The 48,153-nt window shown below is 62.9% G+C and carries 48 protein-coding genes, 3 tRNA genes and 2 pseudogenes; 29 read left to right on the top strand and 24 right to left on the bottom strand.

Annotation, left to right across the window (positions count from 1 at the left end; all coding sequences use genetic code 11):
* Window positions 1-186: 186 nt before the first annotated feature.
* Together gatB and P9273_RS22190 are read left to right on the top strand one after the other, a co-directional pair.
* The gene (gatB, locus tag P9273_RS22185) at window positions 187-1,689 is read left to right on the top strand and encodes an Asp-tRNA(Asn)/Glu-tRNA(Gln) amidotransferase subunit GatB (protein WP_278050812.1); all 1,503 of its coding nucleotides are present in this window, start codon (window positions 187-189) and stop codon (window positions 1,687-1,689) included.
* Window positions 1,690-1,691: 2 nt separating this feature from the next.
* Window positions 1,692-2,180, top strand: coding sequence for a GNAT family N-acetyltransferase (locus P9273_RS22190; RefSeq protein ID WP_278050813.1), 489 nt, complete (start codon window positions 1,692-1,694; stop codon window positions 2,178-2,180).
* 302 nt (window positions 2,181-2,482) lie between these two features.
* Here P9273_RS22190 and panC read toward each other — a convergent pair whose 3' ends face one another.
* Both panC and panB read right to left on the bottom strand, forming a co-directional pair.
* Window positions 2,483-3,334 (bottom strand): pantoate--beta-alanine ligase, encoded by an 852-nt coding sequence (panC, locus tag P9273_RS22195; RefSeq protein ID WP_278050814.1) that lies wholly within the window; start codon window positions 3,332-3,334, stop codon window positions 2,483-2,485.
* Window positions 3,331-4,170: a 3-methyl-2-oxobutanoate hydroxymethyltransferase gene (panB, locus tag P9273_RS22200; RefSeq protein WP_278050815.1), complete on the bottom strand. Its 840-nt coding sequence runs from the start codon at window positions 4,168-4,170 to the stop codon at window positions 3,331-3,333. Before panB ends, panC begins: the two co-directional genes overlap by 4 nt.
* Window positions 4,171-4,494: 324 nt before the next feature.
* Here panB and P9273_RS22205 point away from each other — a divergent pair, with 324 nt between their 5' ends.
* The 3 genes from P9273_RS22205 (at window position 4,495) to P9273_RS22215 (ending at window position 6,123) form a co-directional block, all read left to right on the top strand.
* Window positions 4,495-4,893, top strand: coding sequence for an NADH:ubiquinone oxidoreductase subunit NDUFA12 (locus P9273_RS22205; protein ID WP_040999855.1), 399 nt, complete (start codon window positions 4,495-4,497; stop codon window positions 4,891-4,893).
* 253 nt (window positions 4,894-5,146) lie between these two features.
* On the top strand, window positions 5,147-5,677 hold the full coding sequence (locus P9273_RS22210) for a DUF2155 domain-containing protein (protein WP_278050816.1): 531 nt from the start codon (window positions 5,147-5,149) through the stop codon (window positions 5,675-5,677).
* 62 nt (window positions 5,678-5,739) lie between these two features.
* Window positions 5,740-6,123, top strand: coding sequence for a hypothetical protein (locus tag P9273_RS22215; RefSeq protein ID WP_278050817.1), 384 nt, complete (start codon window positions 5,740-5,742; stop codon window positions 6,121-6,123).
* A 3-nt stretch (window positions 6,124-6,126) separates the two neighbouring features.
* Here P9273_RS22215 and aat read toward each other — a convergent pair whose 3' ends face one another.
* The 6 genes from aat to P9273_RS22245 form a co-directional block, all read right to left on the bottom strand.
* Window positions 6,127-6,744 carry a leucyl/phenylalanyl-tRNA--protein transferase gene (aat, locus tag P9273_RS22220; protein ID WP_040999852.1) on the bottom strand — a complete coding sequence of 206 codons (618 nt, stop codon included), beginning with the start codon at window positions 6,742-6,744 and terminating at the stop codon, window positions 6,127-6,129.
* A 12-nt stretch (window positions 6,745-6,756) separates the two neighbouring features.
* The gene (gene accC / locus P9273_RS22225; protein WP_040999851.1) at window positions 6,757-8,100 is read right to left on the bottom strand and encodes an acetyl-CoA carboxylase biotin carboxylase subunit; all 1,344 of its coding nucleotides are present in this window, start codon (window positions 8,098-8,100) and stop codon (window positions 6,757-6,759) included.
* A 19-nt stretch (window positions 8,101-8,119) separates the two neighbouring features.
* Window positions 8,120-8,590, bottom strand: a complete 471-nt coding sequence (gene accB / locus P9273_RS22230; RefSeq protein WP_278050818.1) for an acetyl-CoA carboxylase biotin carboxyl carrier protein — start codon at window positions 8,588-8,590, stop codon at window positions 8,120-8,122.
* Window positions 8,591-8,616: 26 nt separating this feature from the next.
* Window positions 8,617-9,051, bottom strand: coding sequence for a type II 3-dehydroquinate dehydratase (gene aroQ / locus P9273_RS22235; RefSeq protein ID WP_278050819.1), 435 nt, complete (start codon window positions 9,049-9,051; stop codon window positions 8,617-8,619).
* Between the two features lie 131 nt (window positions 9,052-9,182).
* Window positions 9,183-10,010 (bottom strand): DsbA family protein, encoded by an 828-nt coding sequence (locus P9273_RS22240; RefSeq protein WP_278050820.1) that lies wholly within the window; start codon window positions 10,008-10,010, stop codon window positions 9,183-9,185.
* Between the two features lie 59 nt (window positions 10,011-10,069).
* Entirely contained in the window at window positions 10,070-11,482 is a 1,413-nt protein-coding gene (locus P9273_RS22245; RefSeq protein ID WP_278050821.1) for a M48 family metalloprotease, read from the bottom strand.
* Between the two features lie 184 nt (window positions 11,483-11,666).
* On the opposite strand from P9273_RS22245, the gene P9273_RS22250 reads away from it, so the two are divergent.
* On the top strand, window positions 11,667-12,815 hold the full coding sequence (locus P9273_RS22250) for a pyridoxal phosphate-dependent aminotransferase (protein WP_278050822.1): 1,149 nt from the start codon (window positions 11,667-11,669) through the stop codon (window positions 12,813-12,815).
* A gap of 5 nt (window positions 12,816-12,820) precedes the next feature.
* Window positions 12,821-13,750, top strand: coding sequence for a glutaminase (locus P9273_RS22255; RefSeq protein WP_278050823.1), 930 nt, complete (start codon window positions 12,821-12,823; stop codon window positions 13,748-13,750).
* Between the two features lie 96 nt (window positions 13,751-13,846).
* On the opposite strand, the gene P9273_RS22260 is transcribed toward P9273_RS22255, so the two are convergent.
* A complete protein-coding gene (locus P9273_RS22260) occupies window positions 13,847-14,752 on the bottom strand; it encodes a LysR family transcriptional regulator (RefSeq protein WP_278050824.1) in 906 nt (301 codons plus the stop codon).
* Between the two features lie 107 nt (window positions 14,753-14,859).
* On the opposite strand from P9273_RS22260, the gene P9273_RS22265 reads away from it, so the two are divergent.
* Entirely contained in the window at window positions 14,860-15,864 is a 1,005-nt protein-coding gene (locus P9273_RS22265) for an NADP-dependent oxidoreductase (protein WP_278050825.1), read from the top strand.
* Between the two features lie 215 nt (window positions 15,865-16,079).
* Here the strand turns inward: P9273_RS22265 and P9273_RS22270 are convergent, their stop codons facing one another.
* Complete coding sequence (locus P9273_RS22270) at window positions 16,080-19,061, bottom strand: Rne/Rng family ribonuclease (protein WP_278050826.1); 2,982 nt, start codon at window positions 19,059-19,061, stop codon at window positions 16,080-16,082.
* Between the two features lie 645 nt (window positions 19,062-19,706).
* Between P9273_RS22270 and P9273_RS22275 the strand changes: the two genes are divergently transcribed.
* The 8 genes and pseudogenes from P9273_RS22275 (at window position 19,707) to P9273_RS22310 (ending at window position 28,192) form a co-directional block, all read left to right on the top strand.
* The gene (locus tag P9273_RS22275; RefSeq protein ID WP_278050827.1) at window positions 19,707-20,960 is read left to right on the top strand and encodes an N-acetylmuramoyl-L-alanine amidase; all 1,254 of its coding nucleotides are present in this window, start codon (window positions 19,707-19,709) and stop codon (window positions 20,958-20,960) included.
* A 233-nt stretch (window positions 20,961-21,193) separates the two neighbouring features.
* A complete protein-coding gene (locus P9273_RS22280; protein WP_278050828.1) occupies window positions 21,194-23,650 on the top strand; it encodes a penicillin-binding protein 1A in 2,457 nt (818 codons plus the stop codon).
* A gap of 125 nt (window positions 23,651-23,775) precedes the next feature.
* A protein-coding gene (prfB, locus tag P9273_RS22285) for a peptide chain release factor 2 (RefSeq protein WP_278050829.1) occupies window positions 23,776-24,907 on the top strand; the annotation gives its coding sequence in 2 pieces (ribosomal slippage) (window positions 23,776-23,841 and window positions 23,843-24,907; 1,131 coding nt in all).
* 37 nt (window positions 24,908-24,944) lie between these two features.
* Window positions 24,945-25,339: pseudogene (locus P9273_RS22290) on the top strand (GFA family protein).
* A gap of 297 nt (window positions 25,340-25,636) precedes the next feature.
* A complete protein-coding gene (locus tag P9273_RS22295; protein WP_278050830.1) occupies window positions 25,637-26,014 on the top strand; it encodes a hypothetical protein in 378 nt (125 codons plus the stop codon).
* A 154-nt stretch (window positions 26,015-26,168) separates the two neighbouring features.
* Window positions 26,169-26,537: a GFA family protein gene (locus P9273_RS22300; protein WP_278050831.1), complete on the top strand. Its 369-nt coding sequence runs from the start codon at window positions 26,169-26,171 to the stop codon at window positions 26,535-26,537.
* Between the two features lie 136 nt (window positions 26,538-26,673).
* Complete coding sequence (locus P9273_RS22305) at window positions 26,674-27,324, top strand: OmpA family protein (protein ID WP_040999840.1); 651 nt, start codon at window positions 26,674-26,676, stop codon at window positions 27,322-27,324.
* Between the two features lie 259 nt (window positions 27,325-27,583).
* Window positions 27,584-28,192 (top strand): hypothetical protein, encoded by a 609-nt coding sequence (locus P9273_RS22310; RefSeq protein WP_336619402.1) that lies wholly within the window; start codon window positions 27,584-27,586, stop codon window positions 28,190-28,192.
* Window positions 28,193-28,272: 80 nt separating this feature from the next.
* Here the strand turns inward: P9273_RS22310 and P9273_RS22315 are convergent, their stop codons facing one another.
* From P9273_RS22315 to P9273_RS22345, 7 genes are all read right to left on the bottom strand, one after another.
* On the bottom strand, window positions 28,273-29,814 hold the full coding sequence (locus tag P9273_RS22315) for a DEAD/DEAH box helicase (RefSeq protein WP_278050833.1): 1,542 nt from the start codon (window positions 29,812-29,814) through the stop codon (window positions 28,273-28,275).
* Between the two features lie 267 nt (window positions 29,815-30,081).
* Complete coding sequence (locus P9273_RS22320; protein ID WP_278050834.1) at window positions 30,082-30,855, bottom strand: NAD kinase; 774 nt, start codon at window positions 30,853-30,855, stop codon at window positions 30,082-30,084.
* A 429-nt stretch (window positions 30,856-31,284) separates the two neighbouring features.
* On the bottom strand, window positions 31,285-32,043 hold the full coding sequence (locus P9273_RS22325; RefSeq protein WP_278050835.1) for an MBL fold metallo-hydrolase: 759 nt from the start codon (window positions 32,041-32,043) through the stop codon (window positions 31,285-31,287).
* Between the two features lie 3 nt (window positions 32,044-32,046).
* On the bottom strand, window positions 32,047-33,111 hold the full coding sequence (locus P9273_RS22330) for an ABC transporter ATP-binding protein (protein WP_278050836.1): 1,065 nt from the start codon (window positions 33,109-33,111) through the stop codon (window positions 32,047-32,049).
* Complete coding sequence (locus P9273_RS22335; protein WP_278050837.1) at window positions 33,108-33,890, bottom strand: ABC transporter permease; 783 nt, start codon at window positions 33,888-33,890, stop codon at window positions 33,108-33,110. The genes P9273_RS22330 and P9273_RS22335 overlap by 4 nt, the downstream gene beginning before the upstream one ends.
* 2 nt (window positions 33,891-33,892) lie before the next feature.
* A complete protein-coding gene (locus P9273_RS22340) occupies window positions 33,893-34,738 on the bottom strand; it encodes an ABC transporter permease (RefSeq protein ID WP_278050838.1) in 846 nt (281 codons plus the stop codon).
* An 8-nt stretch (window positions 34,739-34,746) separates the two neighbouring features.
* Window positions 34,747-35,829 carry a polyamine ABC transporter substrate-binding protein gene (locus tag P9273_RS22345; protein ID WP_278050839.1) on the bottom strand — a complete coding sequence of 361 codons (1,083 nt, stop codon included), beginning with the start codon at window positions 35,827-35,829 and terminating at the stop codon, window positions 34,747-34,749.
* A gap of 92 nt (window positions 35,830-35,921) precedes the next feature.
* Between P9273_RS22345 and P9273_RS22350 the strand changes: the two genes are divergently transcribed.
* Window positions 35,922-36,536, top strand: a complete 615-nt coding sequence (locus P9273_RS22350) for a TetR/AcrR family transcriptional regulator (protein ID WP_040999832.1) — start codon at window positions 35,922-35,924, stop codon at window positions 36,534-36,536.
* A 41-nt stretch (window positions 36,537-36,577) separates the two neighbouring features.
* On the opposite strand, the gene P9273_RS22355 is transcribed toward P9273_RS22350, so the two are convergent.
* Complete coding sequence (locus P9273_RS22355) at window positions 36,578-36,778, bottom strand: DUF2905 domain-containing protein (protein WP_278050840.1); 201 nt, start codon at window positions 36,776-36,778, stop codon at window positions 36,578-36,580.
* A 141-nt stretch (window positions 36,779-36,919) separates the two neighbouring features.
* Here P9273_RS22355 and P9273_RS22360 point away from each other — a divergent pair, with 141 nt between their 5' ends.
* Entirely contained in the window at window positions 36,920-37,489 is a 570-nt protein-coding gene (locus tag P9273_RS22360; protein ID WP_040999830.1) for a DUF2569 family protein, read from the top strand.
* 58 nt (window positions 37,490-37,547) lie between these two features.
* On the opposite strand, the gene P9273_RS22365 is transcribed toward P9273_RS22360, so the two are convergent.
* Window positions 37,548-37,623: transfer RNA gene (locus P9273_RS22365), tRNA-Thr, on the bottom strand.
* A gap of 151 nt (window positions 37,624-37,774) precedes the next feature.
* Between P9273_RS22365 and P9273_RS22370 the strand changes: the two genes are divergently transcribed.
* From P9273_RS22370 to P9273_RS22380, 3 genes are all read left to right on the top strand, one after another.
* Window positions 37,775-37,942, top strand: coding sequence for a hypothetical protein (locus P9273_RS22370; RefSeq protein ID WP_278050841.1), 168 nt, complete (start codon window positions 37,775-37,777; stop codon window positions 37,940-37,942).
* A 173-nt stretch (window positions 37,943-38,115) separates the two neighbouring features.
* Window positions 38,116-38,316, top strand: a complete 201-nt coding sequence (locus P9273_RS22375; RefSeq protein ID WP_278050842.1) for a hypothetical protein — start codon at window positions 38,116-38,118, stop codon at window positions 38,314-38,316.
* Between the two features lie 195 nt (window positions 38,317-38,511).
* Window positions 38,512-38,820, top strand: a complete 309-nt coding sequence (locus P9273_RS22380; RefSeq protein WP_278050843.1) for a BA14K family protein — start codon at window positions 38,512-38,514, stop codon at window positions 38,818-38,820.
* A 121-nt stretch (window positions 38,821-38,941) separates the two neighbouring features.
* On the opposite strand, the gene P9273_RS22385 is transcribed toward P9273_RS22380, so the two are convergent.
* A complete protein-coding gene (locus tag P9273_RS22385; protein ID WP_278050844.1) occupies window positions 38,942-39,313 on the bottom strand; it encodes a hypothetical protein in 372 nt (123 codons plus the stop codon).
* Window positions 39,314-39,518: 205 nt separating this feature from the next.
* Between P9273_RS22385 and P9273_RS22390 the strand changes: the two genes are divergently transcribed.
* Complete coding sequence (locus P9273_RS22390) at window positions 39,519-39,878, top strand: hypothetical protein (RefSeq protein ID WP_278050845.1); 360 nt, start codon at window positions 39,519-39,521, stop codon at window positions 39,876-39,878.
* On the opposite strand, the gene bhcR is transcribed toward P9273_RS22390, so the two are convergent.
* Window positions 39,875-40,696: an HTH-type transcriptional regulator BhcR gene (bhcR, locus tag P9273_RS22395; RefSeq protein ID WP_278050846.1), complete on the bottom strand. Its 822-nt coding sequence runs from the start codon at window positions 40,694-40,696 to the stop codon at window positions 39,875-39,877. The two genes, P9273_RS22390 and bhcR, sit on opposite strands and share 4 nt — an antisense overlap.
* Window positions 40,697-40,899: 203 nt before the next feature.
* Here bhcR and gcl point away from each other — a divergent pair, with 203 nt between their 5' ends.
* The 3 genes from gcl (at window position 40,900) to P9273_RS22410 (ending at window position 44,591) form a co-directional block, all read left to right on the top strand.
* Window positions 40,900-42,681, top strand: a complete 1,782-nt coding sequence (gene gcl / locus P9273_RS22400) for a glyoxylate carboligase (protein WP_278050847.1) — start codon at window positions 40,900-40,902, stop codon at window positions 42,679-42,681.
* Between the two features lie 37 nt (window positions 42,682-42,718).
* On the top strand, window positions 42,719-43,516 hold the full coding sequence (gene hyi, locus P9273_RS22405) for a hydroxypyruvate isomerase (RefSeq protein ID WP_278050848.1): 798 nt from the start codon (window positions 42,719-42,721) through the stop codon (window positions 43,514-43,516).
* 190 nt (window positions 43,517-43,706) lie between these two features.
* The gene (locus tag P9273_RS22410) at window positions 43,707-44,591 is read left to right on the top strand and encodes a 2-hydroxy-3-oxopropionate reductase (protein WP_278050849.1); all 885 of its coding nucleotides are present in this window, start codon (window positions 43,707-43,709) and stop codon (window positions 44,589-44,591) included.
* A gap of 72 nt (window positions 44,592-44,663) precedes the next feature.
* On the opposite strand, the gene P9273_RS22415 is transcribed toward P9273_RS22410, so the two are convergent.
* Window positions 44,664-45,527: a TrmH family RNA methyltransferase gene (locus P9273_RS22415; protein WP_278050850.1), complete on the bottom strand. Its 864-nt coding sequence runs from the start codon at window positions 45,525-45,527 to the stop codon at window positions 44,664-44,666.
* Between the two features lie 199 nt (window positions 45,528-45,726).
* Here P9273_RS22415 and P9273_RS22420 point away from each other — a divergent pair.
* A tRNA-Tyr gene (locus P9273_RS22420) sits at window positions 45,727-45,811 on the top strand.
* Between the two features lie 88 nt (window positions 45,812-45,899).
* Window positions 45,900-45,973, top strand: a tRNA-Gly gene (locus P9273_RS22425).
* 74 nt (window positions 45,974-46,047) lie between these two features.
* Here P9273_RS22425 and P9273_RS22430 read toward each other — a convergent pair.
* Window positions 46,048-46,503 (bottom strand): YidB family protein, encoded by a 456-nt coding sequence (locus P9273_RS22430; protein ID WP_278050851.1) that lies wholly within the window; start codon window positions 46,501-46,503, stop codon window positions 46,048-46,050.
* 131 nt (window positions 46,504-46,634) lie between these two features.
* Here P9273_RS22430 and P9273_RS22435 point away from each other — a divergent pair, with 131 nt between their 5' ends.
* Window positions 46,635-46,892, top strand: coding sequence for a GlsB/YeaQ/YmgE family stress response membrane protein (locus P9273_RS22435; protein ID WP_040999817.1), 258 nt, complete (start codon window positions 46,635-46,637; stop codon window positions 46,890-46,892).
* A gap of 69 nt (window positions 46,893-46,961) precedes the next feature.
* Here the strand turns inward: P9273_RS22435 and P9273_RS22440 are convergent, their stop codons facing one another.
* Entirely contained in the window at window positions 46,962-47,849 is an 888-nt protein-coding gene (locus P9273_RS22440; RefSeq protein ID WP_278050852.1) for a DMT family transporter, read from the bottom strand.
* 227 nt (window positions 47,850-48,076) lie between these two features.
* Here P9273_RS22440 and P9273_RS22445 point away from each other — a divergent pair.
* Window positions 48,077-48,153: pseudogene (locus tag P9273_RS22445) on the top strand (GTP-binding protein); the annotation flags it as partial.

Below are 48,153 nucleotides of genomic sequence, written 5' to 3' on the forward strand. Positions count from 1 at the left end.
CTTCACCGGGACTGAGCGTAAGTGGACATCCACTCTCCATTGGGATGGGTGTCCTATAGGCGAACGTGGCGGAAAAGGCCAGCGTGTGGGCTTTGCGCTTGTCTCGACGGGCTGTTTGCACTAGCGAAGTTGCGCAGCGATATGTGCATTAATGCAATTCCGAGAATTCTAAGTCCGCAGGCCTCCATGAGCATCATCGACACCCGCACCCCCGACGCAAAACGTCTGATCCCCGGCGCCACCGGCGACTGGGAGGTCATCATCGGGCTCGAAGTGCATGCGCAAGTGGTCTCGGAAGCAAAACTCTTTTCCGGCGCCTCGACCTCGTTCGGCGCCGCGCCCAACGCCAATGTCAGCCTGGTCGATGCGGCGATGCCCGGCATGCTGCCGGTTATCAACGAGGAATGCGTCAAGCAGGCGATCCGTACCGGGCTTGGGCTGAAGGCCGCGATCAACCACAAGTCGGTCTTCGACCGGAAGAACTATTTCTATCCGGACTTGCCGCAGGGCTACCAGATTTCGCAATACAAGCAGCCGATCGTCGGCGAGGGCAAGGTAATCGTCTCCGTCGGGCCTGACCGCCAGGGCGAGTTCGAGGATATCGAGGTCGGCATCGAGCGCCTGCATCTGGAACAGGATGCCGGCAAGTCGATGCACGACCAGCACCCGACCATGTCCTATGTCGACCTCAACCGTTCCGGCGTGGCGCTGATGGAGATCGTCTCCAAGCCCGATATCCGCTCGGCCGACGAGGCCAAGGCCTATGTCACCAAGCTGCGCTCGATTATGCGCTATCTCGGCACCTGCGACGGCAATATGGACGAGGGCTCGCTGCGCGCCGACGTCAACGTCTCGGTGCGCCGTCCCGGAGGTGCCTTCGGCACGCGCTGCGAGATCAAGAACGTCAACTCGATCCGCTTCATCGGCCAGGCCATTGAATCCGAGGCGCGCCGGCAGATCGCCATCCTAGAGGATGGCGGCAAGATCGATCAGGAGACGCGGCTGTTCGATCCGGCGAAGGGTGAGACGCGTTCCTTGCGCTCCAAGGAAGAGGCGCATGACTATCGCTATTTCCCCGATCCGGACCTTCTGCCGCTGGAATTCGACCAGGCCTATGTCGACGCGCTCGCCAGGGATCTGCCGGAACTGCCCGACGACAAGAAAGCACGGCTGATCTCGTCGCTGGGCCTGTCGGCCTATGACGCTTCGGTGTTGGTCTCGGAAAAGCCGATCGCCGACTATTTCGAGAAGGTGGCCTCCGGCCGCGACGGCAAGCTCGCGGCCAACTGGGTCATCAACGATCTGCTGGGCGCCTTGAACAAAGCCGGAAAAGACATTGAAGATGCTCCGCTTTCGCCGGAGCAGCTTGGAGCAGTCATCGACCTGATCAAGGAAGGCACCATTTCCGGAAAGATTGCCAAGGACCTGTTCGAGATCGTCTGGAATGAGGGAGGAGACCCGCGTGAGCTCGTCGAAAGTCGAGGCATGAAGCAGGTCACGGACACCGGCGCCATCGAGAAGGCCGTCGACGAGGTCATTGCCGCCAATCCCGACAAGGCCGAGCAGGCGCGCGCCAAGCCGACCATGGCCGGCTGGTTCGTCGGCCAGGTGATGAAGGCGACAGGCGGGAAGGCCAACCCGCAGGCGGTGAACGACCTCGTCAAGGCAAAGCTCGGCATCGAGGGCTAGCGATGTTCGTGCGGACGGCGAGCGAACGTGATCTCGCAGCCGTCCGTGCGTTGCTGGTCGAGACTTGGCATGCCACTTACGATGCCATCTATGGCGCCGAGCGGGTTGCGGCGATCACTGACGACTGGCATTCGATCGCCTCCCTCAGGGCGCGGCTGACCCGCCCGAATTCCGAGTTCCTGGTGGCTGACGATGGCAAGCGGCTCGGCGGCATGGCGTTCGCCGCCGCCACCACCGACCCGAAGATCGTCCTTTTGAACCAGCTTTATGTGCATCCGACCTGCCAGCGGCAGGGGATTGGCCAGTCGCTGCTCGACGAAGTCGAAGCGAGTTTTCCGGAGATGGATACGCTGCGCCTCGAAGTCGAGGAAGCAAATGCCGCGGCGATCGCCTTCTACGAGGCGAATGGGTTCCGCCCGGCAGGCAGGACCGCCGATTGCGGCGGCAATTCGGGATTGCCCGCCCTCATCATGGAGAAGCGGATCCGCTAGATTGGCGGCGAGCACGGCCATTCATCGCGCGGTTTTGATTTGATCGCGCCGATCCGCGCGATCAAGGCTGCTCGTCGCCGGCGTCGGGCCCTCCACTAAGGCAGAGGCGTCGTCAGTAAATGGGGGATTGCCATGCCGAGCCTGCCGGAACTGATGCCGACCGAAGTGTCAGATGAGACTTTTGGCGGCGTGACCTATCAGTATCTCCATATGCCGTCGGAAGAGTAGACGTCGCGCGATCAGGCCGAGCGCAGCGGCCGCGCGGTCGCACCGATGCGCAGCCGCCGATCGGCAAGGATCGCTCAGGCGCAGGGAATTTCCACATTGTCGATCAGCCGGGTCGTGCCGAGCCATGCCGCCGCGAGCAGGCGGCCGTCTCGGCCCCGCTGCCAAGGTTCGAGCGTGACGCTCGCGCGGGCGGCGACATAGTCGACCTTTTGGAAGCCTGCTGAGACCAGCGCCTTTGCGGCATCTTCGGTCGCGGCGGCCTCATCCGCGCCGGCTGAAAGCGCCGCCGCCGTGCGGCGCAGGACCAAATTGAGCTTGCGCGCGATCTCGAGCTCTGTCGCGCCGAGATAGGCATTGCGCGACGACATGGCGAGGCCGTGCGCATCGCGCACGGTCGGCGCGCCGATAATCTCAACCGGCAAGTCGAGATCGCGGCAGAGCTGCCTGACGACGCAGAGCTGCTGGTAGTCCTTTTCGCCGAACACGGCGCAATCGGGCGCCGCCTGCAGAAAGAGCTTGGCCACTACGGTCGCGACGCCGTCGAAGAAGCTCGGCCTGAAGTCGGTTTCCAGGCCGCGGGAGGGGCCGCCAACCGAGATCTTGGTGGCGAAGCCAGAGGGATACATTTCGCTCACGTCCGGCGTGAAGGCGAGATGCGCGCCTGCATCCCGCAACCGGTCGAGATCGCGCGCTAGCTGGCGCGGGTACTTGTCGAGATCTTCCGTCGGCGCGAATTGCGTCGGATTGACGAAGATCGAGACGACGCACCGCTCGGCCCGTTCGAGCGCGATCCTGACCAGCGAGATATGGCCGTCATGCAGCGCCCCCATCGTCGGCACCATGGCGACCTTAAGGCCGGCCTGCCGCCAGTCCCGGACCTGCGCCCGAAGGGCGGCGACGCTGTCGACGACGATTGGCGCGTTCATGTCTTGTCCTTGCCGGAGGCCGCCGTGAAGACGTGGTCGGGACCGGGGAATGCGCGGCTGCGCACCTCGGCGGCGTAGCGTGCCGCCGCATCCGTTATCGCACCGCGCAAGTTGGCGTATTCCTTGACGAATTTCGGCACACGGTCGACGGTCATGCCGACCATGTCGTCGATCACCAGGATCTGGCCGTCGCATTCGGCGCTGGCGCCGATGCCAACGGTCGGTATGGAAATGTGATGGGTCAGCTTCGCGGCCACGGGCTCCATCGTGCCCTCGATGACGACCGCAAAAGCGCCGGCTTCTTTCACCGCTTCGGCATCGCTGAACAGGGCAGCGATGTTGTCCTCCGTCCGGCCCTTAATCTTGTAGCCGCCATCCTTCTCGACCGATTGCGGCTGCAGGCCGATATGGCCCATGACCGGTATCCCTTCGGCGACGATCGCCGCGATTTGGGAAGCCATGTCGACGCCGCCTTCGAGCTTCACGGCCTGGCAGCCCGTTTCCTCGACAATGCGCTTCGCCGCCGCCACGGCCTGCGCCGGCGAGGCCTCGTAGCTGCCCGCCGGCATGTCGACCACCACACAGGCCTTGGCCGAGCCGCGCATCACGGCCTGTCCGTGTGCGATCATCATCTCCAGCGAGGCGCCGAGCGTGGTGGCATGGCCATGCAGGACCATGGCGACGCTGTCGCCGACCAGGAGCAGGTCGACATGTGGATCGAGCAAGCGGGCGACGGGATAGGTATAGGCGGTGAGGCAGACGATCGGCACGCCGCCCTTGCGGCGGCGAATGTCTTCGGCGCTGATCCGGCTGTCGGAGGACGGATCCCGGGTCAATCGTCACCTCCCTAGAGCATGATGCCGAAAAGTGTGTAGCGGTTTTCGGACGACATCATGCTCTATCTCTTTGATTCAGACCCGGATGATTTCAGGTCGATTCGACCTGAAATCATCCGGGTCTGGGCGCGCCCGAAACGGGGCGGGCCGAGCTTTAGAAAGACAGGCAACGCTTGGCAAGCCGCGTTGCCACCGGCAGGACAACTGCATCGATTTAGCGCACGAAGCATTTGCGTTCGGCGCGCGGCAAAGCCCTTGCCTTCGCGGTGACGTGACGCCATAAGCAGGGGAAAGGCAGGAGCCGCTGCCGCCGCGAGGATCTGGATGAAGACTTTCCTGCTGCAGTTTTTCACCTGGTGGAACAGCCAGACGCTCGGCACCCGCTTCCACACCTGGCGCTTCGGCAAGAGGGTGGGCGAGGACGAAGCAGGCAACGTCTATTACGAGGGCGGGGTCGATTCGGAAGGCCGCACGCGCCGCTGGGTCATCTATCGCGACTATTCGGAAGCTTCGAAGATCCCGCCCGGCTGGCATGGCTGGATCCATCACCGCGTCGACACCGCTCCCACCAGCGAAAACTACAAGCCGCGCGAATGGCAGAAGCCGCATCAGGCGAATCCGACCGGAACGCCGTCGGCCTATCGTCCGAAGGGCTCGATCCTGACCAACCAGCATCGCCCGCAGGTGACCGGCGACTACGACGCCTGGACGCCCGGATCGTAATCCGCGTCCAGGACGCCGCTTCGGTCCTTTGTCGCCACAATTGGCCTTTAGCTGCTTGCTGATAGCGCGGCCTCGATTAGCCTTGGGCATTGAAGAATCACCCGGGCGCAACCACCGGTATTTTTGCATGAGCGATCCAGAGCAATTCCAGGGAAAGTGCGCAGCGGTTAGGCCCGGCGCCTCCGCCGTGGCCTTCCGTCCGGAATTGCGTTCCCGGATTCTAGGCCATTCCTCAAGGGCGCTGATTGCGGCGATGTCTCTTCTGGTTGCTTCGACCGGCGCATTCGCCGCCGCGCAGGCGCCGGCCCCTGCGCCTGCGGCCTCCGACCGCATCACCAATCCGGTGGCCGAGTTCGCCGGCATAGACAAGATCACCGGCCGCATCATCACCTTCGACGTGTATATCGACGAGACCGTGCAGTTCGGCGCTTTGCAGGTGACGCCTCGCGTCTGCTATTCGCGGCCGGATACGGAGCAGCCGAAGACCGATTCCTTCGTCGAGGTCGACGAGATCACGCTCGACCGCAAGATCCGTCGCATCTTCACCGGCTGGATGTTTGCCGAAAGCCCCGGCCTCAACGCCGTCGAGCACGCCGTCTATGACGTCTGGCTCAAGGGCTGCAAGCAGAAGTCGGATGTGCCGCCGCCGACCGCGGCCAAGGCCGACACGGCCAAGCCGAAGGCCCAGGCGGCCAAGCCCAAGGCTGCAGCGCAACCGGCCGACGCAGCGTCGGAGCCGGCAGACGCAGCGCCGGAGCCGGACGACACGACCAACACCAACTGATCTCGGAACCTGCCCGCCCGTGAGCCGTTGCAAATCGGCGAACAGGCGAGAAGGATTCCGCGATGACCACCAAGAAGCCGATCACCGCCAACAAGCAGGAGCTTCTCGATATAGAGAAGGGCTTTTGGTCAGGCGGTTCCGCCTATTATGAAGCTAACGCCGATATGGAATGCCTGGTCGCCTTTCCGCAAATGGCCAAGGCGATGACCAATGCTGAATTGGCTGCGACGGCCAGCGAGCCCAACCGCTGGCGCGACCTCGACATCACGCTGAAGGGCATGGTCGAGCCGGGCAGCGATATCGTCATGCTGACTTACGAGGCGCGCGCAACGCGCGACAACGGCGAATCCTATGCGGCGCTCGTCAGCACCGGCTATGTCCACCGTGCCGACGGTTGGAAGATGATGTTCCATGCGCAGACGCCGATCGACGCGGCACAGGACTGATCCTCAAGGATAGAAGACAGCCTCGCCCTTCAGCGCCTCGGCGAGCATTTTCTCGTACTGGCCGCGCGGCACGTCGACAGCGCCGAAGCGCTTCAAATGCTCGGTCGTGAACTGGGTGTCGAGCAACTCGAAGCCGCGCGCCTTCAGCCGTTCGACGAGATAGTAGAGACACGTCTTCGACGCATCGGTCTCCCTGGCGAACATGCTTTCGCCGAAGAACACGCGTCCGAGCGAAACGCCATAGAGGCCGCCGACCAACCGGCCCTCACGCCACGCCTCGACCGAATGGCAATGCCCAAGTCGATACAATTCGACATAGGCTTCGCGGATCGGCGCGTTGATCCAGGTCGAGCGGCGCTCCTCGCGCCTTTCGGCGCAGCCGTCGATCGTCGCCTCGAAATCGAAATCGTAGCGGATCTCGAACGGATGCTTGCGGATTGTCTTCTTGAGGCTGCGCGGTATATGGAAACCGTCCAGCGGAATGATGCCGCGCGTTTCCGGCCGCACCCAGAACACTTCCGGGTCGTCGGCGCTCTCGGCCATCGGGAAGACGCCAGAGGCATAGGCCCGAAGCAGCAGGTCGGTCGGAATGCGATAGCCTGGCGCGTAGGGGCGGGTCATCGCATCCCCGATTTATTCACCCTTAGCCAGGTATTTTTCCAGCCAGTGGATGTCGTAGTCGCCATTGGCGATGTCCGGGTTGCCGACAAGGTCGCGGAACAGCGGCAGCGTCGTCTTGATGCCGTCCACGACGAATTCGTCGAGCGCGCGGCGCAGCCGCATCATGCATTCGACGCGGTTGCGGCCATGCACGATCAGCTTGCCGATCAGGCTGTCGTAATAGGGCGGGATCTTATAGCCGGAATAGACACCGGAATCGACGCGGACTCCGAGCCCGCCGGGCGTGTGGAAATGTGTGATCGTGCCGGGCGAGGGCGCGAAGGTGCGCGGGTCCTCGGCGTTGATGCGGCACTCGATGGCATGGCCGGTGAACTTGATTTCCTCTTGCCGGACCGACAGCCCGCCGCCCGAAGCGACACGGATCTGCTCGTGCACGAGGTCGATGCCGGTGATCGCCTCGGTCACCGGGTGCTCGACCTGCAGGCGCGTGTTCATCTCGATGAAATAGAACTCGCCATTCTCGTATAGGAATTCGATCGTGCCGGCGCCGGAATAGCCGAGATCGGCGATCGCCTTGGCGCAGATGTCGCCGATGCGCGAACGTTCCTCGGCATTGAGCGCCGGCGAATTGGCTTCCTCCCAGACTTTCTGGTGCCGCCGCTGCAGCGAGCAGTCGCGCTCGCCGAAATGCACGCCGCGGCCGGCGCCGTCGCCAAACACCTGCACCTCGATATGGCGCGGCTTCTCCAGATATTTCTCGATGTAGACGGCGTCGTCGCCGAAGGCCGCTCCCGCTTCCGACTTGGCCGTCTGCAGCGCGACTTCGAGGTCCGCTTCGGTATGCGCCACCTTCATGCCGCGGCCGCCGCCGCCGGCCGAGGCCTTGATGATCACCGGATAGCCGATCTCGGCGGCGATGCGCTTGGCTTCCTTGTCGTCGCTGATCGCGCCGTCGGAACCGGGGACGACGGGAATGCCGAGGCGTTTTGCGGTGCGCTTGGCCTCGATCTTGTCGCCCATGATGCGGATATGGTCGCCCGACGGGCCGATGAAGGTGATGTTGTGGGCCGCCAGGATGTCGGCGAACTTGGCGTTCTCCGACAGGAAGCCGTAGCCCGGATGCACCGCGTCGGCGCCGGTGATCTCGCAGGCAGCCACGATCTGGTGGATGTTGAGATAGCTTTCGCGCGAGGGCGGCGGGCCGATGCACACGCTCTCGTCGGCAAGCCGCACATGCATGGCATCGGAATCCGCGGTGGAATGGACCACCACCGTCTGGATGCCGAGCTCCTTGCAGGCGCGCAGCACCCGGAGCGCGATTTCGCCGCGATTGGCGATGAGGATCTTCTGGAACATCTCTTGGCTGTTCCCGACTCTACTCGAGGACCACCAGCGGCATTCCATACTCGACCGGCTGAGCGTCCTCGATGAGGATCGCGGTCACCGTGCCGGCGCGCGGCGAGGGGATCTGGTTCATCGTCTTCATCGCTTCGATGATGAGCAGGGTCTGGCCTTCCTTCACCTTCTGGCCGATCTCGACGAACGGCTTGGCGTCGGGCGAGGGCGCCAGATAGGCCGTGCCGACCATCGGCGAGGGCACGGCGTTCTTCGACGGATCGGCGGGCGCCGCGGCGGCGGCCGCGGCAGGCTGAGCCGGTGCAGGCGCCGGAGCCGCGGCGACCGCCGGCAGTGGCGCTGCAACCGCGTGGACGGCCTGCGACTGGCGCGACACGCGCACCTTCAGGTCGCCGAGCTCGACCTCGATCTCGGTCAGATTGGTGTCGTTCAGAATGCCCGCCAGGTCGCGGATCAGCTGCTGGTCAACACCGTTCTTTTTTATCGACATTTTCGGGCCTTCTGTTTGGGGGTCGGTCACAGGCGTGCCGCCAGTGCCTGCAGCGCGAGCGTGTAGCCGAGCGGCCCGAACCCGCAGATCATGCCGACAGCGACCGGCGCGACCATGGAGACGTGGCGGAAGGGCTCCCGCGCGTGGATGTTGGAAAGGTGGACTTCCGCGACGGGCAGCGGCGCGATAGAGCGGATGGCGTCGTGGATGGCGATCGAGGTGTGGCTGTAGGCGCCGGGATTGATGACGATTCCGGAAGCCTTGTCGCCGGCTTCCTGGATCCAGTCGACCAGATCGCCCTCATGGTTGGACTGGCGAAAATCGATCTCGAGTCCGAGCGCGGCGCCCGCCGCCTTGCAATCCTCGGCGATGGCTGCAAGCGTTTTGCCGCCATAAATTCCCGGCTCGCGCTTGCCGAGCGCATTGAGATTGGGACCGTTGAGGACGAAAATCGTTTTCAATATGGCGACCTTGTTCTACGCCGGCCCCGAGCCGGCGCACTGGCCTCTATAATGGGCATAGCCGCCCGCGAAAAGAGCGCAAGTGCGTTCTTGCGCTGTCCACAGTGGCCGGTTTTTACATCCGCAAGCGCTTACAGCGCGCTCTTGGCCTGTTCGATCTTTTCCGCCAGAACCTGCTGGCCGAGCGCTCCGAAGATCACCTCGTTGCCGACCACGTAGGACGGCGTGCCGGTGATCGACAGTTTCGTCGCAAGGTCATAGGTGCGCGACAGCGTTTCGGCGATGCGCGGATCCTTCATCTTCTCGCGCAACGCCGCCTCGTCGGCGCCGAGCGAAAGCGCCACCTTGATGGCGGTTGCTTCGGTGGCGCGGCCCTGGCCGCCGAGCAGTTCGGTGTGGAATTCGCCGTATTTCTCCGGATGCATGAGGTGGAACGCCATGGAAACGACGCTGGCCTTCTGCGAATCCGGACTGAGGATCGGGAACTCCTTGAGCACGAAACGCAGGTCGGGGTCGGACTTGGTCAGCGCCTGCATGTCCTCGATGGCGCGTTTGCAGAAGCCGCAATTGTAGTCGTAGAACTCGACGATCGTGACCTTGCCCTTCGGATTGCCGACGACGCCGTCGAAGGTGGAGTTGAAGATCTCGTCCTTGGAATCCTTGATGACGCCGAGTGCCGCGAGCCGCTGCTCTTCCTTCTGCTTGGCCTCGAGCGCGTCCTGCACCTCGAGCAGAACCTCCGGGTTCTTCAAGAGATAGTCGCGAATGATGCCCTCGACCTCCTTCCGATCGATCTTGGTGTCGGCGGAGCCCTTGCTATCGATGGAGGACGTGACCTGCGCCACTTGCGCGGCTTCGGCCTTCGCGGTCTGGGGGTTCCCCGCGACGAAGCCGAACGCCAGCATGCCGAGCGCTACCGCCAGACCGCCAGCACTGCCAAGCAGGATTGCCTTGTTCATGATCGTCGATCCTTTTGCCTATCCTGGTGCGCCTTGGTCGCGGCCAACGCCCCGGAGGTTCATTTGAGTTTGTTCGATGGCGTGTAGTTTATAATATCCTGAGCGCGGACCCAGCGGGGTTCGCCGCGCTTCAATTTCTGTTGAGCGCGCATGGCGAAGATCTTCGCGTTCTTGTAGTCGCCCGAGTAGTAATGGCCCTCGGCGGTGGCGAGATCTGCGGCCGGAACGTCGCCGAGTTCGCCATAGGCTTGCGCCAGAAAGCGATAAGCATCGGAATTCTCTCTGTCGCGCCCGACGCCGTTGTTGAGCTGGGTGACGGCCTTCTTGAGCGAATCGGGTGTGCCGACCGCCATCAGCGCCTGTCCGAGGGAGACGAACAGCAGGCCGGAGCGTGCGGGATCGAGGCTGACCGCCTTGGCATAGGCGTCCGCCGCATCCTTCGGCTTGTTGATCTTCATCAGGATGTCGCCGCGCAACTCCTGGAAATACGGGTTCTTCGGCTGTTCCTTGATCAGCGCCGCCGTCTTGGTCAGCGCCGCGCCCGGATTGCCGTAGAGATAAGTCTGCTGCGCATCGCCGTAGCGCGAGGCGAGGCTGGTCGGGTTCTTGCGCATCAGCCGGGCGACGGCAGCCTGGCCCTGCATATAGGCGGCGATCTTGATGCGCATCATGTCGTGCCGCTGCTGCAGCGCCGGCGGGTCGACAACATTGACGAACGGACTTTGCTTGACGAGCACTTCGAGGTTGGCGATGCGCTCCTGCGGCATCGGATGGCTGATCCGGTAGGGGTCGACCTGGGTGCCGGCCAGCGACAGCGCGCTCTGGAAGCGGCCGAATGTCTTCAGCATGCCCGTGCCGGACTGGCCGGTGGCGTTGAGATAGGTGATCGCCGAGCGGTCGGCGGTGATCTCTTCGGTGCGCTGATAGGCAAGGATCGAGCGCTGCGCCATCTCGCCTCCGCCGGCCGCGACGCCCATGCCGGCGCCGGCAAGGCCGCGGCTGTTGGTGGTGGCCCCGGCAACCATGGCGCCGGCGCCGAGCAGCGTGGCGATGATAGCCATGGTCTTGGCGCGGTCGAGTTGGTCGCGCAGCTTCTGCTGGTGCCCGCCGGCGATATGGCCGGCCTCATGCGCGATGACGCCGATGATCTCGTTCGGCGTCTCGGCGGTCACCAGCGCGCCGGTGTTGATGAACAGGCGCCGTCCTGTGACGAAGGCGTTGAAGCTCGAATCGTTGACGAGCACGATGTCGATGCCGTCATTGGCGAGCCCCGCCGCCTTGAAGATCGGCCGGGCATAGTCGCGCACCAGCGCCTCGATCTCCGCGTCCCGCACCACCGGCACGCCTTGCGCCAAGGCGCTGACCGAGCTCGACACGGCAACGGCGGCGGCAAGCATAAGCGTCGCGAAACCGCGCGCGGTTCGGCTGAGGGAGGTCGATTCGCCAATCGATGGTCGGGGTCGGCTCAACATAGGTCCACTGGTAGACGAGCGGGCGAAAGATGAAAAGTCGGCACCGGCAACTTCCTGCGCGCTTGTGATCCCCACATCAATCGGGCATTTGTGCGGCGCTGTCCCGTAACTAGGGCAGTTCAAAGGCAAGTCTGCGCTCCTTGCATCCAGAATTCGCCGAAATAGGCAGGTTGGAAGAGGTAAAATGGTCGTTTCGCTTTCGCGCCGGGGGGAAGTCGAGCCCTTCCACGCCATGGACATCCTGGCCGAAGCCAACCGGCTGAAGGCCACCGGCGTGCCCGTCGTGTCGATGGCCGTCGGCCAGCCGTCGGATCCTGCGCCGGTCGGCGTCCGCGAGGCGGCGGCCGCGGCGCTCAGGCACGGCCGCATCGGCTACACCGACGCCTTGGGCCTGGCCGATCTGCGCAAGGCGATCGCGGCGCATTATGGCGAGCATTACGGGATCGACGTCGCGCCGTCGCGCATTGCCGTCACGACCGGTTCGTCGGCCGCCTTCAACCTCGCCTTCCTGGCCATGTTCGATCCGGGCGACCGCGTCGCCATCGCCGCGCCCGGCTATCCTGCCTACCGCAACATCATGGCCGCGCTCGGCATCGATGTCGTTGAGATCGAACTCGGCGCGGACGCCTATCTGCACGCCGAGCATCTGAAGGCCGCCCATCGCGAGAAGCCGCTGAGGGGTGTGCTGTTCGCCAGCCCCGCCAATCCGACCGGCGCGGTGATTCCGGCGGACGAGCTCGCTGCGCTGGTCAGAACGGCCGAGGAACTCGGCATCGCCGTGATCTCGGACGAGATCTATCACCGGCTGGCCTATGCGGCGCCCGATGTCACCGCGCTGGCGCATGGCGCCGGCGTCACCGTGATCAACTCCTTCTCAAAATACTATTGCATGACCGGCTGGCGCATCGGCTGGATGGTGTTGCCGGAAGAACTGGTGCGGCCGATCGAGCGTGTCGCCCAGAGCCTCTACATCTCGCCGCCGGAACTGTCGCAGATCGCGGCGATCGAGGCCTTCAAGGCGACGGAGGAGCTCGAAAAGGTGAAGGCGCGCTATGCCTGGAACCGGAACCTTCTGATGAAGCGTCTGCCGGAACTCGGCTTTGCGCTGGCCGCCCCGATGGACGGCGCCTTCTACGCTTTCTGCGATGTCACCCGCCACACCAATGACAGCATGGCCTTTGCACGAAAGATGCTGGCCGAAGCGCATGTCGCGGCGACGCCCGGCCGCGATTTCGACCCGCTGCAGGGCCACCGCACCATGCGCTTTTCCTATGCCGGCAGCCATGACGACATGGTCGAGGCGCTGGCGCGCATCGAACGCTGGCTGAAATAGAAGCCATGCCGGAACTCGATCAGGCACTGGCGGAAGTTGCCGCCGACATGGCGGAGCGCACCGATCGCGGCGAGGTGGCGACCTACATCCCGCAGCTCGGCAAGGTCGATCCGACGAAATTCGGCATCGCCGCGGTGACCAATGACGGGCGGGTCCTTCTTGCCGGCGATGCCGATCAGCCCTTTTCGATCCAGAGCGTCTCGAAAGTCTTCACGCTCACGCTGGCGCTTGGCAAGGTCGGCGATGCGCTCTGGCATCGCGTTGGCCGCGAGCCGTCCGGCAATCCGTTCAACTCTATCGTCCAGCTCGAGCACGAGAACGGCATACCGCGCAATCCGTTCATCAATGCCGGCGCCATCGTCGTCTCCGACGTCCTGCTCGCCGGCCATCAGCCGCGCGAGGCGATCGGCGAAATCCTGCGCTTCATCCAGTTCCTCGCCGACGACGAGACGATCATCGTCGACCGCGAAGTGGCCGCATCCGAACGGGCCACCGGCTACCGCAACTTCGCTCTGGCCAACTACATGAAATCTTTCGGCAATCTCCATCATGAGCCGGAGCTGGCGCTGGGTGTCTATTTCCACCATTGCGCGATCGCCATGAGCTGCCGCCAGCTCGCTATGGCCGGCCGCTTTCTGGCCAATGGCGGCAGGAACCCGGCGACAGGGCATTCTGTCGTGTCGGCCGAGCGGGCCCGCCGCATCGGCGCGCTGATGCTGACCTGCGGCCATTATGACGGTTCCGGCGATTTCGCCTTCCGCGTCGGCATTCCCGGCAAAAGCGGTGTGGGCGGTGGCATTCTCGGCATCGTGCCGGGAGTTGCTTCGCTGGCGGTATGGTCGCCCGGCCTCAACGAGAACGGCAACTCCAAGCTCGGCTCCATCGCCTTGGAGAAGCTCGCCCGGATGATGAACTGGTCGATCTTCGCGCCTTAACGCTGGTTTTTGGTAAGCGGTGGGCCATCGCACCTGGATCCTGAATGAGGTGCGGAGAAAAGGAGCCACTAAGGATGGCGACACGTTCGAGAGATGTCACGAGGTGTCAGCTGGTGTTTTGCCACTGAAGGCCTCCGCCAAATAGTCGATAAACACCCTGACTTTACGTGGGGTGTGACGTCGCTGAGCATAGAAGGCGAAGATCGGTTGCTCGATGGGTTCATAATCCGGCAGCAGCCGCACGAGGCGGTTCTCCGCTATATCCTGGGCGACCATGAAATCGCTCAAGAGGGAATAGCCCCCTCCCGCTAGGCAGGCGTTTCTCACCGCTCGCGCTGAGTTCATTGTCAGTTGCTGCGGCACTTCGAAGTCAATGACCTTCCCTTGATGCGAAAACTTATGAACGCGCCCCCATTCCCCGCTGACCTGAGTAACGGACGGGCGAGCCCTGATCTCGTCCAAGGTCCTCGGTGTCCCATATTGCTCGCAAAACTGGGGCGTCGCGACGAACACGATCCTCTGCGTGAAAATCTTCTGCGCAATCAGGGATGAATCGTTCAACGGTCCTACCCGGATGGCGACATCGAAGTGCTCTCCAATGAGATCGACCAGCCGGTTGCCAAGGTCGATTGAGACCTCGAGCTGCGGGAACCGTCTCACGAACTCAGGAACCGCTGATGCCAGGCACTCATTGCCAAAGGCCGTTACGCAGGAGACGTGGAGTTGGCCGCGAGGGGTTTCGTGGCGTTCGCGTACCGCGCTCCGCATCTGATCAAGTTCCTCCAGGAGGCCGGTGCTCTTTTGCACGAACTCCATGCCGGCATCCGTGAGATTGATCTGCCTGGTGGTGCGGTTGAAGAGACGTACGCCCAGATCAGCCTCCAAGTCCGCCACTATGCGGCTTACCGAGGCCGCGGAAAGGCGCAAATCGCGGCTCGCAGAAGAGAAGCTGTTACGTCGGGCGACTGCCACGGCCACCTTCATGGCCTCGATCATATCCATACGCCATTCTTCCGAAATTCAAAACAATGTCTCTCGCCCGGTGTCAATTAACACGGAAATCGGATTCATACATCAATGTGGCGAACGCTCAGTTTGAGGAGATGGACATGTCCACGAATCCTAGCTGGATACTTCGCAGCTACCCTTCCGCAATGCCCTCCGTCGAGAACTGGGCCTTGGAGGACCGCCCAATTCCCGAGGCTGCGGATGGTGAGCTGCTGGTGAAAACTTTGTGGCTATCCGTCGACCCCTATATGCGCGGTCGGATCAGCCCTGCGAAGAACTATGCTGCCGGTTTCAAGATTGGCGATCTGATGTGCGGCGGCGGAATTGGCGAGGTTATTACGTCTGAGTCTCCAGACTTCAAGCCAGGTGACCTGGTGATGAGCGATTATTTTGGTTGGCAGCCGTTCAGCGTGATCTCGGCCGCGTCGGCCAAACCAGTGACGACTACCGACGCTCCGATTCAGTCCGCGCTGAGCTATCTCGGCATGCCCGGTCTCACCGCCTACTTCGCTCTCCTCAAAACCGCAACTCCGAAGGTGGGGGAAACCGTGTTGATCTCTGCCGCTTCAGGAGCTGTGGGTCAGATTGCGGGACAGATCGCGCGGATCAAAGGATTCGACCCAGTCGCTGTTGCGGGCTCGGACGAGAAGCTGGAGTGGTGCAGGGAACTTGGATATCGGACCGGCGTCAATCATCGAAGCTCGGCTGATCTCGTGGCAGATGTTGCGACCGCATGCCCGAAAGGCGTCGACGTCTTTATCGACAACACCGCCGGGCCGATTCACGATGCAGCCATGTTAAACCTCAACACCTTTGGCAGGGTGGTGGTCGTAGGGACAGTTGCCTTGGCCGACCGATTTGACCAGCCCGACATCGGTGTCAGGCATCTCAGAAGGACCCTGATCACCCGCGCGCGGATAGAAGGGTTCCTGCTCGACGATCACGAGGGAGAATACGAGATGGCGATTGCCGATCTGCTGGCATGGCACAGACAGGGACTGCTTCAGACACGAGAAGATGTTGCGGAAGGCATTGAGACCGTGCCCCACGCTTTCGTTCGGATGTTGAAGGGAGAGAACTTCGGCAAGCAACTGGTCAAACTGTGATGCTCTGAACGAAGATTTGTCCGCTTCGGCCAACTGCAATTTTTGTGCACGCCTTACTCGGCGGGAATTCCAAGGCAGCAGCTCATCGATCCGACTCTGCTTATGGCCGTTGATGATGCCGGCTTTTCGTGCGTCCAGACCCGACTGAAAGAAAAATCCCGCGCCGGCGGCGCGGGATTTTTTTGTTATCTGCTCAGGCTATAGGCTTGAAAATCTTAGAAAAAACCCTTGCGCTGCCACCAGCCGGCGCGCTTCGGCTTGTCCTCGGCCTTGGCCTCGTCGGATACGTTCGAGGACACGACGGGAACAACCGGGGCGTCGATCGACTGCGGCTTGCGCCGCGTCGGATGCGCGTTGGCGGCGGGCTCCGCCTCGGCCGCCGCGGGTGCGGCAGCCGCCGGCTCCGGCTCGGGCTCGACTGTCACTGGCGCGGCCTGGGCTTCCGCCACAGGCTCCGACACCGTCTCGGTGACGGTTTCCTCGGCCGCCTTTTTGGCTCGTGAACGGCGCGGTTTCTTCGGCTTTTCGGCCGTCTCGGCATCGTCATTGGCGGCGGCGGGAGCGGCAGGCTGCTCGGGCGCGGCTGCCACCACCGGCTCGCCGGCGGTTTCCTCACCTTCCACCGCTTCGTCCTCGGTGTCGCCGACAGTCTCGCCGGCAACTGCCTCCGAAGCTTCGTCCTCGCGGCGGTTGCGCTTGCCGCCGCGCTTGCCGCGCCGGCGCTTCTTGGCCGCGCCTTCCTCCGTTGTCGCCGCCACGGCCTCACCGCCGGCGGTCACGCCCTGAGCTGTTTCTTCGGTACCATCCGCGGCGCCGGTTGCTTCGCCGGCTTCGGTCGGCGCAGCCGCGGCTTCGCCATTGTGCTCACGGTCGCGATCCCTGCCGCCGCGCCGCCGCCGGCGCTTGCGGCGTCTGCGGCCTTCGCCATCCTCGGAGCGCTGCTGGTGCTGGCCCTGCTGCTGCGGGTGGCGCGGCTGTTCGGCCTGGACCGAAACCTCTTCCTCCTCCTCCTCGACGACGATCTCGTCCTCGGGCTCTTCCAGCTCGACATAGGTCGGCAGGCTGCGCACTTCGACAAAGCCTTCCGGCTTTTCGGCAATGGCGCCGCGGAAGATCGCGTAGTGCTGGGTGCCGAGCGTCTCGTCAGCCTCGATCGTGATGGTCAGGCCGAAACGGGCTTCGAGCTCCACCAGATTGGCGCGCTTGTGGTTGAGCACATAGAGCGCGGTCGCGGCCGGTGTGCGCACGATGATGTGGCTGCGCGAATCCTTGAGCAGGAATTCCTCGATCGCCCGCACCACCATCAGCGCCACGGAAGAATCGGAGCGCACATGACCGGTACCGCCGCAATGCGGGCAGGGCTTCATGGTCGATTCCAGCACGCTGGCGCGGATGCGCTGGCGCGACATCTCCATCAGGCCGAAATGCGAGATGCGGCCGACCTGGATGCGGGCGCGGTCGTTCTTGAGGTGATCCTTCAGCCGCTTCTCGACGGCGCGGTTGTTGCGGTTCTCCTCCATATCGATGAAGTCGATGACGATCAGACCGGCAAGGTCGCGCAACCTGAGCTGGCGCGCGACTTCCTCGGCCGCTTCCAGATTGGTGTGGAGCGCGGTCTCCTCTATCGAATGCTCCTTAGTGGAGCGGCCGGAGTTGACGTCGATCGAAACCAGCGCCTCGGTCTGGTTGATGATGATGTAGCCGCCGCTCTTCAGCGTCACCTGCGGCTGCAGCATGCGGTCGAGCTGCGCCTCGATGCCGTTGCGCACGAAGATCGGCGTGGTGTCGCGGTAGGGCTGAACCACCTTGGCGTGGCTCGGCATCAGCATGCGCATGAAGTCCTTGGCCTCGCGATAGCCGTCCTCGCCGGAGACTAGGATCTCGTCGATATCCTTGTTGTAGAGGTCGCGCACCGAGCGCTTGATCAGGCTGCCTTCCTCATAGACCAGGGCAGGGGCGGTGGATTGCAGCGTGAGGTTGCGGACATTCTCCCACAGCCGCATCAGATATTCGTAATCGCGCTTGATCTCGGCCTTGGTGCGGCTTTCGCCGGCGGTGCGCAGGATGACGCCCATGCCCTGCGGCACTTCGAGGTCGGCCACGACCTCCTTCAGGCGCTTGCGGTCCTGCGCGTTGGTGATCTTGCGCGAGATGCCGCCGCCGCGCGCCGTGTTGGGCATCAGCACCGAATAGCGGCCGGCAAGCGAGAGATACGTGGTGAGAGCCGCGCCCTTGTTGCCGCGCTCTTCCTTGACCACCTGCACCAGAAGGATCTGCCGGCGCTTGATGACTTCCTGGATCTTGTACTGGCGACGCACCGGCTTGCGGCGGTTGCGGATCTCCTCGAGAGCGTCTTCGGCGCCGACCGATTCGACCTCGTGCTCGTCGGAATGCGAGGACGAGATATCCTCCAGCATGCCGCGATCAGCGTCGCTGGCGGCGGCTTCGCCGCTCTGCTCGGACTGATCCGTCTGCGGGACCGCTTCGGAAATCACGTCGGCGTCGACGCTCGCGGCGATCGATGTGGGCCCGCCTTCGGACGGTTTCCCGTCCTCGTCGTCGGCATCTTCGGCCGCTACGGCGTCGCCGCCAGTCTCGGCGGCAGGCCCTTCAGGGGTTTCCGGCGCGGCCTCGGCGGCCTCGGAGACCATCTCGGCATTTTCCGCCTGGGCATTGGCGGTTTCGCCGCCGGCATTTTCGTTGTTCACCGCCTCGGTAGCCGTTTCCTCGGCCGCTATGGCCTCAGCCGGGCTTTCCCCGCTTTCAGGGGAAGCGGCGACTTCGGCATCCTGCTTGTGCTCGCCGCGGTCGCGGTTCTTGCCGCCGCGACGCCGGTTGCGCCGGCCGCCGCGATCGCGCGCCTGCTGCTCTTCGCCGCTCTCGGCCTCCTCGTCGTCCTCGTCCTCGGCTTCCTGCGCTTCGGCGCGCAGCAGAGCCTGACGGTCGGCGACCGGGATCTGGTAATAATCGGGATGGATTTCACTGAAGGCGAGGAAACCGTGACGGTTGCCGCCATACTCGACAAAGGCTGCCTGGAGGGAAGGTTCGACGCGGGTTACACGGGCGAGGTAGATGTTTCCTTTGAGCTGCTTCTTGTCCTGGGATTCAAAGTCAAATTCTTCGATGCGGTTACCGCGAACGACGACAACGCGTGTTTCCTCCGGGTGGGAGGCGTCTATCAGCATCTTGTTGGGCATTATTTTGTTTCCTGCCGGCAGCCGACGGCCGCAGCTGGCGTGGCAACGCCCGCCGCTGTGCGCCTGTATCTGTGTGCATGCCGGATAATTGAATGTCCGCTAGCCGCCGCTTCAGCGCGATGGCGGTGCCGCCCGCAGCCACTATGGCGCGGTTTGATGCGGACCTTTCCATGATTGCGCTTGAAGCCATCGGCACCCAGCAGACCTTTTGAACCAAAGCCCGGGCTGAGCCGGACCAGCTTGTTTGCTCACGAAGAGCCGGCGCGGGCAACCCCGGCCGTTTTCCTCACGCAAGCGATTCCCCCGCCACGGGAGCACGCCTGCGAAAATCGTCGCGACCACCTGAGCCTGGAAGGATAACGGAGCCGCCTTTGCATCCGGCCTTTGGCAGGAAACCGCTCAGGCGAGCGGTTCCAGGATTGCAGTGATCCAACGTCGCTTTTATGATTTGGCGGGATGGAAGGCAACCCCGATTTCGGATGCCGGCAAAAAGCGCTTCCGCAGGGGAAGGTGCCTTTCGTCGCGCTCCATGAAAGGCTTGGTTAACCTTCTCTGAATACCAATCGTTAATCGAATTGGTGGCCTGACGGGCACTCTGCAGGAAGACCGGACGCAAGGCGTCAAACCGGGAGCGGCGGATAAGAGATGGGATCGGCGGGCACCGCGGACAAGAGGGGTAGGGCCGCCGGGCATGTCCTGCGCCTGGCTTGGCTCGCCTTGCTGGTGACCATCCTGTCCTGTTTCGCGGCCGCGCACGCCGATACCCTGCTTGGCGCAACCGGCTACAAGATGGCCGGCGACGCCGCAAAGATGCGCATCGTCTTGAACTTCGACCGCGAACCGGACATCAAATGGTTCCTGCTGCGCGGCCCCTATCGCCTGGTCGTCGACCTGCCACGCACGCGATTCGCTCTCGACGCCAAGGATGTGAAGCCGCGCGGCCTCGTACGGGCCGTCCGCTACGGCGATCAGGGGCACGGTTCGCGCCTGATCCTCACCGGCAAGGGACCTTTCGCCGTCGACAAGCTCGACGTGCTCAAGAATGACGACGGCAGCGGCTATCGCATCGCCATCGACATGTCGGCCGCTTCCGAACGGGAGTTCGACGAAGCACTTGCCAACCAGGCGCTGACGACCGGTTCGACCGTTTCCGCCGGAAAGGGCGAGCGGGTCGGCACCGGACCGATCTCGGCGCCCGGCCATCGCTTCACGGTGGTTATCGACCCTGGTCATGGCGGCGTCGATGGCGGGGCTGAAAGCTCCGCCGGGACGGTCGAGAAGGACGTTACGCTCGCCTTTGCCAAGGAATTGCGCGACAAGCTGGCCGCGGTCGGCAAATACGATGTCTATATGACGCGCGACAATGACGTGTACCTGGCGCTGGACGAACGCGTGCGCATCGCGCGCCAGCATGAGGCCGACCTTTTGATCTCCATCCATGCCGATACGATCGCCGTCAAAGGGCTTCGCGGCGCCACGGTCTACACGCTGTCGGACAAGGCTTCCGATCCGGAGGCCCAGGCGCTCGCCGATCGCGAGAACCTCTCCGACCAGTTTGCCGGGATGAAGATCGAGGACGACAACAAGGAAGTCACGGACATCCTGATCGATCTGATCCGCCGTGAAACCCATAGTTTCTCGATGAGCTTCGCCCATACGCTGGTCGGTCAGCTGTCGACCAGCGTCGGCTTGATCAACAATCCGCAGCGTTCGGCAGGCTTCAGGGTGCTCAAGGCCCCGGACGTGCCGTCGGTTCTGGTTGAGCTTGGCTACCTGTCCAACGTCAAGGACGAGGCGCAACTGCTCAGCGCCGACTGGCGCGGCAAGGCGGCGCAAAGCATAACAAACGCTGTCGCCCTGTTTGCCGCCGCCAAGGCCGGAACCGCGACGGGCGGCTGAGCCCGGCCGCACCCTGCCCACAACCGCCGGGGCGCCTGCAACCACAAGCGGCGTTGCACGAGGACAACACCCGGCGTTATTATTCGGCAACCGAGTCCTCAAATTTCGCGCTGCCGTATTTTGTCCACATGGTCGCGACATGGGTTTTTGATTGCGGATTGGGACCGCCCCGGGAAGCTTGCGCGACTGTCGGCTTCGTTTAGGAAATTCCCGAATCTCGGACTGGAGCGGGCATGATTCGTCTCATCGGCTATTTCTTCGGCATCGGCACGACGCTGGCGCTGCTGGTGGCGGCCGGCCTTGCCATCTATATCAGCCATCTGACGAAGGACCTGCCCGACTACGAGGTTCTGGCCAAATACGAACCGCCGGTGACGACGCGCATTCACGCCTCCGACGGCTCGCTGATGGCCGAATATGCGCGCGAACGGCGCCTCTATCTGCCGATCCAGGCCATCCCGGACCGCGTCAAGGCCGCCTTCATGTCGGCCGAGGACAAGAACTTCTACAACCATCCCGGCATCGACATCACCGGCCTGGGGCGCGCCATCATCGTCAACCTGCAGAATCTCGGCTCCGGCAGGCGGCAGGTCGGCGCCTCGACGATCACGCAGCAGGTGGCGAAGAACTTCCTGCTCACCTCCGACCAGACCTATGAGCGCAAGATCAAGGAGATGATCCTGGCCTTCCGCATCGAGCAGGCCTATTCGAAGGATCGCATCCTCGAGCTCTATCTCAACGAAATCTTCTTCGGCTTCGGCGCTTACGGCGTAGCGGGCGCCGCGCTCACCTATTTCGACAAGTCGGTCAACGAGCTGACGGTCGCTGAAGCCGCCTATCTCGCCTCGTTGCCGAAGGGCCCGAACAACTATCACCCCTTCAAGCACGCCGACCGCGCGCTGGAACGCCGCAACTGGGTCATCGATCAGATGGTCGAGAACGGCTACGTCACCCGCGAGGAGGGCGACAAGGCCAAGGCCGAACCGCTCGGCGTGACGCCGCGCCGCAACGGCTCCTATCTGTTCGCCGGCGAGTACTTCACCGAGGAGGTTCGCCGGCAGATCATCGCGCGCTACGGCGAGAACGCGCTTTACGAGGGCGGCCTGTCGGTGCGCACCACGCTCGATCCGAAGATCCAGCTCATCGCGCGCAAGTCGATGCAGAACGGCCTGCTCAAATACGACATGCTGCGCGGCTATCGCGGTCCGGTGACGCATATCGATATCTCCGGCGACTGGGGCGTGCCCCTCGGCAATGTGAAGGGTCTGGAGGACGTACCGGAATGGACGCTGGCCGTCGTGCTCGATAGTTCGGCGAGCGGCCTCACCATCGGCCTTCAGCCGGCGCGGCAGGTTTCCGGCGATCTGGTCAAGGAACGTGTCCAGGGCACCGTCAGCAAGGAAGACATGGGCTTCGCCATGCGCCACTTCGTCAAAGGCAAGTCCGTCAGGGCGAAGTCTCCGGCAGAGGTGCTGGAACCCGGCGACGTGATCTTCGTGCAGAAGAACGAGGGCTCCGACAACACCTATATGCTGCGCCAGGTGCCGGAGGTCGAGGGCGGCCTCGTCGCCATGGATCCGCATACCGGCCGCGTGCTCGCCATGGTCGGCGGTTTCTCTTACGCGCAGTCCGAATTCAACCGCGCGACCCAGGCGATGCGCCAGCCCGGCTCCTCGTTCAAGCCGATCGTCTATTCGGCTGCGCTCGACAACGGCTACACCCCCGCCTCGGTGATCATGGACGGCCCCATCACCATCCAGAGCGGCAACACCACCTGGACGCCGAAGAACTATGACGGCACGGTCGCGGGCCCGGCCACCTTGCGCTCCGGCATCGAGAAGTCGCGCAACCTGATGACGGTGCGGCTCGCCAACGACATGGGCATGAAGCTGGTCGTGGAATATGCCGAACGCTTCGGCGTCTACGATCATCTGGCGCCCTATCTGCCGATGGCGCTGGGCTCCGGCGAGACGACCGTCATGCGCATGGTGTCGGCCTATTCGATCATGGCCAATGGCGGCAAATCGATCAAACCTTCGCTCATCGACCGTATCCAGGATCGTTACGGCAAGACGGTGTTCAAGCAGGACGAGCGCGGCTGCGAAGGCTGCAACGCCACCGAATGGAAGAACCAGCCGGAGCCGGAACTGGTCGACAATTCCGAGCAGGTGCTCGACCCGATGACCGCTTACCAGATCACCTCGATGATGGAGGGCGTGGTCCAGCGCGGCACCGGCGCCACCATCGCCGAGCTTGGCCGCCACATTGCCGGCAAGACCGGCACGACCAATGATGAGAAGGACGCCTGGTTCATCGGCTACACGCCCAACCTCGTCGTTGGCCTCTATATGGGCTACGACACCCCGCGCGGCCTTGGCCATGGCGCCACCGGCGGCGGTCTCGCGGCGCCGATCTTCAAGGATTTCATGCGCGTGGCGCTCGACGGCAAGCCGAACACCGATTTCCAGGTTCCGGACGGCATGAAGCTGATCGCCATCAACCGCAAGACCGGCATGCGCGCCGCCGAAGGCGACCCCAACACCATCGTCGAGGCATTCAAGCCCGGCACCGGCCCGGCCGACAGCTACTGGGTGATCGGCATGGGCGCCGACGGCTCGAACGGCTCGGGCGGAGCGCTGTCGCCTCAGGCCAACCAGGCCATCCAGGACGGCGGCGGCGGCCTCTACTGATCCTGCATTTTAGAATGGGCCGGCGAGAAACCACCGGCCCATTTCGCTTTACAGGCGGCGGTGCCGTGCCTATGTATCGCGCCTATTCCGAAAAGAACCGAAAAGAACAGGACCGAACGAAAGCCATGCGCGCGGAAACGCAAAACATTGTCGACGAGATCAGGCAGGCGATAACCCTGCTGAGGAGGCATCTTTGACTGGGATCAGGCTGTAAAGCGGCTTGAGTACCTGAATTCGCGCGCCGAGGATTCCAGCCTCTGGAACGATCCGATCGAAGCGCAGAAGCTGATGCGCGAGCGCCAGGAACTCGAGGACGGCATCGCCGCCGTCAAGGGACTGACCCAGGCGCTGGAAGACAATATCGGCCTGATCGAGCTTGGCGAGGAAGAGGGCGACGATAGCATCATCGCCGAGGCGGAGGCGGCCCTGCGCTCGATGCAGGGCGAGGCGAAGGCCCGTCAGGTCGAGACGCTGCTCTCCGGCGAGGCCGACGCGAACGACACCTACCTCGAAATCCATGCCGGCGCCGGCGGCACCGAGAGCCAGGACTGGGCCTCGATGCTCCTGCGCATGTATACGCGCTGGGCCGAGCGCCGCCGTTTCAAGGTCGAGGTGCTGGAAGTCCATGATGGCGAAGAGGCGGGCATCAAGTCGGCCACCGTGCTGATCAAGGGCCACAATGCCTATGGCTGGCTGAAGACCGAGTCCGGCGTCCACCGCCTGGTGCGCATTTCCCCCTACGACAGCAACGCGCGGCGCCACACCTCCTTCGCCAGCGTCTGGGTCTATCCGGTCATCGATGACTCGATCGAGATCAATGTTTCCGAATCCGATGTGCGCATCGACACCTATCGTTCTTCAGGTTCAGGCGGCCAGCACGTCAACACCACCGACTCGGCGGTGCGCATCACCCATCTGGCGACCGGCATAGCGGTCGCCTGCCAGGCCGAGCGCTCGCAGCACAAGAACCGCGCCAAGGCTTGGGAAATGCTGCGCTCGCGCCTCTACGAGGAAGAGTTGAAGAAGCGCGAGGCGGTCGCCAACGCCACGGAGGCGTCGAAGAGCGACATCGGCTGGGGCCATCAGATCCGCTCCTACGTGCTGCAGCCCTATCAGCTCGTGAAGGATCTGCGCACGGGCGTCGAAAGCACCTCGCCGTCGAGCGTGCTCGATGGCGATCTCGACGAATTCATGGAAGCCTCGCTCTCTCATCGCATCGAGGGTGGCGCGGGCGAAGCAGTGGCGGACCTGGACTAAAGCTGCGCGTCATCGGAGGACGAGGCCGTTGACTCGGATGCTTGGGGGGAAATGCTTCTGCGGCGCCGTCCACTATGAAGTGGCGGACGAATTCGCTTACGCCGCCAACTGCCATTGCTCCACCTGCCGGCGCAAGACCGGGTCGGCGTTCAAACCCTTCGCCGGCATCGAGCGCGGCAAGTTCCGTCTCAGCGCCGGCGAGGACAGACTGCTGATCTTCGGCGACGAGAGCGGCCATGACGCGCATTGCGGCCGATGCGGCTCGCTGCTCTATTCGCTGGTCCGCGATGGCGCCTATGTCCATGTCGCCATGGGGACGTTGTTGGACGATCCAGGCATTCGCCCGAGCGCACTATCTTCGTCGACTCAAAGGCGCCGTGGTTCACGATTGCAGACGATCTGCCGCAATATCGTGAACATGTCGACGCCTGAGCACCGGGAACCTCCGTCAGCGGAACTTCGTTCTTAGGCACCCTGGGCGCAGCCCTGCCGTCTGGTTCTTGCCAGCCAAGTCTGCGCATCTTTCCGTCGCCGAAGCTTGAAGCTCGGCGCGCCGCCACGGTGCGTCCACTTCTTGCGCTGGCTATGGAATCGGCTCAGCATTCGGGCTGTGGGATAGAAGCATTTATGGCCGGACGCGGCATAACTGCGACTGACGATCCGGCCGCTGGGAAGACACGTTCTGGGAACGGGCAAGCGAAAACGCTTGATGCTCGAAAGGAGCGTTCGATGTCTGCTGCCATATCAAGATCGGCCCAAGCCGTTCGACCGGCCGGCCGACTTTTGTTCACCCTCTTCGCTGTTGGAGCCATCGCGGTGCTGGCGCCGCCGGCCATCGCGCACGACGCCCAACCCACGGCGGCCATGCCGCAAGGCTGGAAATACCCCTTTGCCTGCTGTGCCAACTTCGACTGCAAGGAGGTGCCGCAGTCGTCCATCAGCGAGCGGCCCGAAGGCTATGTCATAATGGGCACGGGCGAGGTGGTGGCCTACAGCGACAAGAGGATCAAGAACTCGCCCGACGGCGAATACCACTGGTGCGCGCATCAGGCAGGGCTCGACGCCGGCAAGACCATTTGTCTGTTCGTGCCGCCGCCCTCTTACTAAGGCTCGAACCTGCCGCGGGAGGCGAGGCGCAAACCTCTACCCACGGCAGGAGATGCTTGCCAACCCTGCTGACAGACGGTTGTCAGGACGGCTTCTTTATGTTGCCTTGCCACCGGCGAATATGGGCGTGGCGGACAACGGGAGAGGTAAGTTCATGACCATCAAAGGCAGCTGCCACTGCAAGGCGACAACCTTCGAGGTTGCCGAGGCGCCGCAGACGGTGACGCAATGCACATGCTCGTTCTGCTCGAAGCGCGGGTCGCTATGGGCCTACTATGTGCCGTCGCAATTCAAGCTCACGAGCCCGCCGGAGAACGTCTCCTTCTATCGCTGGGGCTCGAGGACCGTGAAGCATGGCTTTTGCGCCATTTGCGGTTGCGGCACCTTCACCGAAACGCCTGACTGGTCGACCGGGAAGCCGGATTTCGACAATCCAAAGATCAGCGTCAATTCGCGCCTGTTCGACGATTTCGACTTGGACAAAGTCGAGGTTGTGGTCATCGACGGCAAGAATTTGTGGTAGAGGCGAAGCGGGAACGGCCACCGTGTTTTGCGGCCGCATTCCCGTTCCGTTTTTCGCCGCATTTCATGATACAAGGCTGCGGAAGGGCTGATTTGGCGTGGCCGCAACGGCCGCGAATTGGAGAGGGACCAATCCTATGAAAAAGACCGTGCTCGTCGTCGTGGCGACGGCTGTGCTGGTGAGCGCCTGCACCACCACCGATCCGTATACCGGCGACCAGAAGATTTCCAACACGGCGGCCGGTGCCGGCCTTGGCGCGCTGGCAGGCGCCAGCCTTGGTCTGCTTGCCGGCGGTAATGACCGCCGCAACGCCTTGATCGGCGCCGGCATCGGCGCTCTTGCCGGCGGCGCGATCGGCGCGACCATGGACCAGAACGAGGCCGAGCTTCGCCGCCAGCTGCAAGGCACCGGCGTCAGCGTCACCCGCAGCGGCGATCAGATCATCCTCAACATGCCGTCCGATATCACCTTCAACGTCGACCAGGACGCGGTGAAGCCAGGCTTCTATCCGGTGCTGAATTCGGTCGCGCTGGTGCTCAAGAAGTTCCGCCAGACCACGGTGGATGTCTTCGGCCATACCGATTCGACCGGCAGCGACCAGCACAATTTCGACCTGTCGCAGCGGCGCGCGCTTGCCGTCGCCAATTACCTGGCCGGCCAGGGCGTCGATTCCCGCCGCTTCGCCGTCACCGGTTTCGGCAAGACGCGCCCGATCGCATCCAATGCGACGGCTCAGGGCCGCGAACAGAACCGGCGCGTCGAAATCCAGCTGTCGCCGCTCACCTAAGAGAAATCGCGCCCGACGGCGCAACCCATCAAAGCAGAGCGGCCCCGTACGGGGCCGTTTTCGTGCGGGCAAGGTCCAACACCGGTCAGGCATAGGATATAAGTTTATTCTAATTTTCTAATTGAAGCTTTTCCAGAACCGGGGAAAGGACTACCATCGTGCTGTTCCAGAGGGGATGGGGCGGTCCAAACCGGCCGCGCAATCAGCATCTGCCGCCCCGGTCTTGCACGGCCAGATCAAGGGAATCTGGGAGGAATGCATGACAAGAACAGCTCGCCTCGGGCGCTGCGGCGTCCTCGTTTTGACTGGGCTATTGGGCGCATGGCTCGGAGCCGCCACGGCTCGGGCGGAGGATGCCAACAAGGCCGATATCGAAGCTCTGAAGAAATCGCTTGCCAAATATGAGGACTATACCGCCGCTGTCCGCGACCTCTATTTGTCGACCGTCGGCTGCGTCCACTACGCTGGCGAAAAGGTAGAGGGCGCGATGTACTATCCAAAGGGTGCCATGGGCATCCATTTTGTCAACGTGCCGAGCGTCGGCAAGCCGCTCGACCCGATGAAGCCCAATGTCCTGATCTATGAGCCGACCAAGAAAGGCTTGAAACTGGTCGGCGTGGAATGGCTGGTGCCGCTGACGCCGGATACGAAGGAAGTTCCGACCCTATTCGGCCAGAAATTTATGGGACCGATGGAAGGACACTATCCGCTCATTCCGAGGGAATTCGTCCACTACGATCTTCACGCCTGGCTGTTCAGTGACAATCCGAACGGCATGTTCAGCCCGACCAACCCGAACGTGAAATGCAACAAGGCCGATTTCCCCATGCTGGAAAAACCGACCAAGATGATGCCCGGGCCGATGTAGGGCTGCGGCGCGCCGGACTTGCAAAACGAAACGGCCCCGCTCGGGGCCGTTTTTCATGTCTGCTTCTGCCGGTCTGGAGCTCAGACTTTCGCGACGATCCGCATGAAGGCCGGCACGTCGTCGCCGAAGCCGACGGTCGCGTCGTCTTCCTCTTGACGGTGGCGGCCGGGCCGGTCGCGCTGCGGTCGGGCGTCGCCGCGCTGCTCGTGACGGTTGCCCGATCCCTTGCGCTCGTTCTCGGAACGGATCGCATCCTTGCGGGCGCGGCGTTCGGCGATATCGGCCACTTCGGCGACAGGCTGCTCGTCGCGCGCGGCTTCGGGCGTCTCGTCGCGCTTGGCGTGACGATCCTTCTTGCGCTCGCCACGGTCCTTGCGATTTTCGTCCTTGCGGCCGGCCCGGCGCGGCGCGCCACGGCCACGGCGCGGCGCATCCTCCCCCTCGCTTTCGGTCACAGTCGACAGGTCGCCGTCATGCCATTCGATCTTGGTTCCGATCAGCCTCTCGATGGCGTCGACATATTTGGTGTCGGCACGCGTGGCGATGGTGAAGGATTTGCCGGATCGCCCGGCCCGGCCGGTGCGGCCGATACGGTGAACGTAGTCCTCGGCATGGATCGGCACGTCGTAGTTGAAGACGTGGCTGACATCGGGAATGTCCAGGCCGCGCGCGGCGACGTCCGAGGCGACGAGGTAGCGCAGCTTGCCGTCGCGGAAATTGTTGAGCATCTGCATGCGGGCGCGCTGGTCCATGTCGCCATGCAACGCGCCGGCATCGAAATCATGCTTCAAGAGCGAGCGGAACAGCTCCGACACTTCGACCTTGCGGTTGCAGAAAATGATGGCGTTCTTCAGCTCGTCGCTTTCGGCCCGCATCAGATTGCGCAGCGTCTCGCGCTTCTCCCACGGCTTCGTGCCGGACTTCACCAGCCGCTGCGTGATGCTGGTCGCGGTGGAAGCAGCGCGCGAGACCTCGACGCGCACCGGCGCGTGCAGGAATTTCTCGGTGAGCTTGGTAATTTCCGGCGGCATCGTCGCCGAGAAGAACAGCGTCTGGCGTGTGAACGGGATCATCTCGCAAATGCGCTCGATGTCGGGGATGAAACCCATGTCGAGCATGCGGTCGGCCTCGTCGATGACGAGGATCTCCACGCCGTTGAGCAGGAGCTTGCCGCGCTCGCGGTGGTCGAGCAGGCGGCCAGGCGTCGCGATAAGCACGTCGGCGCCGCGCTCGAGCTTCTTGTCCTGCTCGTCAAAGGAGACGCCGCCGATCAGAAGCGCGATGTTGAGCTTGTGGTTCTTGCCGTATTTGACGAAGTTTTCCTCGACCTGCGCGGCGAGCTCGCGCGTGGGCTCGAGGATGAGCGTGCGCGGCATGCGGGCCCGCGCCCGACCCTTTTCCAGCCGCGTCAGCATCGGCAGCACGAAGGAAGCGGTCTTGCCGGTTCCCGTCTGGGCTATGCCCAGCACGTCCTTGCCGAGCAGCGCATGCGGGATGGCGCCGGCCTGGATCGGAGTCGGCTTGGTATAGCCGGCATCTGAGACTGCGGAGAGGACCTTCGGCGAAAGGCCAAGGTCTGAGAATGTCAACGCTTCTTGAGCGGTCTGAGTGTCTGCGGACAAGTGGTGGCTGTCTTTGGCTGGTTCGGAAAAAATCGCAACACGCGTTGCGGCAGGCGCCGCGCGCCTGCAAGATCGCGGTTGCAGTTAGGCGCAAGTCCGCGATTTGTCAACAGAAACAGCCGGGAATCCGGCGATTGTGAAGACGTAACCTTAATTCACGATTGCTTAAAGCGCGTCCTATCGAACCGAATCAGGCTACGCGCTTTAAATCTTTGCTCGATGCATTGGGCGACATGCATTGACGGAAACAATATCGGTTGCGCCGGCTCAGTAGCGGAACTGCTCGGCAAGGATACGTTCGTTCCAGGAATGGTTCGGATCGAAGAGTAAAGTTGCCGTCGCTGTCGGCGATTCCCGAACCGTGACGGAGGCCACCGCCTTGACCTCGGTGTGGTCGGCGGCGGCGTTCACCGGGCGCTTTTCGGCTTCCAGGATGTCGAAGCGCACCGTCGCCTTGTTGGAGAGCAGCGCGCCACGCCAGCGGCGCGGCCGGAAAGGACTGACCGGCGTTAGCGCCAGCAGCGGCGCGTCGAGCGGCAGGATAGGCCCATGCGCCGACAGATTGTAGGCGGTGGAGCCGGCGGGCGTCGCAATCATCACGCCGTCGCAGTTCAACTCCTCCAGCCGCACCTGGCCGTCGACGGTGATGCGGATTTTCGCGGTCTGGTAGGACTGGCGCCACAGCGCGACCTCGTTGATGGCCGGCGCCGAAACGGATTCGCCGTCATGCGTCACGGCGACCATTTCCAGCGGCCGGATCGTCTCGGCAACCGCGTTGGCGATGCGATCCTCAAGTCCGCCGGCGCGATATTCGTTCATCAGAAAACCGATGGTGCCACGGTTCATGCCGTAGACCTTCTTGCCCGTGCTCATCGTCTCGCGCAGCGTCTGCAGAAGAAAACCGTCGCCGCCGAGCGCGATGATGATCTCGGCCTCCGCGACAGGCACCTGCCCATAACGCGCCGACAGGCTTTCCCGCGCCGCGCGGGCGTCGTCGGTGTCGGAAGAGACGAATGCGAAACGGCTGGCGGCTTTGCTCATGGCTCCCGGAGGGCGACCGTCTGGGAGGCCGCGCCGGCGACGGCGTAGCATGCACTGCCCGTATCTGTGAAGGGCGCTGCGCTGACCGGCGAGTCACATCGACAATCGCGCTTCGTGACAGAGGCGACATGAATGTGATGTCCGCAATGGTTAAGACGAGGCTTAAACACTCGTAAAGCCGGATCGATCATGTTAGCCGACAGTGGATGGGTTGGCGGGGGCTGGCCAGTCGAGAGACCTGTCTATTGCCGGTAACGCGTCTGATCATAGTCTTCCTGATGATGGGAAGTTTCGCGCTGATGTTCGCCGAACTCGTGCGTCATTCGGAAGAGATGAGCCAGCGGCCGCAGCCGACGGCTTCCCGTTGCGGGGACGCCACGGGAACACCTTGCCCGCAAAGAGCGCTGTAGGCCTCGCTTTTCCGCTCGCTCAGCCACCTTGCAGGTGACAGCCCGGCTTGTGTCTGCCCGCGACATATTCGTCGATGAGTTGCCGGAAGCGCACCTTGCCGAAGCTCGGAAAATGGCCGCCATGCACGACCGAGACGTCGAGCTCGCGCAGGGAAAGCAGAGACTCGACATAGTCATCGATGTCCGAGTGGTAGACGTCGTCGATCAGCGGCCCGTCATAGACGATGTCGCCGGACAAGAGGATCCCGGTTTTTTTCTCGTAAAGCGCGATGCCGCCCGGCGAATGACCCGGCGTGTGGATGACCTCGAAGGCGCGGTCGCCGAGGTCGACCACATCGCCATGCTCGAGCAGCCGGCCGGCCGGCGCGGGCAGGATGCGGTAACGCGCCGTATCCCAGCCTTCCGGCGCGCCGTCGAACATCTCTTCATTGGCGTAACGGTCCGCCACCGTCCATTCGTTGCGCGGATCGGCCAGGATTGCGGCCTCGGCCGAGTGCACGCAGCGGTCCGGGAATTCGTGGTGGCAGCCGATATGGTCGAAATGCGTGTGGCTGGCCACGCAAGTAAGCCTGCGCTCGCTCACCAGCGGTACATGGCGTCGCAGGCTGAAATGGCCGAGGCCGGTATCGAACAAAAGGTCGCGGTCGCGCCCGCGCACATGCCAGATGTTGCAGCGGAAGAACGATTTTATCCACGGCTCATGAATGAGCGTGACGTCGTCGCCCATGCGGATGGTTTCGTACCAGTCCGGAGCCTCGATGACCGGAAGCGTGCTCATGGATCAGTCCGCCAGCAGAATAATGTCTTGAGCGTCGCATGAAACCGAGATCGTGTCGCCTGCCTGAACGGTAGCGGAAGCGGGAGCCTTGGCGATGAACTGCAGCGCGGCATCAAGCGTCGAGGTGGCCAGTACGCGCTTGAAACTGCCCTGGAAGACGACATCGCCGACCTTGGCCATGCCCAGCGCGACGTCGCCCTTCGCTTCGCCGAGGACAATGTGCTCGGGTCTGATGGCGAGCGCGACTGGGGCGCCGGCTGTCAACGCGCCAGGCAGTGAAATCGGCCCGACCGGGGTCGAGGCCGTGACGATCCCGTTCCTCGCCCCGGTCACGGTGCCGGCAAGGATCGTGCTCTCGCCCATGAAGGTCGCGGAAAAGCGCGTCGCCGGCCGCGCATAGACGCGCTCGGGCGGGCCTTCGTCCTCGATGCGGCCGTCATTCATCACCACGCAATGGTCGGCCAGCGCCATCGCTTCTTCCTGGTCGTGCGTGACGTGGATAAAGGCTGTGCCGACACGCTTCTGGATCGCCTTCAACTCGTCCTGCATCTGCCGGCGCAGCTTGAGATCGAGCGCGCCGAGCGGCTCGTCGAGGAGCAGTACTGCCGGTTCGATGACCAGCGCGCGAGCCAGCGCCACACGCTGGCGCTGGCCGCCGGAGAGCTGATGCGGCTTCTTGTCGAAGGCGGCCGCCAGCCCGACGAGCGCCAACGCATCGCGCGCCTTCGCCGCCCGCGTCGCGCCGTCGACGCCCTGCATACGCAGCCCGAAACCGACATTGCCGCCGACGCTCATATGCGGAAACAGCGCATAGTCCTGGAACACGGTGGTCGTCGGGCGTTTCGCCGGCGGCACCGACGTGCAATCCTGCCCGCGGATGAAGACCTTGCCCTCGCTCGGTGTGACGAAGCCGCCAAGGATCGAAAGCAGCGTCGTCTTGCCGGAGCCCGACGGTCCGAGCAGGATCGTGTAGCTACCGGGCTCGATGGCGAGCGAAACGTTCTTCAGCACCGCAAGCTGGCCAAAGCGATGCGAGACGTTGCGGATATCGACCAAGGGCGCGCTCATGCCGGCTTCCTCCGCAACAGGGTCAGCTCGAAAAACACCACAAGGACGATGGAGACGGCAAAGACCAGCGAGCCGACGGCATTGGTCTTGGGATTGAGGCCGGAACGCAAGAGGTTCCAGATTTCCACGGGCAGCGTCGTCTCGAAGCGGGTGAGCAGGAAGGAGATCACGAACTCGTCCCAAGAGAAGGTCATCGACAGGAAGAAGCCGGCGAAGATCGCCGGCGCCATGACCGGCACGGTGATCATGAGCAGCACCTTCCATTCGGCGGCGCCCAGATCGCGCGCGGCGCGCTCGATGTTGATCTGGTGGTCGCCCATCTGGCTGTAGATGATGGCGAAGCAGAGCGGCAGGTTGATCACCACATGGCCGATGCCGGCCGCAAGCAGCGATTTCGGCACGCCGGCCCAGTTGAACAGCACCAGCAGGCCCATGCCGATGATCAGATAGCTGACGGTGAGCGGCAGCGTGATCAGCCCGCGCAGGATAGCGGAGCCGGGCAAGACGAAGCGCGCGAAACCCCAGGCTGAGAGAAATCCCAACGTGACCGAAGCGAGCGACGACAGCACCGCAACGAGCAGCGAATTGACCAGCGCCGAGGTGAGCCTCGTGTCGGACAAGACCGCCTGATACCAGCGCAATGAGGGGCCGGTGAAAGGCGGGATCGGGAAGGACGTCGCCTGGAGTGAAAACAGCACCAACACGACCACCGGCAGGAAGATGAAGCCGTAGACGGCGACGGCGTAGACCCAGGCGGCGAGGCGGACGGCGGCGCGCATCGTCAGGCCCGTTCGATCTTCAGCCAGCGTGCGCAGGCGAGATAGGCGATGGTGACGACCGCCATCAGGATGATCGACAGCGCCGAGGCCAGCGGGAAATCGCCGCGCCGGCCAATCTGCATCATGACGAGCTGCGGCATGACCAGCTCGTTGTTGCCGCCGAGGATCTGCGGCGTGATGTAGTCGCCGATGCAGAGCACGAAGGTGAGAAAGGCGCCGACCATGATGCCGGGTAAGGTGAGCGGCAGCACGACATGCAGGAAAATGCGCACCGGCCCGGCGCCGAGATCGGCGGCAGCCTTGCGGTAGCTCGGGCTGAGCTGCTTGAGATTGGCGAAGATCGTCAGCGTCAAAAGCATGACGAAGAAATGCACGAAGCCGGTGACGGTGGCGAAGCGTGTATTGGCGAGCTGCAGCGGCTCGGGGATCAAGCCGATCCCGGTCAGCGTCCGGTTGACGACGCCGTTCTGCGCCAGCACCAGCAGCCAGGAATAGGAGCGCACGACATAGGAGGTCCAGAACGGCAGCACGGCCAGCATCAGCGCCAGCCGTTGCCAGCGTTCCGGGACCATCTCGGCAAGGATCCAGGCAAAGGGATAGGCAAGCAGTATCGAGATCACGGTGACGATCGCGGTAACCTCCAGCGAGTTCACCATCGCCCGCCAGTAGGACGGATCGGTGAAGAACTGGCTGTAATTGGCTAACGTGAAGCCGCCGCCTTCATGCGCCGTGAGGCTGGAAAGCCCCATGGCGATGAAGGGCAGCACGAAGAACAAAAGCGTCCACGCCAGCGCCGGCGTGACCAGCGCCCAGGGCAGGGCACGCGAATTGTTTCCCGCGAACGCCATCGGCCGATTTACTGCGCCTGCAGCATCTCGGTCCACATGTCCTGCATCTTCTTGTCAAGGTCGGCGTTCGGCGCCGGATAGGCCTGGGCGCGGGCAAGGAAGCCAGGCTGCTCGTCGAAGCGCAGGATCTTCTTCTGTTCGTCGGTCAGCGCCGCCTTGGTGTTGGACGGCATGCCCCAATAGCAGGAGGAGGTGGCAAGCCGCGCCTGGCCTTCGGGGCTCAGGACGTATTGGATGAATTTCAGCGCCATGTCCTTGTTCTTGGAATCCTTGAACATGGCGAGCGACTGCGACCACAGCACAGCACCTTCCTTCGGGATCGAGAAATCGAGCGCCGGGTTTTCCTTGGCAAGGCCCGCCGTCACCCATTCGCCGCCGCCGACCAATATGTCGACCTCGCCGGTTGCAAGCGCGGTCTGGCTGGCGGTGACTTCGCCGACCAGCTTGGCGTTGGCCTTCATCTTGAGCAGTTCGGTCTTGAGGGCAGGGAGGTCAGCCTCGGTGAGGTCGGCGGTCTTCTTGCCGATGGCCAGAGCGGCCATGCCGATCACCGGCAGGTAATAATCGTAGATCGCGACCTTGCCCTTGTATTTGTCGCTGGTGAGCGAGGCCAGCGACTGCATGTCGGCCGGGTCGACCTTGGTCTTGTTGAAGCCGATCGTGTTGTAGCCGAATTTCTCGGTGATGCCGTAACGCTTGCCGTCGACGATGGTGGATTTGTCCATCTTCACTTGGGGGAAGAGGTCGGCGAAGGGCAATTTGTCCTCGGGCAGAGGCTCGAACAGGCCTTTCTCGACGCCACGCGGCACGTCGATGCTATCGATCACCATGACGTCCCAGTCGCCCGGCTGCGACTGCTCGACGATGGCGAGACCCGCGCCGGTGCCTTCGAATTCCTTGACGTTGACCTTGACGTTATTGGCCTTCTCGAAAGGCTCAAGCAGCGCCGGGTCGGAGTGATCGCACCAGATCAGCGCGTTGAGATCGGCGGCCTGGGCGCCACCTGCAGCGATAAGCAGCGCCGCGGCCGCGCAGGCGGCTGAAAGATGAGACTTCAATGTGGAAAGCGGAGTGCGGGCATTGATGGTCATCGAGTGTTCTCCCTGCCTTGCTGGCTTGTTGGAGAAAAGTTGAACCAATTCTAAAATTGAGTCAATTATGATTTTATGGCAGAGAGGCCGATATGAGCGGATTGCGCGAACGGCAGAAGGCGGACCGGCACCGCCGCATCATCGATGCGGCGACCGCGCTTTTTCGCGAGGCCGGCTATGAAGGCGCCAAGATCGAGGCGATCGCGGCGCAGGCCGAGGTCTCGATCGGCACCATCTACAATTACTACCAGAACAAGGGCGACATCCTCGGCGCCATCGTCTCGATGGAGGTCAACGAGGTGCTGAATGCCGGGCGAGGGGTGGTCGCCAGCCCGCCGGCCAACGTCGGCGATGCGCTCGACACGCTGATCGGCATCTATATCGAGCACTCGCTGAATTATCTGAGCAAAGAGATGTGGCGCCAGGCGATGGCGATCTCGACCCAACTGCCCGACAGCCCCTTCGGCCAGGCCTACACGGCGCTCGACCGGGAACTGACCAAGCAGATCAGCGCGCTGATAGTCCGCCTGCAGGAACTCGGCCTGGTGCGCCCGGATATCGACGGGCCGGCGGTGGGCGAGCTGATCTTCAACAACATGAACATGATGTTCATCGAGTTCGTGAAGCGACACGAGGCGCCGATACCGGAGCTGCGCGCGGCGATACGAAGGCAGAATAGGGTGCTGGTGACGGCGATGGGGGTGTAATGATCGTGAGGAAGGATGGCGTACTGCAGCGGCCGCGTCCTTTAGCGGTTGATCAGCCATAGAATCGCCGAGAGCACGATACTGATCAGAATCCCGGTGGTGATCGGAACGTAGAGGCTGAAATTCTCACGCTCGATTACGATATCGCCGGGAAGCCTGCCAAAGCCGATCCGGGTTAACCAAGGCCACAGCAGGCCTATGGCAGCTATGCCGAGACCGACGACGATCAGCGTTCGCGACATGGCGGCATCCTTGCCGGAAAATAGCGTCTTGCCGAAAATATAGTGGCGGTAGGCCTTGAGGGCAGCACTTATCCCGATGTTGCCTCTTGAGTTGAGGATAAAATCTAATACAATCTAAGGAGGCATTTCGGGGAGGGGTGGATGCAGATTTCAATCTGGCATTGGGCAATAGTGCTACTGCTTGTGGGCGTGCCTGTTTTTTTCGCCGTCCGCTCGGCGACCGCGCGACCACGGCATCCGGAACAGCTTGTCGGGTTTGGAGGCTGGTTGATGCTTTTGGCGATCGGTCAGTGCTTGTCGCCGTTCCGCACGCTCGCTGAGCTGTTCTCGTCGAGCGAGGGTTACCGGCAGCTCATGCCGGTGCCCAATGGTCCTTTGGCCGTCTGCGGCGAAGTCCTGCTGTTGCTGGCATTTGCAGGGCTTCAGGTGATTGTCCTTTTTTCAATGTTGCGGCGCAGCCCCCGTTTCAAGCGCTTGTTCGTTTATCAGTGGATCGCGATCCCGATCGTCTTCGTGCTCGACGCCGTTTGGACGTCCACTGTTTTGGACGCTCCGATGACTCAGGTCCTTGCCGGAGATGCTCTGGTGGCCCCGATCGCGTCATTCGTTCTGACCGGAATCTGGGTTGTCTACGTCTACCGGTCCGTCAGGGTCGGAAACACGTTCGACAGGGCCGCGCCGAATGCGCAGATTGCGGCGGCCTTTCAGTAGGGGGCGAGGTTTCGACCCTTCGGGTTGGCCCGCCATCCGAAGCTCGAACAGCGAAGGATGGTGCCCCCGGCAGGGATCGAACCCGCGACCTTCGGTTTACAAAACCGCTGCTCTACCAGCTGAGCTACAAGGGCACGGCGCTCCGGTAGCACATTTCGTGCGCCAGTAAAGACAAAACTCCGTTTCGGCTCGCTAATGGACTGCGTGGCTTTGCCGGCATGCTGAAAAGCGCGGCGCCGCTTCCTACATCTCTCCCGGGCGTAATCGCATCGAACGGGGTGCCGCATGATCAGATTCGTCATCATCCTGCCGCTCATCGTCGTGACCTGGCTTCTGCTGGTGAAGGCCGTCAGCGATCTGAAGAAGGCCAATATCGACTGGACCGGCGTCGCCACCTTCTTCGGCTTCATCGTGCTTGCCTTCTGGCTGAGGCATGTCACGGGGATGGGGTGAGGGAGCGAATAGGGAGTAGCAAATAGCGAGTAGGGAAAAGAGGCGGCCCTAAACCAAATCCCTATTCGCCACTGGCTATTCCCTATTCGCTCATTTCGAACCTTTTGCCGCTTCGCCACGACTGATCTCCGAGAGGCGAATGGTCGCCTCGATCAAGGATCCAGGAGATCATCATGTTGAAGCGTACCCTTACCTCAGGCCTGGTCGCCGTCTTCGTCGCCACCGGCGCGCTTGCCGCCACGGTTGAGACGTCCTCGGCGCACGGCAACCACAACCATCATCACCACCATCACCACAAGAAGCATCACAAGAAGTTCTGGTGGTGGCACCATCACAAGCACCACCACCACGGCAAGGTGATCATCTTCCTCTGACGAGAAGACCATTCGTCTCCAAGGCGGCCTCGGGCCGCCCTTTTTCATTCCGGCGACCGGGACTTCAAAATGGAAAAAAGGCCGGAAGAATCGTCGACGAAAAAAATTTCCAAACCTTCGAACCATTTTCCGGCCCGCCGCGACCCATGATCAAGAGGCGGATGGTTCGCCTCTCCACTGAAACAGGAGATCGTCATGTTCAAGCGCACCATCGTTTCCGGCCTCATCGCCACCACCGTCGCCGCCGGCTCGCTCGCCGGCACCGTCCAGCCTTCGGCCGCCCACGACCATCATCACCGCCGCGAACTCGGCATCGGCATTGCCGCCGGCGTCGGTGGTTTCGTTCTCGGCAGCCTGCTCGCTCAGCAGCCCCGCACGGTCTATGTCGAGGACGACGGCTACGACTCCATCCACGTCCGCCGCTGCTACGCCCGCTACGCCAGCTATGACGAGCGCACCGACACCTATATGAGCTACAACGGCCCGCGCTACTGCCGCCTCTAATGTTGGGCAAAGTCAACGACAGGAAAGAGGGGCTGTCCGCAGCCCCTTTTCTTGCGTTTGAGCATTGCGCATCCGCCTGATTGGCTTGACTTGAAGCGAACGATGTTGCTGCTCGACCAATTCAGGAATTGGGCTTCAGCTCCGGCATCGCCAATCCAGCCATCCTGCACGCGCCGCTGACCGAAACATCATTTATCGCGACGAGCTCGAAGCTGTTTTCGGCATCGGGATGGATCTTGCCGATGAAAGGCTCGTTGCCGCCTGGAGAGCCCTTGTCGTCGACATAGCCGCACACCACGATCTCGTGGCGGCCGTCCAACCTGCGCTCGCCGGCGAGCATCGTTCCGAACTTGGCGGCGATGGGATTCTTCAAATGCTGGCGGACACCGGCGGTGATGATCTCTTCCATCGCCAGCGAGATCGGGACGGGCTCGACGAGCGAGTTGCCGCCGGGGCCGGCGATGGGCTCGACCGGCGGCGGTGCCGCTGCCACGCATCCGCAAAGTGAAGCGGCGGATAGGAGGTAAACTGTTTTCCGCATCCGTGCCCTTTCGCATGCATGCCGACGCCCCGGCAAGACGGTCAAGTCCGGCGTCCGGCCCGGCTATGCCCGGTCGGCTCCTGCCAGGCAACCAGCGATGTACAGCGATCTCGCAAGCGTTTACTCTGGCTTTGACGCCAATTGAGCGGAGAGCAGCTTGGACGAGCAGGATCCCAAGGAAGAACGGGTCGAACCGGTTTTCCGCAACGGCACCATCACCATCGTCGGCATCCTGCTTGCGTTTTCGCTAGGCTTCATCACCCATTGGGCGGCCAATCCGATCCCATGGCAGACCTACCATCTGATTGCCGTACTGCCGATCTTGGTCGGTATTGCGCTGCAGATGCGGGCGCTTGCCATTCTGCTCGACATCAAATCCCTGCAGCGAAGCATTCATGACCGCGCCAGTCGCATATTCATCGCCGGTCTCATCTTGGCGGCCTGCGGTGTCGGGCTGGCCATCCTGCTCGATTTCTTTGAGATATCGGCAAAGAGCGCATTGCCGGGCGCGTCCTAATAAGCTTTCACGCCGCCGATCATCTGCGTCACCTCGACCGCGGCGTCGCGCACCAGCGGACCGATCTCGACCAGGCGCTCGGGCGTGACCCGCACCGTCGGGCCGGATACCGAAACGCCGCCGATCGGCTCGCCATATTCGTTGAAGATGGCGGCCGCCACGCAGCGCATGCCGGGGTGGCGTTCCTCATCGTCGACCGACCAGCCGCGATGCTTGATGGTCGCGAGATCATGGGCGAGCGCCGAGATGTCGGACAGCGTCTTGTCGGTGTAGCGCTGCAGGCCCGCCTTGCGCAGGATCGCGGCGACCCGCTCCGGCTCGAGATGCGCCAGCACCGCCTTGCCGATGCCTGATGCATGAAACGGGCTGCGCGTGCCCGGCCGGAAGAAGGCGCGGATTGCCTGATGCGTCTCGACCTGGCTAACGAAGACGACGCAATCGTCCTCGGCGACGCCGAGATTGGCCGTTTCGCCGGTCTTCTCCATCAATTCCTGCATGACGATGCGGGCGCGGTCGACGAGCTTTCTGCGGCGCAGGAAGGACGCGCCCATGCGGTAGGTCTCGACTCCGACCGACCAGAGCTGATCGGTCGTATCGAATTCGACCATGCCGTGGTTTTGCAGCGTCGTCAGCATGCGATAGGCGGTGGAGGCGGCAATGCCGCTTTGCGCTGCGATTTCGCTGAGGGACAGGCCGCTGGCCTCGGCGACGATCGCCAGAATTCGCAGCGCCCGGTCGAGCGACTGCACCGACGCCCCTTCGGACGGACCATTGAAGGCGCGCGGCCGGCCGCGCTGGCGTTTTTCCGTGGTTTCCATGCCCGCCATTCTCGCCGATTTGACGTTGGATGCAATGAAAAAGTTTTTCAATCGTTGCTGCGCTCGATTTTCTGGAAAACGAAAAGTGAAGCGAAATCAGCTCATAAGAGACATTTCCTAGAAATGAAAAAATATTCTGAAAAAATTGAAAAATCAAAGGCGCGCTGTCACTATCAAGCCAACCAACGAAATGGAGGTTTGTCATGGCCCGGATGCGCGCTGTCGACGCAGCGGTTCTCGTTCTCGAAAAGGAAGGCATCACCAACGCCTTCGGCGTGCCGGGTGCGGCGATCAACCCGCTCTATTCGGCGCTGAAGGCTCGTGGCACCATCCGCCACGTGCTTGCCCGCCACGTCGAGGGCGCCTCGCACATGGCCGAAGGCTATACGCGGGCCAAGGCCGGCAACATCGGGCTCTGCATCGGAACCTCCGGCCCGGCCGGCACCGACATGATCACCGGGCTCTATTCGGCCTCGGCGGATTCCATTCCCATCCTCTGCATCACCGGGCAGGCGCCGCGTGCCCGCCTCACCAAGGAGGATTTCCAGGCCGTCGACATCGCTTCGATCGCATCGCCCGTCGCCAAATGGGCGGTGACCGTCATGGAGCCTTACCTGGTCCCGATGGCGCTGCAGAAGGCATTCCATCTGATGCGCTCCTCGCGCCCAGGCCCTGTGTTGGTCGACCTGCCGCTCGACGTTCAGCTTGCCGAGATCGAGTTCGACATCGACGCCTATGAGCCGCTCGTTCCCTTCAAGCCGGCGATGACGCGCGCCCAGGCCGAGAAGGCGCTGGCGATGCTCAACGAAGCGGAAAAGCCGCTGATCGTCGCCGGCGGCGGCATCATTAACGCCGATGCATCCGACCTCCTGATCGAGTTCGCCGAAGTCACCGGCGTCCCGGTCATCCCGACGCTGATGGGCTGGGGGTCGATCCCCGACGACCATCGGCTGATGGCCGGCATGTGCGGCCTGCAGACCTCGCACCGCTACGGTAATGCGACGATGCTTACCGCTGACGTAGTCTTCGGCATTGGCAACCGCTGGGCCAATCGCCACACCGGTTCCGTCGACGTCTACACCAAGGGCAAGAAATTCATCCATGTCGACATCGAGCCCACCCAGATCGGCCGAGTCTTCGCGCCGGATCTCGGCCTCGTCTCGGATGCGGGCGCGGCGCTGAAGATGCTGCTCGACGTCGCCACCGAGTGGCGCACGGCAGGCAGGCTGCGCGACTGGTCGGGCTGGGCCAAGGAATGCCAGCAGCGCAAGAAGACCATGAAGCGCAAGACGCATTTCGAGCAGGTGCCGCTGAAGCCGCAGCGCGTCTATGAGGAGATGAACAAGGCTTTCGCCCGCGACACCACCTATGTCACCACGATCGGCCTGTCGCAGATCGCCGGTGCGCAGTTCCTGCATGTCTACAAGCCGCGCAACTGGATCAATTGCGGCCAGGCCGGCCCGCTCGGCTGGACGCTGCCGGCGGCCCTCGGCGTTCGCGCCGCCGATCCGGACCGGGATATCGTCGCGCTCTCCGGCGATTATGATTTCCAGTTCATGATCGAGGAACTGGCCGTCGGCGCGCAGCACAAGCTGCCCTACATCCACGTCGTCGTGAACAACGCCCATCTCGGCCTCATCCGCCAGGCGCAGCGCGGTTTTTCGATGGATTACGAGGTGAGCCTCGCCTTCGAGAACGTCAACCGGAAGGACGACCCCGAGGCCGGCTACGGCGTCGACCATGTGGCGGTTGCCGAGGCGATGGGCTGCAAGGCGGTAAGGGTGAGAAAGCCGGAAGAGTTCGCCGGCGCCTTCAAGGAGGCGCAGCGGCTGATGAAGGAGCACCAGGTGCCGGTCGTGCTGGAATTCATCCTCGAGCGCGTCACCAACATTTCCATGGGCACGGAAATCGACAAGATCACCGAATTCGAGGAGCTTGCCGAGCGCAACGAGGATGCGCCGACCGCCATCATGATGTTGGACTAGGCGAGCCTGGGCAGGCAGAGAAAGAAGGAGAAAAAGAATGCCGCGGTTTTCAGCCAATCTCTCGATGCTCTTCGGCGAGCATGATTTCCTCGATCGCTTCGATGCCGCGGCCCGCGTGGGCTTCAAGGGCATCGAATATATCGGCCCTTATGACCATGCGCCCGAGGTCGTCGCCGCGCGTCTCAAGAAGAATGGCCTCAGCCAGGTTCTCTTCAACCTGCCGGCCGGCGACTGGGCGAAGGGCGAGCGCGGCATTGCCGTACTGCCCGATCGCGTGCCGGAGTTCCGCCAGGGCGTCGCCAAGGCGATCACCTACGCTCACGCGCTGGGTTGCGAGCAGATCAACTGCCTGGCCGGTATCGCGCCGCAGGGCGCCGACCGGGCCGTGTTGGAAAACGTCTTTGCCGACAACCTGGCCTTTGCGGCGGAGAAGCTGGAGCAGGCCGGCATCAAGCTGCTGATCGAGCCGATCAACACCCGCGACATTCCGGGCTTCTTCTTGAATTACTCCGACCAGGCCCTGGCACTGATCGACCGCATCGGCTCGAAGAACCTGTTCCTGCAATATGACATCTATCACATGCAGATCATGGAGGGGGATCTCGCCCGTACCATCGAAGCGAACCTTCCCCGCATCGCGCATATCCAGCTTGCGGACAATCCCGGCCGTCACGAGCCGGGGACGGGCGAGATCAACTATCCTTTCCTCTATGACCACATCGACCGGCAGGGCTATTCCGGCTGGGTCGGCGCCGAATACAAGCCGAAGGCCGGCACCGAAGCCGGGCTCGGCTGGTTCAGCGAGTTCGCCGGGCAGGGGAGCGCGGCGGCTTAGAGCGATTCCAACCAGCGTCGCCGCCGCCCCTCACCCTTACCCTCTCCCCGTGAAGAACGGGGAGAGGGGGATGCCGGCGCTGGAGCTTGTCCCTTCTCCCCGTCCCTTACGGGGAGAAGGTGGCGGCAACCGGATGAGGGGCGGCGCCGACCTGTGACAGGTTAGAACAAGACGTTCAGGAGACTGCAAAATGGAAACCATCGGTTTCATAGGCCTCGGCATCATGGGCGCGCCGATGGCGGGACATCTGCTCGACGCCGGCTATAAGGTCGTCGCCAGCGACCATCGCTCCAAGCCACCGGCCGACCTCGTCGCCACGGGCCTGACGACTGTCTCGGGCCACGATGCCGTCGCTAAGGCCGCCGACATCATCATCACCATGGTGCCCGACACACCCCAGGTCGCGGAGGTTCTCTTCGGCGAAAACGGCGTCGCCTCCGGTCTCACCAACGGCAAGCTCGTCATCGACATGAGCTCGATCTCGCCGATCGCCACTAAGGAATTCGCCAACAAGATCAACGGCCTCGGCTGCGACTATCTCGATGCGCCGGTGTCGGGCGGCGAGGTCGGCGCCAAAGCGGCCTCGCTCACCATCATGGTCGGCGGCGAGGAAAAGGCCTTCGAACGCGCCCGGCCGATCTTTGAGAAGATGGGCAAGAACATCACCCTGGTCGGCCCGAACGGCGTCGGCCAGACCACCAAGGTCGCCAACCAGATTGTCGTGGCGTTGACCATCGAAGCGGTCGGCGAAGCGCTGGTCTTCGCCGCGAAGGCGGGCGCCGATCCGGCCAAGGTCAGACAGGCACTGATGGGCGGGCTCGCCGCCTCGCGCATCCTCGAAGTGCATGGCGAGCGCATAATCAAACGCACCTTCGCGCCGGGCTTCCGCATCGAACTGCACCAGAAGGACCTCAACCTGGCGCTGGAAGGCGCGAAGGCGCTGGGCGTGTCGCTGCCCAACACCTCGACGACCCAGCAGCTCTTCAATTCCTGCGCAGCCAACGGCGGCGCCAAGGAGGATCACTCCGCGCTGGTGAGGGCCCTGGAGCGGATGGCCGGCCACGAAGTGGCTTAGGGAAGCGAATAGCGAATAGTGAGTAGTGAGTAGCGAATGGGGATTGCAGGTCAGCACCTCGCGGTGCTCCTCCTATTCGCTATTCGCTAGGAATTTTCTCGCCGCATAAAGGCTGACCGCCGCCGCATTCGACACGTTGAGCGAGTGGATGGCGCCGGGCATGTCGAGGCGGGCGAGCGCGGTCACCGTCTCGCGCGTCTTCTGGCGCAGGCCCTTGCCTTCGGCGCCCAGCACCAGCGCGATCTTCTCGCCGTCGAAGGTCTTTTCAAGCTCGGCCGGTCCTTCCGAATCGAGCCCGATCGTCTGGAACCCGGCCTCGTGTAACTGGCCCAGAGCATCGGCGAGGTTCTTCACCTCGATCTGGTCGATATGCTCCAGGGCGCCGGACGCGGATTTGGCCAGAACGCCGGATTCCTGGGGGCTGTGGCGGGCCGTGGTGATCAGCGCGCCCGCCCCGAAGGCGACCGCGGAACGCAGGATCGCGCCGACATTGTGCGGGTCCGTCACCTGGTCGAGCACCAGCACCAGCTTTGTGTCGCCGAGCGCATCGAGACGCTTCGGCTTGAGCGGCTCGGCCTCGATCAGCACGCCCTGGTGCACCGCATCCGATCCGGTGACCCTGTCGATATCCTTTGGCTCGACCAGCTCGGCCTTGAAGGGCAGGGCGGCAAGCTCGCCGATCGAAAGCCGCTCCGCGGCATTGCGCGTCACCAGCATCTTCCTGATCTTGCGGCGCGGATTGTCGAGCGCGGCCCGCACCGTGTGCAGGCCGTAAAGCCGCACCAGTCCATCGCTTGGCGCTTCGCCCGGCGGCACCGGCTGCCGCGGCCGGAATGCCGGCGCGCCGCCCGCCTTTTGGTCGCGATGCGCCCGCCTCAGCTTGGCATAATGGGTGTCCTTGCGCGTACCAGGCTTGTTGCTTTTCTCGTCGCTCATGCCGGCCTCTATAGCGGTCCCGTTCACTCAAGGATATGGCCTGCGGCAATGAATGCCGAACATCCTCGAAAAACCCTCGCCGCGCCGGTTGACACCCACCGGCCTTGCCGCCATAAGGCGCATCGCTGATTTCGGAGAAGATCCTACTCGGGCTCCGGATCGGCGCGAATGCCTCGTTGCATGGCTCCGGCGGCAGACTGGAGAGGTGCCCGAGTGGTTAAAGGGGACGGACTGTAAATCCGTTGGCTTAGCCTACGTTGGTTCGAATCCAACCCTCTCCACCACTGCCGGCCCGGAAGCCCTGAAACGAAAAGTCTCGGACCGAAAAGTGCATGGCGCTTTTCGGGTGAATCCGATACCTCAGTGCAAGGCGCGGGTATAGCTCAGTGGTAGAGCAGCAGCCTTCCAAGCTGAATATGCGGGTTCGATTCCCGCTACCCGCTCCAGATTTCCTCCTCGGACGCTCCAAAGAAAACGCCGCGCGCTGTGGCGCGCAGCGTTTCCATTTCATCCGGCCCGCTTAACTGTTGAAGGCCGAAGCGACCTGATGGTGCTGCGGGATCTGGCCGTTCGGCGTCAGCTTGTCGACGATACCGGGCAGCGCCGTGGAGAGTTGCTGCAGCAGTTCCTGTTCGTTCATGCCCGTGCGCTGCGCGATCTCGCGGATCACCGCCGGTCCGAGCGCCGAGCCGAGATCACCCGGGTTGATCGGCTGGTTCTGGCCCGTGCCGACCCAGGAATCGGCGACGTTGCCATGTCCAGCATCCCTCAGCTTGTCGAGCAGGCCGCCGAGACCCCCGAGCAGGCCGCCATCGGCCGACGCGTCGGTGCCCGCAGGCGTCGGCGCCGGCGCCTGCGGCGCGGCCGCCTCTTCGCTTCTGCCGCTCAGCATCTTGCCGACCAGCAGCGCGCCGAGGGCGATCATCAGAGGTTTGGTGATGTTGCCGCCCGGAACGGCATTGTCAAAAAGGCCCATAACGGATCTCCTTATCCAGCCAAGTCCGCCCGGTTCCAGAATGGCGCAAACGAGCGGAATTTCAAGCTGACTTGAGCTTTTGATAATCATATGAACATGATTGGCGCGGCGGGGGGATTTTGGAGGGAATTATGGGCATCATCAGCTGGATCATTCTCGGCCTTATCGCCGGCTTCATCGGCAGCAAGATCGTCAACAAGACCGGCCAGGGCATGATCATGGATATCGTGCTCGGCATTGTCGGCGCCATCGTCGGCGGACTGATCTTCAGCGCCTTTGGCTCGGCGGGGGTCACCGGTCTCAACATCTGGAGCCTGATCGTTGCCGTCATCGGCTCGGTCGTCGTGCTTTGGGCCTATCACCAGTTTTCCGGCAAGCGCACGCTGTAAGCACGGTCGCCGTATTGATCGGCTGTGAAGGCCGACCCGTTCGGGTCGGCCTGCTTTGAATTCATGTCGTCAGGCGACCATCGCCAGTCGGCGCCTTCTTTCGTCGAGTGAGACGATCGCCAGGCCGCTGGCCATCACCAGGAGGATGCCGCAGACGGCGAGCGCGTTGGGAAACTGTCCGAACACCAGCAAGCCCGAAATGACCGCCCAGACGGTGAAGCAGTAATAGAACGGCGCGACCGCGCTTGTCGGTCCGACCCGGTAGGCCATGAAGATGAAGAAATGGCCGAAGATCAGGAACAGGCCCGCTCCGGCGATCAGCAGAAGATGGCGTCCCTCCGGCATCACCCATTGCTCTGTCGCCAGATGCGCCGCGCCGGAGCCGGCCAGCACCACCAAGACCGCTGAGATGGCGACGATCATGCCCGGCACCTCGGTGCCCACCTTGCGGCCGGCTATATCGCGCACCGCCGCGAAGGCGGCGTTGCCGAGGGCCAGCAGCGCATAGACCGAAATTCCCTGCATGGTCGGCTGCGCCACCATGAGAGCCCCGACAAAGCCAAGGCCGATCAGCGCTATGCGCGTGGCGCCGATCTTTTCGCCGAACAGCATCGAGGAGCCGACCAGCACGAGGAGAGGGGTGATCTGCCCGAGCGCGGTGGAATCCGCGATCTGCATATTCGCCAGGGCGACGACGTAGCAGAGGATCGCCAAGAGCTCGAACAGGTTGCGGCGCAGCACCTTGCGCTCGAAGAGCAGCGGGATCTGCCTGGCGTAGCCAAGCATCAGAAGCAGCGGCACGCCCCACAGCGTCGCGGCGGCACCCCGCAGCAAGAGCACTTCATAGGGCGGCAGCCCGGCGGTCGCGAGCTTCATCATCGTGTCGTTGACGAGATAGGATCCCGTGGAGACGACCATGAACAGCGGACCGCGGATATTGGATGGAATGAACTGCATCCGCCGACAAAATCAGAGCGGCGTCGCGGCGGCAATGGGCCAGTCCGTAGCCTTTGATTTTACGCACGGCACCCCTATATCCGTGCCACATCCCCCTGAATTCGACCATTGGTTCGGGTCGAGCGGGAATCCGCTCAGCCACAAGGCACTTGTGTTTTTCGGCCGTTGTCGCTAATCGCCCCGCATTCGACTGAACTGAAGGTCAAGGCCGTCCAAGGAAAGAGACTATGGCAAAAGGTAAATTCGAGCGCACCAAGCCGCATGTGAACATTGGCACGATCGGTCACGTCGATCATGGCAAGAC

The organism is Mesorhizobium sp. WSM4935 (assembly GCF_029625735.1).
Taxonomy (GTDB): domain Bacteria; phylum Pseudomonadota; class Alphaproteobacteria; order Rhizobiales; family Rhizobiaceae; genus Mesorhizobium.

Bases quoted from the DNA above. Each gene is read 5' to 3' on its own strand.
- gatB (WP_278050812.1), top strand. From the start codon at position 187: ATGAGCATCATCGACACCCGCACCCCCGACGCAAAACGTCTGATCCCC.
- P9273_RS22190 (WP_278050813.1), top strand. From the start codon at position 1,692: ATGTTCGTGCGGACGGCGAGCGAACGTGATCTCGCAGCCGTCCGTGCG.
- panC (WP_278050814.1), bottom strand. From the start codon at position 3,334: ATGAACGCGCCAATCGTCGTCGACAGCGTCGCCGCCCTTCGGGCGCAG.
- P9273_RS22205 (WP_040999855.1), top strand. From the start codon at position 4,495: ATGAAGACTTTCCTGCTGCAGTTTTTCACCTGGTGGAACAGCCAGACG.
- P9273_RS22210 (WP_278050816.1), top strand. From the start codon at position 5,147: ATGTCTCTTCTGGTTGCTTCGACCGGCGCATTCGCCGCCGCGCAGGCG.
- P9273_RS22215 (WP_278050817.1), top strand. From the start codon at position 5,740: ATGACCACCAAGAAGCCGATCACCGCCAACAAGCAGGAGCTTCTCGAT.
- aat (WP_040999852.1), bottom strand. From the start codon at position 6,744: ATGACCCGCCCCTACGCGCCAGGCTATCGCATTCCGACCGACCTGCTG.
- accC (WP_040999851.1), bottom strand. From the start codon at position 8,100: ATGTTCCAGAAGATCCTCATCGCCAATCGCGGCGAAATCGCGCTCCGG.
- accB (WP_278050818.1), bottom strand. From the start codon at position 8,590: ATGTCGATAAAAAAGAACGGTGTTGACCAGCAGCTGATCCGCGACCTG.
- P9273_RS22240 (WP_278050820.1), bottom strand. From the start codon at position 10,010: ATGAACAAGGCAATCCTGCTTGGCAGTGCTGGCGGTCTGGCGGTAGCG.
- P9273_RS22245 (WP_278050821.1), bottom strand. From the start codon at position 11,482: ATGTTGAGCCGACCCCGACCATCGATTGGCGAATCGACCTCCCTCAGC.
- P9273_RS22250 (WP_278050822.1), top strand. From the start codon at position 11,667: ATGGTCGTTTCGCTTTCGCGCCGGGGGGAAGTCGAGCCCTTCCACGCC.
- P9273_RS22255 (WP_278050823.1), top strand. From the start codon at position 12,821: ATGCCGGAACTCGATCAGGCACTGGCGGAAGTTGCCGCCGACATGGCG.
- P9273_RS22260 (WP_278050824.1), bottom strand. From the start codon at position 14,752: ATGGATATGATCGAGGCCATGAAGGTGGCCGTGGCAGTCGCCCGACGT.
- P9273_RS22265 (WP_278050825.1), top strand. From the start codon at position 14,860: ATGTCCACGAATCCTAGCTGGATACTTCGCAGCTACCCTTCCGCAATG.
- P9273_RS22270 (WP_278050826.1), bottom strand. From the start codon at position 19,061: ATGCCCAACAAGATGCTGATAGACGCCTCCCACCCGGAGGAAACACGC.
- P9273_RS22275 (WP_278050827.1), top strand. From the start codon at position 19,707: ATGGGATCGGCGGGCACCGCGGACAAGAGGGGTAGGGCCGCCGGGCAT.
- P9273_RS22280 (WP_278050828.1), top strand. From the start codon at position 21,194: ATGATTCGTCTCATCGGCTATTTCTTCGGCATCGGCACGACGCTGGCG.
- P9273_RS22295 (WP_278050830.1), top strand. From the start codon at position 25,637: ATGTCTGCTGCCATATCAAGATCGGCCCAAGCCGTTCGACCGGCCGGC.
- P9273_RS22300 (WP_278050831.1), top strand. From the start codon at position 26,169: ATGACCATCAAAGGCAGCTGCCACTGCAAGGCGACAACCTTCGAGGTT.
- P9273_RS22305 (WP_040999840.1), top strand. From the start codon at position 26,674: ATGAAAAAGACCGTGCTCGTCGTCGTGGCGACGGCTGTGCTGGTGAGC.
- P9273_RS22310 (WP_336619402.1), top strand. From the start codon at position 27,584: ATGACAAGAACAGCTCGCCTCGGGCGCTGCGGCGTCCTCGTTTTGACT.
- P9273_RS22320 (WP_278050834.1), bottom strand. From the start codon at position 30,855: ATGAGCAAAGCCGCCAGCCGTTTCGCATTCGTCTCTTCCGACACCGAC.
- P9273_RS22325 (WP_278050835.1), bottom strand. From the start codon at position 32,043: ATGAGCACGCTTCCGGTCATCGAGGCTCCGGACTGGTACGAAACCATC.
- P9273_RS22330 (WP_278050836.1), bottom strand. From the start codon at position 33,111: ATGAGCGCGCCCTTGGTCGATATCCGCAACGTCTCGCATCGCTTTGGC.
- P9273_RS22335 (WP_278050837.1), bottom strand. From the start codon at position 33,890: ATGCGCGCCGCCGTCCGCCTCGCCGCCTGGGTCTACGCCGTCGCCGTC.
- P9273_RS22340 (WP_278050838.1), bottom strand. From the start codon at position 34,738: ATGGCGTTCGCGGGAAACAATTCGCGTGCCCTGCCCTGGGCGCTGGTC.
- P9273_RS22345 (WP_278050839.1), bottom strand. From the start codon at position 35,829: ATGACCATCAATGCCCGCACTCCGCTTTCCACATTGAAGTCTCATCTT.
- P9273_RS22350 (WP_040999832.1), top strand. From the start codon at position 35,922: ATGAGCGGATTGCGCGAACGGCAGAAGGCGGACCGGCACCGCCGCATC.
- P9273_RS22355 (WP_278050840.1), bottom strand. From the start codon at position 36,778: ATGTCGCGAACGCTGATCGTCGTCGGTCTCGGCATAGCTGCCATAGGC.
- P9273_RS22360 (WP_040999830.1), top strand. From the start codon at position 36,920: ATGCAGATTTCAATCTGGCATTGGGCAATAGTGCTACTGCTTGTGGGC.
- P9273_RS22370 (WP_278050841.1), top strand. From the start codon at position 37,775: ATGATCAGATTCGTCATCATCCTGCCGCTCATCGTCGTGACCTGGCTT.
- P9273_RS22375 (WP_278050842.1), top strand. From the start codon at position 38,116: ATGTTGAAGCGTACCCTTACCTCAGGCCTGGTCGCCGTCTTCGTCGCC.
- P9273_RS22380 (WP_278050843.1), top strand. From the start codon at position 38,512: ATGTTCAAGCGCACCATCGTTTCCGGCCTCATCGCCACCACCGTCGCC.
- bhcR (WP_278050846.1), bottom strand. From the start codon at position 40,696: ATGGAAACCACGGAAAAACGCCAGCGCGGCCGGCCGCGCGCCTTCAAT.
- gcl (WP_278050847.1), top strand. From the start codon at position 40,900: ATGGCCCGGATGCGCGCTGTCGACGCAGCGGTTCTCGTTCTCGAAAAG.
- hyi (WP_278050848.1), top strand. From the start codon at position 42,719: ATGCCGCGGTTTTCAGCCAATCTCTCGATGCTCTTCGGCGAGCATGAT.
- P9273_RS22410 (WP_278050849.1), top strand. From the start codon at position 43,707: ATGGAAACCATCGGTTTCATAGGCCTCGGCATCATGGGCGCGCCGATG.
- P9273_RS22415 (WP_278050850.1), bottom strand. From the start codon at position 45,527: ATGAGCGACGAGAAAAGCAACAAGCCTGGTACGCGCAAGGACACCCAT.
- P9273_RS22430 (WP_278050851.1), bottom strand. From the start codon at position 46,503: ATGGGCCTTTTTGACAATGCCGTTCCGGGCGGCAACATCACCAAACCT.
- P9273_RS22435 (WP_040999817.1), top strand. From the start codon at position 46,635: ATGGGCATCATCAGCTGGATCATTCTCGGCCTTATCGCCGGCTTCATC.
- P9273_RS22440 (WP_278050852.1), bottom strand. From the start codon at position 47,849: ATGCAGTTCATTCCATCCAATATCCGCGGTCCGCTGTTCATGGTCGTC.